General features: G+C 69.2%; 46 protein-coding genes and 1 pseudogene (1 of these 47 only partly in view). 26 read left to right on the top strand and 21 right to left on the bottom strand.

What is annotated here, in order from left to right; genetic code table 11:
• Positions 1-145 precede the first annotated feature (145 nt).
• From CRP45_RS21205 to CRP45_RS21190, 4 genes are all read left to right on the top strand, one after another.
• Positions 146-631: a universal stress protein gene (locus tag CRP45_RS21205; protein WP_097246494.1), complete on the top strand. Its 486-nt coding sequence runs from the start codon at positions 146-148 to the stop codon at positions 629-631.
• A 62-nt stretch (positions 632-693) separates the two neighbouring features.
• Entirely contained in the window at positions 694-1,785 is a 1,092-nt protein-coding gene (locus CRP45_RS21200) for an isochorismate synthase (protein WP_067787035.1), read from the top strand.
• A 114-nt stretch (positions 1,786-1,899) separates the two neighbouring features.
• Positions 1,900-2,070, top strand: coding sequence for a DUF2613 domain-containing protein (locus CRP45_RS21195; protein WP_084483063.1), 171 nt, complete (start codon positions 1,900-1,902; stop codon positions 2,068-2,070).
• Positions 2,071-2,116: 46 nt separating this feature from the next.
• Positions 2,117-6,277: an alpha-(1->3)-arabinofuranosyltransferase gene (locus tag CRP45_RS21190; protein ID WP_097246493.1), complete on the top strand. Its 4,161-nt coding sequence runs from the start codon at positions 2,117-2,119 to the stop codon at positions 6,275-6,277.
• Between the two features lie 583 nt (positions 6,278-6,860).
• Here CRP45_RS21190 and CRP45_RS21185 read toward each other — a convergent pair.
• Entirely contained in the window at positions 6,861-8,096 is a 1,236-nt protein-coding gene (locus CRP45_RS21185; protein ID WP_097246492.1) for an acyltransferase family protein, read from the bottom strand.
• A 202-nt stretch (positions 8,097-8,298) separates the two neighbouring features.
• Here CRP45_RS21185 and pgfA point away from each other — a divergent pair, with 202 nt between their 5' ends.
• Positions 8,299-9,453, top strand: coding sequence for a cell envelope lipid trafficking protein PgfA (gene pgfA, locus CRP45_RS21180; protein ID WP_097246491.1), 1,155 nt, complete (start codon positions 8,299-8,301; stop codon positions 9,451-9,453).
• A gap of 74 nt (positions 9,454-9,527) precedes the next feature.
• Here the strand turns inward: pgfA and CRP45_RS33950 are convergent, their stop codons facing one another.
• Positions 9,528-9,692, bottom strand: a complete 165-nt coding sequence (locus tag CRP45_RS33950) for a hypothetical protein (protein WP_179830947.1) — start codon at positions 9,690-9,692, stop codon at positions 9,528-9,530.
• 104 nt (positions 9,693-9,796) lie between these two features.
• On the opposite strand from CRP45_RS33950, the gene CRP45_RS21175 reads away from it, so the two are divergent.
• Positions 9,797-10,417, top strand: coding sequence for a chloramphenicol phosphotransferase CPT family protein (locus tag CRP45_RS21175; RefSeq protein WP_097246717.1), 621 nt, complete (start codon positions 9,797-9,799; stop codon positions 10,415-10,417).
• A gap of 147 nt (positions 10,418-10,564) precedes the next feature.
• On the opposite strand, the gene CRP45_RS21170 is transcribed toward CRP45_RS21175, so the two are convergent.
• The gene (locus tag CRP45_RS21170) at positions 10,565-11,722 is read right to left on the bottom strand and encodes a polysaccharide biosynthesis protein (protein ID WP_245910276.1); all 1,158 of its coding nucleotides are present in this window, start codon (positions 11,720-11,722) and stop codon (positions 10,565-10,567) included.
• A gap of 1,142 nt (positions 11,723-12,864) precedes the next feature.
• Here CRP45_RS21170 and CRP45_RS33945 point away from each other — a divergent pair.
• Positions 12,865-15,006, top strand: coding sequence for an MmpA family trehalose lipid delivery protein (locus tag CRP45_RS33945; protein ID WP_179830946.1), 2,142 nt, complete (start codon positions 12,865-12,867; stop codon positions 15,004-15,006).
• A gap of 68 nt (positions 15,007-15,074) precedes the next feature.
• Here CRP45_RS33945 and CRP45_RS21160 read toward each other — a convergent pair whose 3' ends face one another.
• Positions 15,075-16,538: a carotenoid oxygenase family protein gene (locus tag CRP45_RS21160; RefSeq protein WP_097246489.1), complete on the bottom strand. Its 1,464-nt coding sequence runs from the start codon at positions 16,536-16,538 to the stop codon at positions 15,075-15,077.
• A 71-nt stretch (positions 16,539-16,609) separates the two neighbouring features.
• Here CRP45_RS21160 and CRP45_RS21155 point away from each other — a divergent pair, with 71 nt between their 5' ends.
• Positions 16,610-17,242 (top strand): TetR/AcrR family transcriptional regulator, encoded by a 633-nt coding sequence (locus CRP45_RS21155; protein WP_097246488.1) that lies wholly within the window; start codon positions 16,610-16,612, stop codon positions 17,240-17,242.
• A gap of 15 nt (positions 17,243-17,257) precedes the next feature.
• On the opposite strand, the gene CRP45_RS21150 is transcribed toward CRP45_RS21155, so the two are convergent.
• Positions 17,258-18,427 (bottom strand): glycosyltransferase family 4 protein, encoded by a 1,170-nt coding sequence (locus tag CRP45_RS21150; RefSeq protein WP_097246487.1) that lies wholly within the window; start codon positions 18,425-18,427, stop codon positions 17,258-17,260.
• 313 nt (positions 18,428-18,740) lie between these two features.
• Here CRP45_RS21150 and CRP45_RS34970 point away from each other — a divergent pair, with 313 nt between their 5' ends.
• Both CRP45_RS34970 and CRP45_RS21145 read left to right on the top strand, forming a co-directional pair.
• Positions 18,741-18,875 (top strand): hypothetical protein, encoded by a 135-nt coding sequence (locus CRP45_RS34970; protein ID WP_255284318.1) that lies wholly within the window; start codon positions 18,741-18,743, stop codon positions 18,873-18,875.
• Between the two features lie 94 nt (positions 18,876-18,969).
• A complete protein-coding gene (locus CRP45_RS21145; protein WP_084483057.1) occupies positions 18,970-19,752 on the top strand; it encodes a class I SAM-dependent methyltransferase in 783 nt (260 codons plus the stop codon).
• 4 nt (positions 19,753-19,756) lie between these two features.
• On the opposite strand, the gene CRP45_RS21140 is transcribed toward CRP45_RS21145, so the two are convergent.
• A complete protein-coding gene (locus tag CRP45_RS21140) occupies positions 19,757-20,053 on the bottom strand; it encodes a hypothetical protein (protein ID WP_097246486.1) in 297 nt (98 codons plus the stop codon).
• 243 nt (positions 20,054-20,296) lie between these two features.
• On the opposite strand from CRP45_RS21140, the gene CRP45_RS21135 reads away from it, so the two are divergent.
• Positions 20,297-21,742: an aldehyde dehydrogenase gene (locus CRP45_RS21135; RefSeq protein ID WP_097246485.1), complete on the top strand. Its 1,446-nt coding sequence runs from the start codon at positions 20,297-20,299 to the stop codon at positions 21,740-21,742.
• 369 nt (positions 21,743-22,111) lie between these two features.
• Here the strand turns inward: CRP45_RS21135 and CRP45_RS21130 are convergent, their stop codons facing one another.
• Positions 22,112-22,315, bottom strand: a complete 204-nt coding sequence (locus CRP45_RS21130; protein ID WP_067786952.1) for a hypothetical protein — start codon at positions 22,313-22,315, stop codon at positions 22,112-22,114.
• A 185-nt stretch (positions 22,316-22,500) separates the two neighbouring features.
• Positions 22,501-23,454 carry a GlxA family transcriptional regulator gene (locus CRP45_RS21125; protein WP_097246484.1) on the bottom strand — a complete coding sequence of 318 codons (954 nt, stop codon included), beginning with the start codon at positions 23,452-23,454 and terminating at the stop codon, positions 22,501-22,503.
• A 390-nt stretch (positions 23,455-23,844) separates the two neighbouring features.
• Between CRP45_RS21125 and CRP45_RS35140 the strand changes: the two are divergent.
• Positions 23,845-24,578 (top strand): annotated as a pseudogene (locus CRP45_RS35140) (HD domain-containing protein).
• A gap of 67 nt (positions 24,579-24,645) precedes the next feature.
• Here the strand turns inward: CRP45_RS35140 and CRP45_RS21115 are convergent.
• The 4 genes from CRP45_RS21115 to CRP45_RS21100 all read right to left on the bottom strand — a co-directional run bounded on the left by CRP45_RS21115 (position 24,646) and on the right by CRP45_RS21100 (position 30,243).
• Complete coding sequence (locus CRP45_RS21115) at positions 24,646-26,478, bottom strand: phosphoenolpyruvate carboxykinase (GTP) (protein WP_097246483.1); 1,833 nt, start codon at positions 26,476-26,478, stop codon at positions 24,646-24,648.
• Positions 26,479-26,723: 245 nt separating this feature from the next.
• On the bottom strand, positions 26,724-28,268 hold the full coding sequence (locus CRP45_RS21110; RefSeq protein WP_097246482.1) for a hypothetical protein: 1,545 nt from the start codon (positions 28,266-28,268) through the stop codon (positions 26,724-26,726).
• Positions 28,255-29,394 (bottom strand): hypothetical protein, encoded by a 1,140-nt coding sequence (locus CRP45_RS21105; protein ID WP_097246481.1) that lies wholly within the window; start codon positions 29,392-29,394, stop codon positions 28,255-28,257. The genes CRP45_RS21110 and CRP45_RS21105 overlap by 14 nt, the downstream gene beginning before the upstream one ends.
• Before the next feature lie 66 nt (positions 29,395-29,460).
• Complete coding sequence (locus CRP45_RS21100; RefSeq protein WP_097246480.1) at positions 29,461-30,243, bottom strand: SDR family oxidoreductase; 783 nt, start codon at positions 30,241-30,243, stop codon at positions 29,461-29,463.
• 147 nt (positions 30,244-30,390) lie between these two features.
• Between CRP45_RS21100 and CRP45_RS21095 the strand changes: the two genes are divergently transcribed.
• The 5 genes from CRP45_RS21095 (at position 30,391) to CRP45_RS21075 (ending at position 38,077) form a co-directional block, all read left to right on the top strand.
• On the top strand, positions 30,391-31,773 hold the full coding sequence (locus CRP45_RS21095) for a lipase family protein (RefSeq protein ID WP_097246479.1): 1,383 nt from the start codon (positions 30,391-30,393) through the stop codon (positions 31,771-31,773).
• A gap of 59 nt (positions 31,774-31,832) precedes the next feature.
• Positions 31,833-32,642, top strand: a complete 810-nt coding sequence (gene trmB / locus CRP45_RS21090; protein ID WP_067786941.1) for a tRNA (guanosine(46)-N7)-methyltransferase TrmB — start codon at positions 31,833-31,835, stop codon at positions 32,640-32,642.
• Between the two features lie 97 nt (positions 32,643-32,739).
• Positions 32,740-33,468 (top strand): NYN domain-containing protein, encoded by a 729-nt coding sequence (locus CRP45_RS21085; RefSeq protein WP_067786938.1) that lies wholly within the window; start codon positions 32,740-32,742, stop codon positions 33,466-33,468.
• The gene (locus CRP45_RS21080) at positions 33,468-36,809 is read left to right on the top strand and encodes an MMPL family transporter (protein ID WP_097246478.1); all 3,342 of its coding nucleotides are present in this window, start codon (positions 33,468-33,470) and stop codon (positions 36,807-36,809) included. The genes CRP45_RS21085 and CRP45_RS21080 overlap by 1 nt, the downstream gene beginning before the upstream one ends.
• Positions 36,810-36,853: 44 nt before the next feature.
• Positions 36,854-38,077, top strand: coding sequence for a serine hydrolase domain-containing protein (locus CRP45_RS21075; protein ID WP_097246477.1), 1,224 nt, complete (start codon positions 36,854-36,856; stop codon positions 38,075-38,077).
• A 143-nt stretch (positions 38,078-38,220) separates the two neighbouring features.
• Here the strand turns inward: CRP45_RS21075 and CRP45_RS21070 are convergent, their stop codons facing one another.
• Complete coding sequence (locus tag CRP45_RS21070; protein ID WP_245910273.1) at positions 38,221-39,840, bottom strand: DUF2339 domain-containing protein; 1,620 nt, start codon at positions 39,838-39,840, stop codon at positions 38,221-38,223.
• 928 nt (positions 39,841-40,768) lie between these two features.
• On the bottom strand, positions 40,769-41,230 hold the full coding sequence (locus tag CRP45_RS21065; protein ID WP_097246476.1) for a hypothetical protein: 462 nt from the start codon (positions 41,228-41,230) through the stop codon (positions 40,769-40,771).
• 325 nt (positions 41,231-41,555) lie between these two features.
• On the opposite strand from CRP45_RS21065, the gene CRP45_RS21060 reads away from it, so the two are divergent.
• Positions 41,556-42,746 (top strand): helix-turn-helix domain-containing protein, encoded by a 1,191-nt coding sequence (locus CRP45_RS21060; RefSeq protein WP_097246475.1) that lies wholly within the window; start codon positions 41,556-41,558, stop codon positions 42,744-42,746.
• Positions 42,747-43,063: 317 nt separating this feature from the next.
• Here CRP45_RS21060 and CRP45_RS21055 read toward each other — a convergent pair whose 3' ends face one another.
• From CRP45_RS21055 to CRP45_RS21040, 4 genes are all read right to left on the bottom strand, one after another.
• On the bottom strand, positions 43,064-43,741 hold the full coding sequence (locus CRP45_RS21055; protein ID WP_097246474.1) for a DUF1707 domain-containing protein: 678 nt from the start codon (positions 43,739-43,741) through the stop codon (positions 43,064-43,066).
• Positions 43,742-43,824: 83 nt separating this feature from the next.
• The gene (locus tag CRP45_RS21050) at positions 43,825-44,457 is read right to left on the bottom strand and encodes a response regulator (RefSeq protein WP_067787012.1); all 633 of its coding nucleotides are present in this window, start codon (positions 44,455-44,457) and stop codon (positions 43,825-43,827) included.
• Between the two features lie 68 nt (positions 44,458-44,525).
• Complete coding sequence (gene macS, locus CRP45_RS21045) at positions 44,526-45,704, bottom strand: MacS family sensor histidine kinase (RefSeq protein WP_097246473.1); 1,179 nt, start codon at positions 45,702-45,704, stop codon at positions 44,526-44,528.
• Positions 45,682-46,920, bottom strand: coding sequence for an AI-2E family transporter (locus CRP45_RS21040; protein ID WP_245910272.1), 1,239 nt, complete (start codon positions 46,918-46,920; stop codon positions 45,682-45,684). The genes macS and CRP45_RS21040 overlap by 23 nt, the downstream gene beginning before the upstream one ends.
• A gap of 121 nt (positions 46,921-47,041) precedes the next feature.
• Between CRP45_RS21040 and CRP45_RS21035 the strand changes: the two genes are divergently transcribed.
• From CRP45_RS21035 to CRP45_RS21025, 3 genes are all read left to right on the top strand, one after another.
• A complete protein-coding gene (locus CRP45_RS21035; protein ID WP_179830967.1) occupies positions 47,042-48,562 on the top strand; it encodes an adenylate/guanylate cyclase domain-containing protein in 1,521 nt (506 codons plus the stop codon).
• Between the two features lie 5 nt (positions 48,563-48,567).
• A complete protein-coding gene (locus CRP45_RS21030) occupies positions 48,568-49,662 on the top strand; it encodes a lysylphosphatidylglycerol synthase transmembrane domain-containing protein (RefSeq protein ID WP_097246471.1) in 1,095 nt (364 codons plus the stop codon).
• Positions 49,663-49,779: 117 nt separating this feature from the next.
• The gene (locus tag CRP45_RS21025) at positions 49,780-50,139 is read left to right on the top strand and encodes a DUF3054 domain-containing protein (RefSeq protein ID WP_067786923.1); all 360 of its coding nucleotides are present in this window, start codon (positions 49,780-49,782) and stop codon (positions 50,137-50,139) included.
• Positions 50,140-50,200: 61 nt separating this feature from the next.
• On the opposite strand, the gene CRP45_RS21020 is transcribed toward CRP45_RS21025, so the two are convergent.
• The gene (locus CRP45_RS21020) at positions 50,201-51,811 is read right to left on the bottom strand and encodes an NTF2-like N-terminal transpeptidase domain-containing protein (protein ID WP_245910271.1); all 1,611 of its coding nucleotides are present in this window, start codon (positions 51,809-51,811) and stop codon (positions 50,201-50,203) included.
• Positions 51,812-52,264: 453 nt separating this feature from the next.
• Between CRP45_RS21020 and CRP45_RS21015 the strand changes: the two genes are divergently transcribed.
• The gene (locus tag CRP45_RS21015) at positions 52,265-52,861 is read left to right on the top strand and encodes a hypothetical protein (protein WP_097246469.1); all 597 of its coding nucleotides are present in this window, start codon (positions 52,265-52,267) and stop codon (positions 52,859-52,861) included.
• A gap of 14 nt (positions 52,862-52,875) precedes the next feature.
• Positions 52,876-53,313: a type II 3-dehydroquinate dehydratase gene (gene aroQ / locus CRP45_RS21010; RefSeq protein ID WP_097246468.1), complete on the top strand. Its 438-nt coding sequence runs from the start codon at positions 52,876-52,878 to the stop codon at positions 53,311-53,313.
• A 194-nt stretch (positions 53,314-53,507) separates the two neighbouring features.
• Here the strand turns inward: aroQ and CRP45_RS21005 are convergent, their stop codons facing one another.
• Positions 53,508-53,954 (bottom strand): nitroreductase/quinone reductase family protein, encoded by a 447-nt coding sequence (locus tag CRP45_RS21005; RefSeq protein ID WP_067786917.1) that lies wholly within the window; start codon positions 53,952-53,954, stop codon positions 53,508-53,510.
• 731 nt (positions 53,955-54,685) lie between these two features.
• Between CRP45_RS21005 and CRP45_RS21000 the strand changes: the two genes are divergently transcribed.
• The 3 genes from CRP45_RS21000 to CRP45_RS20990 are packed head-to-tail and all read left to right on the top strand — an operon-like array spanning position 54,686 to position 56,695.
• Positions 54,686-55,615, top strand: a complete 930-nt coding sequence (locus CRP45_RS21000; RefSeq protein WP_067786915.1) for an ABC transporter ATP-binding protein — start codon at positions 54,686-54,688, stop codon at positions 55,613-55,615.
• A complete protein-coding gene (locus CRP45_RS20995) occupies positions 55,612-56,463 on the top strand; it encodes an ABC transporter permease (RefSeq protein WP_097246467.1) in 852 nt (283 codons plus the stop codon). Before CRP45_RS21000 ends, CRP45_RS20995 begins: the two co-directional genes overlap by 4 nt.
• The gene (locus tag CRP45_RS20990) at positions 56,453-56,695 is read left to right on the top strand and encodes a helix-turn-helix transcriptional regulator (RefSeq protein ID WP_218841176.1); all 243 of its coding nucleotides are present in this window, start codon (positions 56,453-56,455) and stop codon (positions 56,693-56,695) included. Before CRP45_RS20995 ends, CRP45_RS20990 begins: the two co-directional genes overlap by 11 nt.
• A gap of 104 nt (positions 56,696-56,799) precedes the next feature.
• Here the strand turns inward: CRP45_RS20990 and CRP45_RS20985 are convergent, their stop codons facing one another.
• On the bottom strand, positions 56,800-57,671 hold the 3' portion of the coding sequence (locus tag CRP45_RS20985) for an NAD(P)-dependent oxidoreductase (RefSeq protein WP_097246466.1). Its footprint extends 10 nt past the window's final position; the window shows 872 of its 882 coding nt (coding positions 11-882); its start codon lies off the right edge, out of view — the gene reads right to left on this strand; the stop codon is at positions 56,800-56,802.

Genomic DNA, 57,671 nt, shown 5'->3' with positions numbered 1-57,671 from the left:
CGATCGTCCGGTCCATCGCGCTCCCGGTTTCCGCTGCTCAACCGTGCTCTCAGAGCCGATTATCCCTGCGCGCCGCAGCCGCCGGGGGTCGTTGCGCGGGGGTAGTGTCGGTTCCATAGCCAGGAGACTTGACCAGGAGGTCACCGTGCCCTGCGATCTGATGCTCATCGCCTACGACGGCTCCGAGAACGCCAAGCGTGCCATCGAATACGCCGGCCGGTTTCTCTCCGCGAACAGAGCCGTGGTGCTCACGGCCTGGGAACCCATGGTGCGCCAGGCCGCTCGGCTGTCGGGGTTGTCGGGTGTGATGCAACCCGAGTGGGTGCCCGACGAGGAGATCGAGGACATCGCCTACGTCGACGCACGCAATATCAACACCGAAGGCGTGCGCTTGGCCAAGCTCGCCGGTCTGAACGCCGAGGCACGCACCGCCGAATGCACCACGACCATCTGGAACGCCATCGTCGAATGCGCCGACGACCTGGACGTGGACATCATCGTCGCGGGCACTCGCGGCGCCACGGGCATTCGCGCACTGCTGCACAGCAGCGTCGCCGACGCGGTGTTGAAACACTGCCACCGTCCGGTGCTGATGGTTCCGCCCGGTAAGGAACCGCAGCGCGAATTCTGACCCGTGATCTCGGTCGCTCACGCGCGCCCGCGGCCGTCGCGCGCGGCTATGGTCGAGGGGTCATGAACGGATTCCTGCTCGCCCAGCCCGGTGGCGTGATGCGCGCGACCGGGATCCGGACGGCCTTCGACGACGCGAACCGGGCTCGCAAAGCCTTGCGGGACGGCGCGGCGGAGATCGTCGTCGGGGCGCTGCCGTTCGATCCGAACCGACCCGCCGCGCTCGCCGCGCCGGAGCGGGCCGAGCACACCGCGGGTCCGTGGCGTCCCGCCGCGCTGCCCGAACTGCCCTCGGTGCGTGTGGTCACCGAAATACCAAGTCCCGCAGAACATATCGCGCGGGTGACGAAATTCGTCGAGCAGCTGAACGATCCGGACCAGCCGCTGCGCAAGGTGGTCGCAGCCCGCTCGGTGCTCGCCGAGGCGGATCGGGCGCTCGATCCGGAACTGGTCGCCGCGCAGCTGCTGACCAGGCACCCGCACGCCAACGTCTACGCGGTCGATCTCTCGCCCGCCGGTCGCACCGGCGCGACGCTGCTCGGCGCGACGCCGGAGGTTCTCGTCGCACGGCACGGCGCGACCGTGACGCTGCGTCCGCTGGCGGGCACCCTGCCGCGCCGCGCCGATCCGGACGCGGATGCCGCGCAGGCCGCAAACCTGCTGACCAGCACGAAGAACCGCGACGAGCACGCGTTCGTCATCGAATGGATCCGGCAGGTGCTGACGCCCGTCTGCGCCGAGCTGACCATCCCGGACGGACCGCAGCTGGTCAACACGCACGACGTGTGGCATCTGGCCACGCCGATCACCGGCACCCTGCGCGATCCGTCGACCACCGCGCTCGATCTGGCGCTGCTGCTGCATCCCACGCCCGCGGTCTGCGGCACGCCAACCGTGTTGGCCCTCGACACCATCAACCACGTCGAGGAGGATCGCGGCTTCTACGGCGGGGCGGTCGGCTGGTGCGACGCGCACGGCGACGGCGAATGGGTGGTGGCGATCCGCTGCGCGGAACTGTCGGCGGACGGCCGAGCACTGCGCGCCTACGCGGGCGGCGGCATCGTCGCGGCCTCCGAACCGCGGTCCGAACTGGACGAGACCACCGCGAAGCTGCGCACCTTCCTCGGCGGCCTCGGGTGCGCGGTGCCGGAGTAATCCCGGTTACTTCCGATATTGTGAGACGCCGGATTGTCACCTTGCTCACCCTGAGCGCCGATCATGCGGTAGGTTGACCCGGAATTGCCTGTCCCGATGTATTGGAGAGCCGCGATGAAGTTTGCTGTTCCTGGTGTTGCGAGTGCGGTTGCCGGTGCCGTGCTCGGCGCGATCGCGGTGTTCGTCATCACCGCGGCGGTGCAGCAGAACACGCGCCCCGACATCGACCGCAGCGGCGACGCGGACTCCTCGTTGCTCAACAACGTTGAGTACGGCAGCCGCTGAGCCGCTGACCTCCGCTTCACCCGCCGACTCGCTCGGCTCCTCCGGTGTGGCCTCGGGTCCGTCCGAGGCCGCGCCGCTCGGTAGACGGTGGTTCGCCGCGACGGTGGTCGTGGCGTTCCTGCTCACCTTCTTGCAGGCGCCCGGACTCACGGTCGCCGACACGAAGTACGACCTGGCACAGAATCCGCTGGGTTTCCTCGACCGCGCCGCGCACCTGTGGAGCAGCCAGGCCCCGATGGGCCAGGTGCAGAATCAGGCCTACGGGTACTTCTTCCCGCACGGCGCGTTCTTCTCGGCCGGAGATCTGCTTGGCCTGCCCGCATGGGTGACGCAGCGGATCTGGTGGGCGCTGCTGCTGCTCGCCGGGTTCTGGGGGATCGTCCGGCTCTGCGAGGCGCTCGGCCTCGGCAGCCGTGGGTCTCGGATCATCGCGGCGGTCGCGTACACGCTGTCCCCGCGCGTGCTCACCACGCTCGGCTCGATCTCCTCGGAGACCCTGCCGATGGTGCTCGCGCCGTGGGTGCTGCTGGCTCCCGCCGCGCTCGGCACCGCGTATCGGCGACGCAAGCGGGGCGGCGCCGCCTCGCCCGCGGGCAGTGCGCTCGCGCTCGCGTTGATGGGCGCGGTGAACGCCGTGGCCACGGTCGCCGCGTTCCTGCCCGCGCTGCTCTGGTGGGCTTCCTACAAGCCGAACAAGCGCTGGTGGCGTTTCACGGCGGCCTGGATTCCGCTGCTCGTGCTGGCCACCTTCTGGTGGGCGGTGCCGCTGCTGCTGCTCGGCCGGGTCAGTCCGCCGTTCCTGGACTACATCGAATCCTCCGGCGTGACCACCCAGTGGGCGTCGCTGGCGGAGGTGCTGCGCGGCACCGACAGCTGGACCCCGTTCGTCTCGCCGGAACGCATCGCGGGCGCGGTCCTGGTGACCCAACCCGCCGCGGTGCTGGCCACCGGTCTGCTCGCCGCCGCGGGCATGGCCGGGCTCGCCATGCGGTCGATGCCGTATCGCGGGCGGCTGGCGCTGATCCTGCTCGTCGGGCTGGTCGGGATCTGCGCGGGTTACGTGGGCGAGCTCTCCGGCCCGTTCGCGGACTCGGTGCGGGTCTTCCTGGATTCGACCGGCGCACCGCTGCGCAACGTGCACAAACTCGAGCCGCTGATCCGCATTCCGCTGGTGCTCGGACTCGCGCATCTGCTCGCGCGGGTGCCGCTCCCCGCCTCGGTGCCGCTTCCGATGTGGCGCAACGCCTTCGCCCATCCGGAACGCAACAGGATGGTCGCGGTCGCCGGACTGATCCTCACCGCGCTCGCGCTCTCCACCTCGCTGGCCTGGACCGGCAAGCTCGCCCCTCGCGGCGCCTACGACGAGGTGCCCGCCTACTGGCAGCAGACCGCGGACTGGTTGGCCGAGAACGCCGCCGACACCCGCGCGCTGGTCGTGCCCGGCGCACCCTTCGGCAGCCAGGTCTGGGGACTGACCCGCGACGAGCCGCTGCAAGCACTGGCGAGCACGCCGTGGGCGGTGCGCGACGCCGTGCCGCTGAACCCGCCGGGCACCATTCGCGCGATGGACTCGGTGCAGCGGCTGATCGCGGACGGACGCCCGTCGGCGGGGTTGGCCACGACGCTCGCCGACCAGGGCATCGGAATTCTGGTGCTGCGCAACGATCTCGACCCCGAGACCTCGCGGTCGACCAGGCCGCTGCTCGCGCACCGTGCGATCGAGGGGTCGCCCGGGCTGACGAAAGTGGCGGAGTTCGGTTCGCCGATCGAAACGAATGTCATCGCCGACGATTTGGTCGCCGACGGGGATCTGCGACCGGCTTATCGTGCGGTCGAGATCTACCGGGTCGAGCCGCGTCCGCCCGCGGGAAGTGACGTCGAAATCCGTTCCGGCACCGGAGCTCCCGACTCGTTCCCCGGTGCGTACACGGTTCCGCTCGCGGACGTACCGGTGGTGCAGGGCGGGCCGGAAGTACTCGAGCGCCTCGACCGCGACGGCGCGGCGCCGGGCCCGACGCTGCTCGCCTCCGACGCCGCACGCGCGGGTCTGCCGATCGGGCCGGTGACCATCACCGATACACCGATGGACCGGGAGGCCGACTTCGGGAAGGTCGACAACCACAATTCGGCGCTGCGCGCGCCCGACGACGCCCGGCGCACCCATAATCTCGTGCCCGACTACGCGGTCCCCGGCGCTGAGCTGGTGCGCGGGGAATGGTCCGGCGCGACCGTGACCGCGTCCAGTTCGGCCGCCGACGCCACCCAGCTCGGCGGCGCGGCGCCCGGCAGTTCTACCGCCGCGGTCGTCGACGGTGATCCCTCGACCGCCTGGATCAGCAACGGCACGGAACGCGCTGTGGGCCAATGGCTTCGGCTCGATCTGGACGAGCCGATCAGCTCCGGGCTGCTGCGTTTGACGACCAGTTCGGCGGCGATCGGCGATCCGGTGAAGTGGGTCGAGGTGCGCACCGACAACGGCAGCGTCTCGGCGCGGATCACCGAACCCGGTGCGCAGGTGTCCATTTCGTTGCCCGCTGGACGCACCGAGTGGCTGACCATCACCGCCATCCGGACCGAAGGCGGTTCCGGCGGTGGCCAATTCGGTATCAGCGAGTTGACTCTCGACGACTACACCGTCCGCGACGCGCCAGTGCGCGTGGACATCCGGCACCACACCGTGCTGCCGCCCACTCCCGAGGACGCGCAGGTGACGGCCTGGGACCTCGGCCAGGAATTCCCCGGTCGCAGCGCTTGTTTCGACGCGCCGGACCGGGTTCGGTGCAGCAAAGGGCTGGCGCTTGCGCCGGAGGAGCCCGGACTCTTCGAACGCATCCTCGACTCGCCCGTGCCCATGACGGTCGTCCCCGAGCTCACCGTGCGCACCCGGCAGGGTCCCGCGTTGGAGGCGCTGCTCACCGACCGCAGCAGGCCGGTGGCGCGCGGCAAGGCCGACGTCGGCGACCTGCGCGGGTCCGCGTTCGCCGCGACCGACGGCGATCCACGCACGAGCTGGACCGCGCCGGAAGACTCGGTGCGCGACATCACCGACCCCAAGCCGACTCTCACCATCGAACTGCCCGAACCCGCGCTGGTCACCGGCCTCGACATCACCCCGTCGCTCGGCGGGTTGCCCGCCGCGCCCACCTCGGTGTCGGTGAATCTCGGCAACGGTCCGCAGGTCCGCGAGATCGACTCCGGCGAAGCGACGCGAATCTCGTTGTATCCGACGGTTACCGACCGGATCGAGCTCAGCGTGCAGAGCTGGAAGCCGGTGCTGGACAAGACCGCGCTCGGCTTCGCCCTCACCCAACCGCCCGGCATCACCGAAGTCGCGGTGCTCGGGCCGGACTATCCCGCGCCCGCCGGGCTGGATCGCGAGGTGACCGTGCCGTGCGAGGCCGGGCCGACGATCGCTCTCGGCGGACGCACGGTGCGCACTTCCGTGACGGCGACCGTCGGCGAGTTGCGTTCCGGCGCACCGGTTTCCGCTCGGGCGTGCTCCGACGAAGTCCTCCCGGTGCCGGAGGGTCGCGCGGAAGTCGTTGTGGCGCCTACGGAATTGTTCTCCGTCGACCGACTGCGTTTGAACCGCACCGACTTCCAGCCCATCGCCCCCGCCACCGATCTTCGGCTGCTGGTATTGCCGTTGAGCACGAACGTCGGCTGGGAGGCGCACACCGCCGATGGGCGTTCGCTCGAGCCGGTCGTGGTGGACGGGTGGCAGCAGGGGTGGTTGCTGCCCGCGGACGCCACCGGGCCGATCACGATTTCGTTCCCGGTGGATCGGTGGTACCGGCTGGGAATCTTCGGCGGGTTGCTGTTGTTGGTGCCGTTAGCGTTGTTGGCGGTGCCTCGAGGGCGTCGGGTTTCGGTCGGCTCCCTGGCAGACACAGCTACGCCACCGCGCCCTTGGCGGAACCGTGCCGTGGGCGCAGTCGGCCTTGTGGCAGGCGCAACGATCATCGCGGGCCCCGCCGGAACCGCGCTGACGGCGGCGGGCTTGGCCGCGACCCAGTTCGCCGACCGCCACACCACCCGTTTCCTCGCCGCGACAGCAGGTATCGGCACCGCCCTCTCGGCCGCCGCGCTGTCCACCGGCCCATGGCGCGCCCCCGACGGCTACATGGGCCACTCCCTCTGGGTCCAGCTCCCCGCTCTCATCGCGGTAATCGCCGTCGGCCTCGCCGCCCTCCCACCCCGCCGCTGAGCCACACCGCACCGGCGAGGCAGCCTGCTGCTCCCGCTGCCTGGGCGATCCCACATATGTTCCACACGCTTCACATAGCCGGTGCCTATGCGAGGCGTGCAAAGGTTGTGTGGCAGCGAATGCGACTTGCGCGGAGTCGTACACGCCAGCAGAGGGTCGGTCATGTTTCAGCCGATCGTGTGGATCGGCCCGACTCAGGCGCCCTGGCCCGCGTCGGGTCTGACACACCGCCGACTGATCGGCCAAACTCGAGGCGCCCCAACCCGCGCCGGGTCCGGCACACCGCCGACTGATCGGCCGGACTCGAGGCACCCCGACCCGCCCAGGTCAAGCACACTCCGCGGACCGATCGGCCGAACTCGAGGCGCCCCAACTGCCCAGGTCAAGCACACCCCCGCGGACCGATCGGCCAGACTCAGGGCGCTCCAACCTGCGCCTGCCGGCACAACCTGCGGGCTGATGGGCCGGACTCGAGGCACCCCGACCCGCGCCGGGCCTGGCACACCCCGCGGACCGATCGGCCGGACTCAAGGCACCCCAACCTGCGCGGGCCAAGCACACCCCGCGGACCGATCGGCCGGGCTCAGGGCGCTCCGACCTGCGCTGGGTCCGGCACATCTTTCGGGCTGATCGGCTGCTCCTCCGCGGCGACCGCCGCGTCCTTCCGCTCGGGCTTCCGGCGATCCATCCGCCGAGCCAACTTCCGCGACGGCTCCTCCACCAGCGCGTAGCTGGCCGCGGCAACGGGCAAGGTGAGGGCGACGGTCAGGGCGAGGACGTAGACGAAGTTGCCCGCGAACGGCAGGATGCCGAATACCGGGAAGACGATCGAGAGCACCGCGAGGTGCCAGAGGAAGACGCCGTAGGACCAGCGGCCGAGGGTTGCCGCGACGGAAGACTCCAGCCAGCGATGTTTCCGATCGCCGAGCACCAGCGGCGCGAGCAGGCCGAAGCCGATGATCGCGCCGAGGGCCATCTTCGCGGCGTACTGCCACGGTTCGGCGCGGGTGAGTCCCGCGGGTCCGCCGAAATCGGTGGACGAGAGCAGGAAGGCGATCAGCGCGACGGTCCACATCAGCAGCTGGTTGCCCGCGATACGCCGCCAGATTGATAGCGGATGCACATCATCGACGAGTTCTGCGAGCAGCATGCCCGCCGCGAACCACGGCAGATACGCGGGCAGCCAGTTGTCGGAGTGGATCGCGTCCGGAGTCGGCACCGGAATGAAATTCCAACTCAGGCTCACCAGGCCCAATGCCAGCACCGCGGGCGCTCGCCAGCGCGCCGACTTTCCCCGCAACCGGACGATCGCGAACGCCAACAGCGGCAGCACCAAATAAAACGCCACCTCGACCGAGAGGCTCCACATTTGCGTGAGCCCATCCGTCAGCGTCAAAGGCACGAAGACCTGCGTCAGCGCCAGATTGGACGCCCATACCCGCCAGCCCGCGGTATCGGCGGCGCTCGGCAGCAAGAGCAGTACGAAGCAGACCACCGCCCAGTAGGCGGGCAGGATGCGCGCGGCGCGATGTCGCAGGTAGTAGCCGACCGAAGGCGCCGCGCCGAGGTCGCGGGCCGCCGTGGCGTGCGGGCGCCAGAGCAGGAATCCGGAGAGCGCGAAGAACACCGCGACGGCCATGTCGAAGCGTTCCCAGATTCTGCCGAGCACCGGCATTCCGGTCGCGCCGGTCTGGAAAGCGACGTGCGTGAGCAGGACGCCCAGCGCAGCCATCCCGCGCATTCCTTCCAACGCGGGCACGAAGCCGCGCGTCCGCGCGGGGTTCGCGGCCGCGGTTCGGGCGGCGAGGGTGGCGGTCATCGAACTCCAGTCTGCCGGGGAATTCTCCAGGTGAGAACTACTCGTTTCACTTTTCGCGCTAAACTCGGGCGATTTCTGGTCGGATTCCGGCCTCGGCACCGCATGGTACGCCAAAGGACTGTTAGTGTCGGGGCTCACGAAGTGCCGCGGGATTCCCGCAGTACTACGCACCGACCTGTGTTCTACGACGAGGAGTGTTTGCATGGCACTGAGTGCCGGTACCAGAAGGACGGTGGCCTGCCTGCTCGTGGGTCTCGGCGCGTTGCTTATCGTGATGGCGCTGATGATCCCGACGTACACCGTCGACAAACTGGCCAAGACTCCTCTCGATCTCGAGATCACCACCATCGCGAACAGTCAGCAGGGCTCGGAGAGCCTCGTGCTCGACTCCCGGTCGCTGACGGCGCCCGAAGGCGCGGCCAAGGTGGACTCCAACGTTCCGCTGATCTCGCAGCGGTTCCTCACGGTCGAAGAGCCTTCCAACGCCACGGAGATGACGGTTCAGGCAGGTCAGACCCTGCGGCGCATCGACAAGCAGGGCGACACCGGCCTGCTCACCGCGGTCGTCGACCGGGTGACCATCGACCGCAAGACCGGCATGCCGGTCGACAAGGAGCCCAACGGCTCCATCGCGACCACGGTCAACAAGGAAGGCGAGAGCATCGCCGACCCCGTGCAGCACACCGGTCTGCAGTACCGCTTCCCGATCGGCACCGAGAAGAAGTCGTACCCGTACTTCGACCTCAACGCGCGCAAGACCTTCGACATCAACTTCGTCGAAGAGACCGAGATCAACAGCATGAAGGTCTACCACTTCCAGCAGACCATCCCGGTCACCAACCTGTGGGACGTCGTGCAGGCGCCGACCAACCGCCTCTCGCTGCCCGCCGCCAAGTGGGGCCTCGAGGGTGAAGAGCCGGTCACCATGACCCGCTTCTACACCAACACCCGTGACCTGTGGGTCGAGCCGCAGACCGGCACCGTCATCAAGGGCGGCGAGCAGCTCCACCTGTTCTACGCGCGCAGCGGCGACAAGCCGGACGTCACCGCGCTGAAGTCGAACATCATCTTCGACGAGAACACCATCGAGTCGCAGATGGCGGTGGCTCAGGACAACATCGACCGCCTGTCGCTGTACGGCCGCATCATGCCGATCGTGCTCGGCGTGCTCGGCGTGATCCTGGCGATCGTCGGCGTGATCCTCGGTGTTCGCGGCGGCAACGCGCCCGCCCCTGCCCGCCCGGTCCGCGGTGGCAACCTGCCGCCGAGCGGTTCGGCCGCTCCCCCGCGTGGTGGTGCGCCGCGCGGTGCGGACGACGCTCCGACCGAGCAGATCAACGTGAAGAAGAATCTCTGAGTTTCAGCGGTTCTGAGAGCGGCTCCCCGGCCTGGTGGTCGGGGAGCCGTTTTCGTTCGTGCCGAGCACGGTCCTCAGCTGTACCAGCCCTCCGGTGCGGGAACGGCACTGTCCCAAGCCTTCTCGAACTCCTCCGCCGTGATCTGCTGATCGGCCAGATCTGGATCCCATAGGTCGATCGGCGGATTGAGTGGAAAGTCGTCGAGGCCGGTCCGGACCGCTTCGCCGGTATCGCGCACTTCGACCTGGCGAGTGCGGTAGCCGTTGGTGATCTCGCTCAGATAGTCGGCGGCGGGAACGTCGTCGCCGTCCCACAGTCGGTTCGACCGCCACCATGGAAGACATGCCCCACCTGTCCGGCACCACCGACGACCTCCGCGTTCCAGACGAAACCGCACCTGGTCAGGTCATTCTTCTCAACGGCGTCTCCAGCTCTGGCAAGACGAGCCTCGCACGTCAACTGCTCAGCGATCTAGAGCAGCCTTTCTTCCACATGGGCGTCGACATGATCGGCGCGATGCGTTCGGAAATACGCACCCACGAACTCGACACGGCCGCACTCGCCGACGTCTTGCGACGAACACGAGCCGGGTTCCACCGAGCGGTCGCCGGGATGGCTCTGGCGGGCAACGACATCATCATGGACCACGTCCTGAGCGAGCCCTGGCGATTACGCGACTGCCTGACCGTCTTCGCTGGCATCGATGTCGTCTTCGTCGGCGTCCACTGCTCTCTCGACGAACTACAGCGCCGCGAACAGCAGCGCGGCGACCGGCCCGTCGGAACCGCGGCCGAACAGGCTGAATCGGTCCACGCTCACGCAATCTATGACCTCGAAGTCGACACCAGCGTCGACACCAGCGCGGGCTGCTCCGCGCACATCAAGAAGTTCCTCGACCAAGGCTGGTCGCGGCGAGCATTCGATCAGCTTCGGGCCGCGCCCGACCTCCTGCCACATGTCTGACGCAGCAGCCGGGATGGACAGCGGGTCGGCGCGGCAGCCACCGCAAGCCTCGCCGGGCAGCAGACGCATGGTCGGCGACAGATGGTGGGCCGGTGCGGCGTGCAGCGCGAGCGGTGCGGCGCTACGAGCACTCGATGCGCAGGGACCTCAGTCCGCTGCGGGTTGGGGTTCGGCGGGTTGGGTGTGGGCGGCGGTGCGCAGGACGACGACTGCGACGACGAGTGTGGTGGCGGCGGCGACGGAGACGGCGGTGACGATGAGGGACGGGACCGTGCGGGCGAAGGAGACCATGAGGGTGACCTCGATGGCGAGGCCGAGCCACGTGACGGCGGCCAGGGCGGTGCGGTCGACGGCGATCGCGGAGAGCATGGCGCCCTGCAACACCGCGAGGATGGCGCCGTGCAGGGCGAACAGCCAGAGCAGGCCTTGGATCGGCGCGTAGTCCTGGCCCGCCAGCAGCGGGGCGATCGGGGCGGCGAGGGCGGCGCAAAGCACCGCGACGATGCCGATGGCGGAGAGCACGGCGAGGGCGTCGCGGATGGCGCGCGCGGAGTGGGTCGGCTGGGCCATCCGCGGGTAGAGGACGACGCCCACCGCCTGCGGCAGCCAGAACGCGATCTTGGTGGCGATGGCGCCGAGGGCGTAGCGGCTGGCGTCGACCTCGTCGAGCACCATCCGCACCACGATCAGGTCGGCCGACGACAGCGCCATCAGCGCGGCCTGCACCTGCGCGGCCCGCAGCACCGGGAGCACGCCGACGGGGTGTTCGCCGGGTTCGCTCTCCGCCGTCGGCGCACCCGCCAGGACGCGCGCGAAGATCGCCGCAGCGACCAACCCGAGCGCCGCCGCCCACAACGCCGCCCCCGCCCCGCCGCCGAACGCGAGCACGACAAGCGCGGGCGCCACCCGCGCCACACCCGCCGAACCGAGGACCACCGCGAGCTCGCGGAACCGCCTGCCGCCCTGCAGGATCCCCTGCTCACCGGAGAGCAGCACCAGCGCGGGCGCGGCGCCCAGCGCACCGGCGCACGCCACCACACCCACATCCAGCGCGACCGTCACCACCGGGACCAAGAGGGCCGCCACCACCGCGACGATCAGCGCGCATCGCCACTGCAACCCGCGCAGCGCCGACACCTCGGCCCCGCGCACCCGCTCGCGCGCCACCACGTTCTGCAACGCCAGCGCGGGCACGGCACATAGCAGCTGCACCGCCAGCAGACTCGCGAACTCGCTGTACCCGGTGACGCCGAGCCACCGCCCGGCCAACAGTTGCAGCAGATAGCCGGCGACGTTGGCGGTCATCGCCCCCGCCGTAACCAACGTCAGATCCGCCACCACAGGAGGACGACGAACCACAGACATCCCGCAATCGTCCCACCCAATCCGAAACACCCGCGCGCGGGTCTGGTGCGAACGATCCACGCCCGGTCGCGCCGCGCTCGGCGTACCGGTCACCGGCGGTCGGAACTCGCGGCACTTCGCGGATGTCCACTGGTGCCATCGCCACGCCCGGCACTTTCCGGCGCCCTCGTGCCCGAGCCCTAGATGCCGATGGACAGCGCGCCGATCCGGCCTCTCGGACGCCGAGCCGCACGCCGCACAGTGGAACGCGAGCTCGGCCAGCCCGCCGACCGGAATGCGGACTCCGCCTTCCTGCCATTGGATACCGCGCGCGCGGCGGCTCGATCGACTCACCGATTGCTCGGACGACGGCTGGTCGACAGCCCGCGCTCGATCCGTCTACGGCCGAGCGTCGCGGACCTCAGGCGATGGCCGCGCCGAGCTGACACCTGCGAGGTGATCAGCACATGCCAGGCGCCAGCGATGCCGCACTCCGCAGCAGCCGACGAGCGCAACGGCCGCCGTCCAGCACGGCGATCCGATCGGCGAGCTGATCGGCCTCCTCCAGGTTCTCGAAGAGATCGGATCGAACCGCGGCAGGGGGTGCGGCAAGTGGCGCTGGGCGGCCCGGCACGGCGCCGACAGGACCGCAGCAGGTGCACGGCGAGTCGCCCGAGACGCCCGGCACGGCGCCGACAGGACGGCAGCGGGTGCACGGCGAGTGGCCATGGGCGGCCTGGCACGGTGCCGCCGGGACGGGCGCGGCGAGGAATCCTGCGCAGCCCGGCACGGTGCCGACAGGACGGGAGCAGGTGCGCGGCGAGTCGCCCGAGACGCCCCGGCACGGCGCCGACGGGATGGGAGCGGGTGCGCGGCGAGTGGCGCTGGGCGGCCCGGCACGGCGGCGACAGGACGGCAGCAGGTGCACGGCGAGTCGCCCGAGAACCCCCGGCACAGTGCCGACAGGACGGCAGGGGGTGCGCGGCGAGTGGCCATAGGCGGCCTGGCACGGTGCCGCCGGGACGGGCGCGGCGAGGAATCCTGCGCAGCCTGGCACGGTGCCGACGGGACGGGAGCGGGTGGGCGTCGTAGGGTTCTGGGTCGTGAGTGACGGCGGTGTGGGGCTGCGGGCGCGGATCATCGCGGGCGGGTTCTGCGCGGTGCTCGTCGCGGTGGTGGTCGGGCCGCTGTTCGGGCCCGGGTATCTGCTGTTGCGGGACGCGGTGAGCACGCCGCGGTCGTATCTCACCGAGTCGGCGCTCGGCCTCGGGGATTCCGCCCCGCGGGCCGTTCCGCAGGATGCGCTGCTTGCGACGGTGTCGCCGCTGGTTGACGGCGGGTTGGTCGTGAAGGCCATCCTGGTTCTCACGCTGTGGGCCGCCGGGTACGGGGCGGCGGTGCTGGTGCGGGAGTTGTTGCGCGCGCCGCTTCCCGCGCAGCTGGTCGCTGCGACGGTCGCGCTGTGGAACCCGTATGTGGCCGAGCGGTTGTTGCAGGGGCACTGGAGTCTGCTCGCCGGGTACGCGGCGCTGCCGTGGACGGCGCTGGCGGCCTATCGTCTGCGGCTCGCGGCGAGCGGGCGTGGGCGGCCCGAGGCGGCGACGATGGGCGCGTGGGCCGGGCTGGCTGGCTGTTTCGCGGCCGCCGGTCTGACGCCGACCGGGGCGCTGCTCGCGGGCGTGACCGCGCTGGTGACGGTGCACCGTCGGCATCTTCTCGGCACGCTCGTCCTGCTGGTGGCCGCGTCCGCTCCTTGGTTGACCGCGACGGCGCTGTCCGGCGCGGGCGCGGAGCCCTCCGATCCCGCGGGCATTCCCGCCTTCGCCGCGCGTGCCGAACCCATGCTCGGCACGCTGGGTTCGCTGGCCGGGCTCGGCGGCATCTGGAACGGCGAGGCCGTGCCGGATTCGCGCACCACGCCGCTGGCGCTGCTCGGCACCGTGCTGCTCCTCGCGATCGTTCTCACCGGCCTCCGCGCGGTCGCCACCGCCCAGACCGCTGGGCACGAAAGCCTGCGCATTCGCCGCGCCCTGCTGGCGCTGGCCGCCGCGTCCGTCGTGCTGCCCGCGCTCGCCGCGACCGGCTGGGGGATGGAGGCGATGGAGTGGTTGGTGGTGAACGTGCCCGGGGCGGGACTGCTTCGGGACACACAGAAATACGTCGCGCTGGCCGTGCCCACCTACGCCCTGTGCGCGGCGGCGGGCTGCACCGCGCTCACCGCGCTCCTTAACCGAACGGAGACTGCCGCCGCGGATCTCGCCGAGCGGAAGCGCGGAACACCCTTCGCGACCGACCTCGCGGACGCAGCGTCCCCGAGGCAGCCTGCCGAGCCGAGCAGCCAACCCCCCTTCGCCGCAACGAAACCAGCCGATCGCGGCAGCGAGCAACTTGGCGACGGTGGTCGGCACCAGCGGCTCGACGGTGCCGCGAAGAACCCGGCCGAGCGAGGCAGCGAGCAACCCCTGACGTCGGCCCAGGAGGTAACCGATTCGTCCCGGCGGACACACGACGAGTGCGCTGACGCGCAAAGCGCCGAAGCATCCCCGCCAACGGGCATTGCCGACCGAGGCGACGCAAAAGCCACGCGCGAAACCGCGACGGCCCCAACGCCCACCGCCCGGCGCGGAACCCTTTTGACCGCAACGCTATTCATCGCGTTCCTCATCCTCCCCCTGTTCGACCTCACTTGGGGCGTAGGCAACGCGCTTCGCCCCGTGCACTATCCCCCCGCCTGGCACAACGTCGCCCAACTGGTCACCACCCCCGGCGACATCGCCGTCCTCCCCGGCGGCATGTTCCGCAAATTCCCTTACTCCGGCGCCGCTCCCGTCCTCGATCCCGCGCCCCGCATGCTGCCCAACGACGTGCTGCAAACGGGCGAGCTCCCCGTCCGCGGCCGCACCGTCTCCGGCGAAGGCACCCGCGCCCGCGATGTGGAAACCCTGCTCCTGCAAGGTGGTTCGGCACAGGATCTGGCGAGTCTCGGCGTCGAGTGGGTCTTGGTCGAACGCACCACCCCCGGCCCGCTCGGCCAATCGAAAAACACACTCGCCCAATTGGATCCGGTCTACTCCGACGACGACCTCGCGCTGTATCGAGTCCCCGGCAACGACCCCATCGTCGCGGCACAAAACCACCGCTGGCTCGCGATCACCGCCCACCTCCTCTGGGCCGCGCTACTGATCGGGGGCCCAGCGCTCGCGGTGGTAGCGCGGCGCAGGTCCCGTACAGCCATCGAAGCCTGAGAGCGCGGCGAACGAATCCCGATCACGTTCCGCCCATACCGCAATGCGCAGACCGACGGAAGACGCGTTCAGCGGCTCGGCAGCGTCTCCGGCTCGGGAACCGGAGACCCGGGCGCGACGACCCGCCTGGTGAAGGTGCCGTGAAAGCCCCAGGGCACATGGTGCTCGAGCCATGCGGTGGCGAGCGGCCCTCGCTCCAGGTCACGAGCATCCAGAATTACCAGTTGCGAACGGTTTTCGATCAGCTGATGGTTGAGCGCGAGCAGCCATCCGTCGTCTTCGCCCGCATCGGGGGTGCGCGCCACGAACAGCGGCTCACCGACCGAGCTCGGGCCGAGATCGCATTCGGTCGCGACGCCGGTTCGATGGTCGACCTTGATCAGCGAGTTGAACAGCCCGGCGGGCCCGCCCGCACCGGCGAGATAACTGAACCGGTGCCTGCGAGTCGAGCGGCGCCAGTCGTATTGCGGGAATTCCCCTGATACGTCGGCCAGTTCACGCTCGATGACGGTGCCGCCCTCGGTGATCCGGTACTGCATCAGCCGGGAAGCCGGGAACTGCGGCGTCTCCGGGGTTTCCAGATTGACCAGACCTGTCATCCGGCGGAACTCGCTCCACTCGGTGTCCAATCGCACCAGCTCCACGACCACGTCCGCACCGTCGTCGTAGGCATTGGTGAGATGAACGTGCAACAGCGCCTCATGTTCGACGATGCGCGGCGCTCCACCGGACTTCGGGACGAGAAGGAAACGAGTTCCTTTGGCGCGCTTGAAGTCCAGCGAGTCTATGAACGAGTGCGTGGCCAGCGCCATCTTGGCGACGTTCGGCAGCAGCGGGTCGAGGACGAACACCATATAGCGTTCCGTGAGCGCGAAGTCGTGGTTCCAGCCGAGATCCAGCATCGGGACGGTCGCGAGGCGGCGCAGCGCTCCGGACCTGTCCACGCGGTAGGTGCGAATGCGCGGCGTCGGCAGCAGATCCAGGCCGAAGTTGTACATGTCGCCGGTGACGGGATCCCATTTCGGGTGGGCCGAGAACGCGCCGAGGAAGCCGAGCTTTCCGCCGAAGTCGGTGGGGCCGAGCGTCTCGAGCGAATCCGGGTCGATCCGATGCGGGTTGCCCAATTCCCACAGCGCGAGCAGACCGCCCGCGTAGTTCACGATGTTGGTGTTCGCGACGTTGGCGGGTAAGCGTCCGAAATTGGCCAGCGGTCCGCCCGGAATCTGGCCGCCCACACCGCGATACCGGATGCGGTCGGAGCGCTCGCCGTGCCGGAAGTGCCGGGTGCGCACGTACCGGTTGCGGAATCGCACGCCGGAGCCGTCCAACACGAACTGCGAGATCATCCCGTCGCCGTCGAAGATGTTGTGCAGCAAGGACCTTCCGACCTGGTGTTTTCCCGGCCCGATCCGGTACAGCGTGCCGGTCAGTTCCGTCGGCAGCCTCCCGTCGATCTGCCGGACGCGGTAGTCGAGCTCATCGAGCATCGGCGCGTACACCTCGCGGGCCAGAACGGCATCGTCGACTGTCATCGCGACTCTCCTTCGAATCAAATCTGATGACGCATGTCTTCCAATTTAGGATTGCGCCTAAAGTGGTGTCAATGACCAGGTCTGAAGTAGTCCGCAGCTACGGCGGGGTGAGCGCGGCCGATCGCCGCGCCGAACGCCGGGCCCGGCTGATCGCGGCCGGTCGCCGCACCTGGGGCGAGTCCGGCCTCGCCGCCGTCACGGTGCGCGGTGTCTGCAAAGGCTCCGGGCTCACCGACCGCTACTTCTACGAGCACTTCGCCAATCGGGACGAGCTGCTGATCGCCATCGCCGACGAGGTCCGCGACCAGCTACTCGCGGTGCTGGTCGAAGCGGGCGTTTCGGTGGACGGGTCCGCCATGGACAAACTTCGCGCGGCGCTGCAGGCGTTCCTCGACGCCGTCTCGGGCGACCCGCACATTCACCGCATCGTGTCGAGCGATCCCGGCGGCATACCCGGACTGGAACAACGTCGCCGCGACGTCCTCGGATTGATCGCCGACCTCGTCGTCCAGCACGCGCCCGGCGTCCTGGAGGCCGAACCGGACCCGGAGTGGTTGCGCAGGGCGGCGTTGTTCATCACCGGCGGCGTCGATCAGCTCATCGAGGCCTGGCTCGACGGCAGCATCGAAACGACCACCGCCGAGCTCGCCGCAGAGTGCGCCCGTATGTGCAGTGACGTCATCACGAATCCGCCGCAGCGGTAGAAGCGAAAGCTGAGCTCAATCCTCGGGCGCGGCAACCAATCCCGACACATACCCGCCGCGCGACACCGCCGCGAGCACCTCGTACACACCGTTCCCGGTCTGCTCCCAAGAGAACTCGCGGGCTCTCGCGCGCGCCTTCTCGCCCATCACGCCGCGCGCCGCGGAATCCTCGAGCAGGTCGCCGACGGCCGTGGTGAGCTGGGCGACGTCGTCGACGAGCAGACCGGTGACGCCGTCGACGATGGAGTCGGTGAGTCCGCGGGAGCTGCGGTAGCCGACGGTCGGGACGCCGTGCTGGGCGGCCTCGATGACGGCAAGTCCCCAGCCTTCCTTGCGGGAGGGCAGCACGTGCACCCAGGCGCGGGCGAGCAGTTCGTGTTTGCGGCGTTCATCGACGTGCCCGTGGAAGGTGACGGCGTCGTCGATGGCCAGCTCGCGGGCGGTGGCCTGGAGGTTGTCGGCCCACCAACCACCGCCGACGACGTCCAGGTGCAGGCCGGGGATCCGGTCGCGCAGCCGGGCGACGGCGGTGAGCGCGTCTTCGATCTGCTTGTGCGGCACGAGCCGCGACAGCACGACCACGCGCGGTTCGGCGGTGCGGGTCGCCGCGGCGCCGGTCGGAGCGTCGGCCGGAACGGGTTCGGCCCCGTTGCGCACCACCGCGATGCGGGAGCGGTCGACGCCGAGGGTGGCCAGCTCCTCGGCCGAGGGCAGCGAAACGGTCAGGTACTGGTTCTCGCGGTGCACCCGCGGCGATAGTCGCGATTCGATCCACCAGCCGATCCGCCCGACCAGCCGACCGGCGACCGGCCACTGCTCCCGGTGCCCGTGGTGCACGAGCACCACCGAGGGCGCCTTTGTCGCGGCGGCCGCGAAGAACGGAATGCCGTTCTGGGTGTCGATCACCGCATCGGGCCGCACCCCGCGCAGCGGTCCGATGCCGAATCTGCCGAGGACGATGGCGGCGAGCGCGCGCGGGTAGACGGTGTAGCGTCCGCCGCCGCGGCTGATGTCGATGCCGTCGATGTGTTCCCGCTTCGGCGCACCCGGGTAGCGAGCGGTGCGCAGCGTGACCTTGACCCCGCGTGCCGCGAGCTGCGCGCCGACCTGTTCCAGGTACCGCTCGCTGCCGCCGCCCTGCGGGTGCCCGGTGTCACGCCAGCAGAGCAGGAGGACTTCGCGCACGGTGGAGCTTCTCTCGGTCGGTGGGTCTCGCCGGGGGTCGACGGACATCGGGCTACACAATAACGGGCACAGGCGGGCGGAGTCCGGTAATCGTCCGCGCACCGCCGAAGCGCATGCGAAGGTCCGCACAAGGTCATCGGTCAAGGGCCCTATCCGCCCATCCTGGCACGTCACCGCGGATGAGAAGCGGTTTCCACGAATTTGTCTGAAACGTATACATTTCACAGTCCGATGTGGATACCCTCCCGCCACCCCCGATTTTCAGGGGCAGGCCGGTCGAAGGCTGGCCGGCCATCACGATGAGGAGAACACCATGAAAATGGCACGGACGAGGACCGGCGGCGGCACCGGAAACGGCGGCGACCTCGACGGTCTGCTCGGCATGATCCTGGCGCTGATCACGTCGTCCACCTCGACCGGCAGCGGTGCCAGCAGCGGCGTCGGCTGACCCGCCCGAAGCGGCGGTCCGGTGCGCGCGGCGCCGGACCGCCTTCGGCGCACCGATTCCAGGCCGAAGATCCCCCTGTGCGAAACTCGGCGCCGTGCTGAGAGCCGAGATCACGACTTCCGACGCGCCTCGATTCGCGCGACGCGCGACGCTGCGCCGGTCGCTGCGACTACTCGGCAGCTTCCGCTTCGAACAGTCCGATCCCGCGCGTTTCTACGGCGGCCTCGCCACCGATACCGCCGAGATGATCGGCGATTTCTACGCCGACATCGCCGGAGCGGACCTCGCGGGCACCACGATTCTGGACGTCGGCGGCGGCCCCGGCTATTTCGCGGACGAATTCGCCAAGACCGGCGCGCGCTACATTCCCGTCGAACCGGACCCCTCGGAGATGCACGCCGCTGGCCTTTCCGTCCCCGGCGCCGTGCGCGGCTCCGGCATGGCGTTGCCCTTCCGCGACAACGCCGTCGACATCTGCTTCTCCTCGAACGTCGCCGAGCACGTCCCGCAGCCGTGGGCGATGGCCGACGAGATGGTCAGGGTGACCCGCCCCGGCGGACTGATCGTGCTCTCCTACACGGTCTGGCTCGGCCCGTTCGGCGGACACGAGACCGGTCCGTGGCACTACCTCGGCGGCGAGTACGCCGCCCGCCGATACCGCCGCAAGCAGGGCAAGGAACCGAAGAACCGGTACGGCGAGTCGCTGTTCGCGGTCCGCGCTTCCGAGGGATTGCGTTGGGCCGCAACGACTTCGGCCGATGTGCGGACGATATTCCCGCGCTACCACCCGCGGTGGGCCTGGTGGCTGGTGCGCGTGCCAGCGGTGCGCGAGCTGGCCGTCAGCAACCTCGTGGTTGTCGCGACGAAATCGGCCTGAACGGCTACTGGTTCGCGAGCCAGCCGCGGCGCCAACGGCGGCCGCACGGCCCGTTCTGCTCCCACGGCGATTCCTGAATGGCAAGCCCGACCGTCTCGAGCGTGGTCAATCCAACCTTGTCGGCGAGGAGTCCGACGACGGCGACCGCCTCCGCGGCCTGCATCGCCGCCGTGGCCTGCTCGATCGTCAGGGTGCGACCCGGTAGGAAGGACACCACCCAACCGCCCGAGCCGACGCTCTTCGCCTGATGTTCGGTCTGATCGCTGGTCATCAACGACCGGCCGATCACTTGCACCGCCATGACACGTTCACCCCAATTACGGTCTCGGATCAATGCCTGTTCGGCCGAAGCCGGTTCGGCCGTGAAACGCGGGAGGGAGCTGGTGAGTAGCTACAGCATCCACCGTCCAGCAACAGAACGCAATAGTGCGTTCTCGGGAAAAGCGAACCGACAGGTTGGAATTCGAGCAGGCCAGGCGACTGCGCGAAGAAAAAACTGAAACAGGTTACAGACAAGCGGGCGACAAAATTGTAACGTGTTCTCATGCATTACGACAGCTTGTTCATCGGCGGCCGCTGGACCGCGCCAGCGGGCACCGAACGCCTTCAGGTCATCTCACCGGCCACGGTCGAGCCGGTGGGCAGCGTCCCCGTGGTGGAGCGGGCCGACGTCGACGCCGCCGTCGCCGCCGCGCGCCACGCCTTCGATCACGGACCGTGGCCGGCCACCCCGCCGCTCGAGCGCGCCGCGGTGCTCACCAGGGCCGCGCGCCTGATCGAGCAGCGTTCGGCCGATCTGCTCGCGACGCTCACCGCCGAGATGGGCGCGCCGCAGATGATCGCCATGACGCTCAATCAGATACCGGCCACCGCGGCACTGGACGCGTATGCCGCTCTCGCACAGACGTTTCCGTGGCAGGAGACGCGCGTCGGCGGCTTCGGCACCACGCGGGTCACGCGCGAACCGCGCGGCGTAGTCGCGGCGATCACGGCGTGGAACGTGCCGCTGTTCCTCGCCGTCAACAAGCTCGCCCCCGCCCTGCTCGCGGGCTGCACGGTGGTGCTCAAGCCCGCGCCGCTCACCCCGCTGACCGCCAACATGGTCGCCGACATCTTCACCGAGGCCGGTCTGCCCGAAGGTGTGCTCTCGGTGCTGCCCGCGGATGCGGATGTCGCCGAGTATCTCGTCTCACATCCCGGGGTCGACAAGCTGACCTTCACCGGCAGCACCGCGGTCGGCCGCAAGATCGGCGCTATCGCCACCGGGCAGCTCAAGAGCGTCTCGCTGGAACTCGGCGGCAAGTCGGCGGCGATCCTGTTGCCGGACATGGATCTCGCGGCGAGCATCCCGCTGCTCGCGTTCTCGGGCCTGATGAACAGCGGCCAGGGCTGTGTCGCGCAGACCAGGATCCTCGCCCCGCGCAGCCGCTACGACGAGATCCTCGACGCGCTCGTCGAGCACGTGCGCACCCAGAAGACCGGCGACCCCACCGACCCGTCCGTCCAGTTCGGCCCGCTCATCTCCGAGCGCCAGCGCGAACGCGTCGAGAGCTACATCGCCAAGGGCAAGGCCGAGGGCGCGCGCCTGGTGCTCGGCGGCGGACGGCCCGCCGATCTGGACCGCGGCTGGTTCGTCGAACCGACGATCTTCGCCGACGTCGACAACAAGTCGACCATCGCGCAGGAGGAGATCTTCGGCCCGGTGCTCTCGGTGATCCCCTACGAGACCGAGGACGAGGCGGTAGCGATCGCCAACGATTCGGCTTACGGCCTGGCCGGTTCGGTGTGGACCACCGACATCGAGCACGGCGCCGAGATCGCGGCGCGGGTGCGCACCGGGACCTACGCGATCAACTGGTACGCCTTCGATCCGACCTCGCCGTTCGGCGGCTACAAGAACTCCGGCCTCGGCCGGGAGAACGGGCCGGAGGGACTCGACTCGTTCTGCGAGCAGAAGTCGCTGCTGATGCCGCTCGGCTGGACCGGGTAGGGCCCCGCCACCTCCGCCCCGGCCACGCGCGACAGTCCACACCCAGCACGGCCGTGCGCGGCGAAGTCCCGGCCCGCTCCAGCCACGCGCGGTGGAGTCCACAGTCGACCCAGACCGTCCGCGGCTCCCTCCGCGTTCGGCCTGGTCATGTGCGGCGAAGTCCGCACTCGACCCAGACCATGCGCGCCTACCTCCACAAACGCTCTGCAAAGCGCGACATGGCGCACCGAGTGAGCGGGCGCGGGAAGGGCGCGGCGTCGGCTGGTCGGATGTGGTCCGTGCCGATCGACCAGGCACGGGCGGGGCGGCGCGGCTACGGCGGGCGCCATCGACAGCGGAGGGGCGGGCCTACGCGGCTCGCCCCGCTGCTCAGTTGTCGGGCATCACGACCCGCAATGCCGCCGTGTCCTCGGGACCTGGTCGCTGCCGCGCGTCGACGACCTCGACCCGCCAGCCCGGCGGCAGCGCCTTCTCCAACCGACCCGCGGCGCGGCGCAGCGGCGTGCTCGCCGCCGCCAACTCGACGCCGGTCACCAACGGGGCTTCGGACGCGTCCCACTCCAGATCGGTCATGCTCCAACCACCTCTCACGCGTCTGTGCGCCGCTCGCCCGGGCACCGGGGCCGCGACGGCGATAGTGAAGAAGTTCCTCCGTTCGGCTCGCCCAAGCGTCGGCGCGCCGATCGGTTGTGAAGCCGATATCGAAATCAGGATAGGCCAGCACCGGCAAACCTCTCGCACCCGGGTGGGACCGACGGTCAGCGGCGCAGCGAACGGCGATAGCCCGCGGGCGTCGCGCCGGTCGCGGCGCGCAGATGCGTGCGCAATGCCGTGACGCTGCCGAAACCAGCTTGTGCCGCAACGACTTCCACCGGCAGATCGGTGGTCTCCAGCAATTCGCGTGCTCGCGCGGTGCGCTGCGCCTCCAGCCAGCGCCGCGGCGTCGCGCCGACCTCGGCCTTGAAGCGCCGGATGAACGTCCGCTCGCTCATCAGGGCATGTCGAGCCAGCGCCGAAACATCCGGTGCCGCAGCGAGATTCGCCGCCGCCCAGGCCATGGTCGCGGCCAGCCCCGACGCACCGTCGCCGGAACGTCCCAGCGCGTCCGGAATGTATTGCGCCTGACCACCTTCCCGGTGCGGGGGCGTCACGTTCCAGCGCGCGAGTTCGGCCGCGAAGCCCGCGCCGAGTTCGCGGCGCACCAGGTGCAGGCACAGGTCGAGGCCGGCGGAGAGACCGGCGGAGGTGAGCACATCGCCGTCGTCGACATACAGCGCGCCGGGGTCGAGCCGGACCGCAGGGAACAGCTCGGCGAACTCCCCGCAATACGCCCAGTGCGTGGTGGCGGGCCGCCCGTCCAGCAGACCGGCCCGCGCCAGTACGAAGGCGCCGACGCAGATGCTGACCATGGTCGCGCCCCGCTCGGCCGCCGCGCGCAGCGCGTCGACCACCTCGGGCGGCGGCGGGAGGGTTGGCAGCCCGATGCCGGGGACGACCACGATCTCGGCCTCGTCGAGCAGTTCCAACCCGTGGTCGACGCGCAGGTCGAACCCGTTGGGCGTCCACACCGGCCCGGGCCGCACACCGCAGGTCCGCATCTCGAAGCCGCGACCCTCCCCGGTCTTGTCTGGCCCGTGCCGGAACGCCTGGACCGCGCAGGCGAGGTCGTAGGTCATGACGCCGTCCAAGGCGAGGGCGACCACCTGTTTCACCCCCTCAGTTTGGCATGAATCCGAGCATTGCTGTCATTCACGCCACTGGTCGGAGCTTCCGGCGACCGATTCACTGAAAACACCGAGACGAAGGAGGTCGGCGTGGGTGCGCCAGCAGAAGGCAACAGAGCGCCAGCAAAAGGGAACAGAGCGCCAGCAAAAGACAACCGAGCGTCAGCAAAGGACGATCGAGCGCCAGCGGAGGACGACCGAGCGTCCGCAAAGACCAACGGAGCACAGGCAGAAGGCAGCAGCGCTCGCGCGAAAGGCAGCAAGGAACCTGCGGGCAACGGAGCGTCGGCGAAACTCGACCCGGCACCAGCAAAGACCAGACCGGCGCCAGCACACGACAACCGAGGGCCCGCAACTGGCAACCGACCGCCCGCGGGTTTGGACTGGGAGTGGGCCACAACGACCGGCGGCGCACTGACCGGCCGCCAGCGCAGACAGCTGACCGGCAAGCTGGTCACGGCGCTGCCGGGCATCGTGGCCGGACAGGTCCGGCTTGCCTTTGGCCGCCGCGGCACGGGCCGGGTCGATTTCACCGATCTGCGGCTCCCCGACTCCCGGCTGGCGCGCGCCGCGGAAACCGAAGCGCGCGAACGCCTTACGCCGCACGTCCTCGAACACTCCTACCGCAGCTACTTCTTCGGACGCGCGCTCGCCGAACTCGACGGCGTCCGCTACGACGACGAGCTGGCCTACGTGTCGTGCCTGCTGCACGACCTGAACCTCGAACACCCAACGCCGGGAAGGTGTTTCGCGGTCACGGGCGCGGAACGCGCGGTCGCCTTCGCCGAAGCGGCGGGCGCGACACCGAACAGGCGCACACCATCGGCGCCGCCATCGCCGCCCACCTGACCATCGGCGTCGCAGACCGGCCGGACGACCTCGGCTTCGTCTCCGCGGGCGCGGGCGTCGACGTACTCGGCTTGCGCATGGCCGACTTGGCCCCCGACTGGGTGGCCGAACTGCTACACCGCCACCCCCGCCACGACTTCAAGCGGCACATGATCGCCGCCCTGCGCGCCGAGGCCGCCGTCGTCCCCGACGGCCGCGCCCGATGGCTGCTGTCCACAGCACAATTCGCGCCACTGATCCGGCTGGCCCCGTTCCCCGAGTAACCGCGGTCGACCACCGAAAACACGATCGCCCGCACCGAAAGACGGTGCGGGCGATCGTGAAAGAGAATCAGCCCAGGCGCTGCTTGAGCGCCTCGAACTCGTCGCGCACGCCCGAAGGCAGCTTGTCGCCGACGAACTCGAACCACTCCTCGATCAGCGGGATCTCCTTGCGCCACTCCTCGGCGTTCACCGCGAGCGCCTCGTCGACGTCGGCCGGATCCACATCCAGGCCCTCCAGGTCCATCTGCGCCGCGGTCGGCACGTGGCCGATGGCGGTCTCCTCGGCCTGCGCGGAACCCTCGATGCGGCCGATGATCCACTCCAGCACGCGGGAGTTCTCACCGAAGCCGGGCCACAGGAAGCGGCCGTCGGCGCCGCGACGGAACCAGTTGACGTAGAAGATCTTCGGCAGCTTGGCCGCGTCGGCGTTCTTGCCGACGTTGATCCAGTGGCCGAGGTAGTCGCCCACGTGGTAGCCCATGAACGGCAGCATGGCCATCGGGTCGCGGCGCACGGTGCCGACCTTGCCCTCGGCCGCGGCGGTCTGCTCCGACGAGAGCGTCGCGCCCATGAACACGCCGTGCTGCCAGTCGAAGGACTCGGTGACCAGCGGGACGGTGGTCTTGCGGCGGCCACCGAACAGGATCGCCGAGATCGGCACACCCTGCGGGTCGTCCCACTCGGGGGCCAGGATCGGGCACTGCGACATCGGGGTGCAGTAGCGCGAGTTCGGGTGGGCGGCCAGCGTCTCCGTCTCGCGGTGGTACCAGTCGTTGCCCTTCCAGTCGATCAGGTGATCGGGCTCGCCCTCGAGACCCTCCCACCAGACATCGTTGTGGTCGGTCAGCGCGACGTTGGTGTAGACGGTGTTGCCCGCCTCGATGGTCGCCATCGCGTTCGGGTTCGACTGGCGATTGGTGCCCGGCGCGACGCCGAAGAAGCCGAACTCGGGGTTGACCGCGTACAGGCGGCCGTCCTTGCCGAAACGCATCCAGGCGATGTCGTCGCCGAGGGTCTCCGCGCGCCAGCCGGGAACGGTCGGCTGGATCATCGCGAGGTTGGTCTTACCGCAGGCGCTGGGGAACGCCGCTGCGATGTAGTAGGCCTTGTTCTCCGGGGAGATCAGCTTGAGGATCAGCATGTGCTCGGCCAGCCAGCCCTCGTCGTGCGCCATGGCCGAGGCGATGCGCAGCGAGTAGCACTTCTTGCCGAGCAGCGCGTTGCCGCCGTAGCCGGAGCCGTAGGACCAGATCTCGCGGTCCTCGGGGAAGTGGGTGATGTACTTGGTGTCGTTGCACGGCCACGGCACGTCTTCCTGGCCCTCGGCCAGCGGCGCGCCGACGGAGTGCAGCGCCTTCACGAACGGCTTGTCCGCGCCCAGCTTCTCCAGGGCGGCGGTGCCCATGCGGGTCATCACGCGCATCGAGACGACGACGTACTCGGAGTCGGTGAGCTCCACGCCCAGCTTGGGGTCCTCGGCGCCGAGCGGGCCCATGCAGAACGGCACCACGTACATGGTGCGGCCCTTCATCGAGCCGCGGTACAGCTCGGTCATGGTGGCGCGCATCTCGGTGGGGTCGACCCAGTTGTTCGTCGGGCCCGCGTCGGCCTCGGTCTTGGAACAGATGTAGGTGCGGGACTCGACCCTTGCCACGTCCGTCGGGTCGGAGAGGGCGAGGAACGAGTTCGGCTTCTTCTTCTCGTCGAGCTTCTTGAAGGTGCCCGCGGCCACGAGCTGGTTGGTCAGGCGTTCCCACTCCTCGTCGGAACCGTCCGCCCAGACCACGCGGTCCGGCTGAGTGAGTTCGGCGACTTCTTGTACCCAGGCGAGTAGTTCGCTGTGCTCGGTCGGCGCCTGGCCGTCGGATCCACGAAGACCAGGAATGGTCGCTGAGGTCATGAAAACTCTCCTGAGATGAGCGGCGGATCCGATGCTTCGCCGCCTGGCCACCAAGGCCCATGACCAGCGCGAACACACCGAGCGCCACCGTTGGCGGGAAGGCAACCCGCTACGACCAGTCGAAAGCGCGCCCCGGCTGGACGGCGTACTTGGACGAAGCGGACGCCCAGGTTCCTGCTTAGAGGTTAACGCGATGTGACGACCGGTACGGAATCGGGTTCCTAACTAACTACCCATTCGGTTGCCTATTCAACAGGCACGATGTGCCGATCGAGGATCGCGATATCGCGTTCGCACGCCGCCAGTTGGCCCGGTTGCTCGGCCGCGGCGCGCCGGATCCGCGCCTCGAGTTCGGCCACCCGGCGGTCGGTCTCGACGATGCGGGCGGCGCTCGCGCGCACCACGCGGTCCGCCAATTCCGTCTCGGCTTCCACCAGCGCGGTCGCCACCCGCTGCTCTAGCTGGGCTTTTACGTTGACGAGCGCGTCGGCTACCCACTGCCGGACGTGCGCGCGGTCGGCGACCTGCCGCCGCGCCCGCACCACCCACCAGGCGACGAGCGCGCCGAGCAGCAAGGTGACGGGGATGCTCGCCACGTCCAGCGCCGGGACCAGCGACAGCGGCGCGACGAGCAGCCTGCCGAGGCCGACGCCCGCCGACGCGCCGAGCGCGATCATGAGGTGATCTTCGACACCCCGGTGCCTCGGCTCCGGGTCGGGGCCGACCCGCGGCGCCGGGTCGCGCCTGCGGTGCGGCGGCGCGAGGTCGGCGCGGCCCGAGCCGTCCAGCCGCTGCGCGAGTTCGGCGAGCCGGTGCTCGATGCTCGTGTCCACCGCGCCGGTCAACTCGGTCACGGACTGTTGCAGCCGGTCGGGGTAGTCGCCGAGCTCGGCGGGGCGCAGCCGGTCCAGCTCGGTGCGCGCGGCGGTGTGCAGCGCCCTGACGTGTCCGCCGACCTCCGTCATCAGGTCGACCCGCGCCAGGTGCAGTTGGCCGCGCAACGTCGACATGGCCGAGGCGCGGCCGCCGTCGCGCCCAGCGAGCAGCGTGGCGCGCTCCTCGCGCCAGCGCGCCGGTTCCGCGCCCGAGCGCAGCGCGGCGACCTGCTCGACGACCCGCTTCCTTGTGTCGGTGAGGACGCGGGCGAGCACGGCGGTCAGCCGGTCGCCGCCGGAGGCCTCCGCGCCCGCCGCGGCGGCGGTCAATTCGGCGTGCAGTGCGGTCAGCCCGGAGCGATCGAGCAGTCCGGCGTCGCCGCCGGTGCGTCCGGCGACCGCGAGGCGCGCGGAGACCGGGAGGATGTCGAGATCGTCGAAGCCCTGCGCGCCGAGCAGCTCGAGGTTGTGCGAACGCACGACGCGCCAGTCCTGGTAGGCGTGCACACCGTTCATGACGAGCAGGATCCGGGTGCCGTCGGACCGCAGGCGCCGCACCACGTCGAGGGTGTCGGTGCCGATGCTGGTGCCCGCGTCGAGCAGGATCAGCGCCACACCCGATGGCGCGCCAACGGCGGGCGCGGTGGATTCGACGGCCGCGTTCGCGTCGGTCATCGGATCGGTGAGGTCGATGCGGGGTTCGAAACGCGCCAGCTCGGTGCGCAAAAGGGTGGTGTTGGCGTCGTCGGGTCCGATCAGGGCGACCGTCGAGGCCGCTCCCGCGCCACGCACCGCCTTCAGCAGCGCCATGCCCTGCGGGTTCCAGCGCGCGACCACCGCCTCCACGTCCGACGACAGCGGTTCCGGCGCGGCGGGCTCCCGCGACGCCGGATCCGGTCGATCAGAGTCCGGCACTGCTCATTCGCTCCCATAGTCGGATGTATCCGTTGTGCACCCGCAGCGCCGCGCGCCGCGCCACCGGCGGCATGTCGCTGGCGACCACGGCGCGCCAGCGGGCGGCCCTGTGCAGCGCGTCGTCGGCGTCGGCGGGCGCGGGCGACGGGTAGCCCGCGGCCAGATGCGCGACCGAGGGATTCGCCAATCCCGCGCACAAGGCGAGCCACATCGCGTCGTCGCCGTAGAGATAGTCCTCGAGGATGTCCCTTGCCGGTCCCGCCTCGCCGGGCACCGCGCGTGCGGCCAGCCGCGCCAGCTCGTCGAGCAGCTCGCCGCCGCGCAACGCGGAGACCTGTTCGTAGCGGCGGTGCAGCAGCCGGTGCAGCGCGTCGATGCCGCTGGCGGCGTGCAGCAGTTGCAGGATGGCGTGCGGGCTCAGCTCGGGATCGTGGCGCAGGGCGCTCAGCGCGCAGGTGATGCCGTAGAGCTCCCAGCGGTGCAGCAGCTGCTCGCGTTCGGCGACGTCGGGGCCCGCGGTCGGCGAGACGAACAGGTCGGGCGAGAGGGTCAGCGCGGGGTCCGCGTCGGCGGCGAGCCTGCGCAACGTGGCCATGTCGGCGTCGGTGACGGCGCCCGCCCTGGTGCGGACCGCGAGCGCGGCGACCACCGGCAGCGTGAGAATGCCCAGCTCCCTGGTGTACTGCTCGGCGGCGGCCACCGCGTCGCCCCAGCGTGAGCCGATCGCGTCGGCCTTGTTCAACACCACCACGGTGCGCTCGGGCGGCAGCTCGGCGAGCACCCTGCGGTCGGCGGGCAGCGGCGCGCCCGCGAGCACGTAGACAACGATGTCAGCGTCCAGCACGGGGTCGGGGGCACCCGGCTCGTCCACCGGACCGGTCTCGGCGGCCGACATCAGCGCGAGCGCTTGCAGCACGGTGGACCGGCCCGCGTGCGCGCGCCCGGTCACCTGGATGCGCGGCGGCCTGCGCCAGGCGTTGACGGCGGTGTTGGCGTGCTGACCGATCGCGGCGGCCCGGCCACCCACCGACTGCAAATCGACGAGAAGCCGATCCAGCTGGTCCTGTTCGCGCGTTGGCACTCCCCGTTCACGCATCTGCCCGTTGAATTCGGTGGCCGTCGGCATGGCTACACACCCCCTTGTCGAGGCGCAATTCTGTCAGAACGAGCGCTGTTCGGCAGTGCCGACCGCTCAGGCGCCCGCGAAGTATTTGTTGGCAGCGCGAACCGCCCAGCTCGGGGCGTACTTCGCCGCGGCGGCGAGCACCTTCGCCTGGGTGCCGATCTCGTAGTGCACCCTTGGCAGCCGCGGACGTTTGCTCGTCGCCTCCCAGATGCCGTCGGCCACGTCGTCGGCGGTCAGCCGCACGCCGAGCGACTTGGTCGTCCCGGTGCTCATGCCGTCCACCATCGCCGTCGCCACGAACAGCGGCCACACCGCGATCACCCGGATGTCGTGCCGCGACCACTCCAGATCCAATGCCTCCGTGAGGCTCTTGACCGCCGACTTGGTCGCGCCGTAGCTGGCGAGTTCGGGCTGACCGTAGATCGCCGAGGCCGAGCAGAGATTCACCACCTGGGCGCCCCTGGTGTCGCGCAGGTACGGGAAGGCGTGGTGCATGCCCGCGAGCACGCCGCCCAGGTTGACGTCCATGATCGTCTGGTGGGTGCCGAGGTCGATGTCCTCGAAACGGCCGGAGCGCAGGATGCCCGCGTTGTTGATCAGGATGTCCAGCCTGCCCGTCGCCTCGTGGAACTCGGCGAGTTGCTCGGTCCAGTGCGTGTTGTTCGTCACATCCAGCACCCCCGTGCGCACCCTGCCACCTGCGGCGTTGATGTCCGCGGCGAGCCGGGAGAGGCCGACCTCGTCGATGTCGTATGCCCCGACGTGGTACCCGTGCCCAGCGAAAAGCAGTGCCGTGGCCCGGCCGATACCGGCCGCCGCACCGGTGATGAACACGGTCGGTGAACTCATGACGGCAGTCTAGTGCCGCCGTCGACCCCTGTTACCAGGGTTCACACAGAAGCAGGGCGTCACTTACTCTGCAGTAGTGGTCGGCACCATTGTCGGTGTGCAGCTTCGCTTTTCGAGCGGGCGCGACGGCCCGTCGAGGAGGTTGCGATGACCGTCGACGCCATCGGTGTTGTCGACAGCGAACCGGAGGCCGCCGGCCACCGGCCGACCCGCGGCGCGCAGGCGCTGCCGGCCGGTGACAGGCCGCTGTTGCCCAGCGCGGATCCGTTCTACCGGGCGCCGCGCGGATTCGCTTCCCGGCCGCCAGGCACCGTCCTGCGTAGCCGAGCCATCGATCTCGCACTCTTCGGCCTTGTGCCGCAACAGGTTTCGGCCTGGCAGTTGCTCTACCGCAGCAGCGACCTGCACGGCGCGCCCGAGGTGGCGGTGACCACCGTGCTGCTGCCCGACGGCGCCGACCCGTCCGAAGACCGTCCGCTGCTCGCCTTCCAGACCGCCATGGACGCGGTCACCGAGAAGTGTTCGCCGTCCTACGCGTTGCGGCGCGGCTCCCGGGCGATCGGCGCGGTCACCCAGCTGGAGTGGCTGCTGGTCGCCAACGCGCTGCGCCGCGGCTGGGCGGTCTCGATCGCCGACCACGAAGGACCGCACGGCAACTTCGGCGCGCCGCGCGAACCCGGCTATCGCGTGCTCGACGGCGTCCGCGCCGCGCTGCACTTCGCACCGCTCGGTCTGCACGCCGACACCCCGATCGGCGTCTGGGGCTACTCCGGTGGCGGCATGGCCAGCTCCTGGGTGGTCGAGATGGCGCCGACCTACGCGCCGGAGCTGAACATCGCGGGCGCGGTGCTCGGCGCACCCGTCGGCGATCCCGAGCAGGTGTTCACTCGGCTCAACGGCGGCCACTTCGCGGGTCTGCCCGCCATCGTCATCGCGGCTCTGCACCGGCTCTACCCGGCCCTCGGGGCGGTGATCGAAAGGGAACTCACCGACGACGGGCGCCGTTTCGTCGCCACCGCCGAGACCTCGACGCCGCTCGGCGCGATCCTCGCACTCGCGGGCAAGAAGATGGACGACTTCCTCGAGCGCCCGCTCGCGGAGATCCTCGCCGCGCCCGCGTTCCGCGACATGTTCGATGACCTGCGCCTCGGCAACTCCACCCCCACCTGCCCGCTGCTGGTGCTGCAACCGGTGCACGACCAGGTCATCCACATGGACGGCGTGGACGGCCAGGTCGCCAGGTACCGCAAGGGCGGCGCGGAGGTCACCTACGTGCGCGACCGGCTCAGCGAGCACTTCTCGCTGCTGCCGCTGGCCACCCCGATCAGCCTTGCCTGGCTCGCGGACCGGCTGGCGGGAGAGCCGGCGACGGGTGACTCCGACACCACCGTCTGGTCGGTGCTCGCCTCCCCCACCGGCCTGCGTGGACTTCTGGAAATGGCGAGTACCACGGTGAAGGTGGTGCTCGGGCGGCCGCTGCGGCAGGAGACCCCGATCGCGCCGAGGATCGTCGCCGAAGTCGCCGCCTGACCTCGCGATGACCGCGCGGCCGGGGTTCGATTGCCGTGCTGTTCGCCGGATGCTGGACAATGGACGCCGTGAACGACGCCGCCAACCACACTGTCGAGTCGGTTCCGGGCAGGCCGTCCACAGCGTCGGCCCCGCTCGAAGCAGGCAGACGATCGCCGACCGGCTCCCGCCTCTACCCGCGGGTGACGAGCTTCCGCTCGCGCCGGGGCGCGCTGACCCCGAACCAGCAGGGCGCCTGGGATCGCATGTGGCCGCAGATCGGCCGCGAGGTCTCCGACGCCCCGCTGGACGCCGCCGCCTGGTTCGGGCGCGAGGCCCCGCTCGTCATCGAGATCGGCTGTGGCACAGGGACTGCCACCGCCGAGATGGCGCAGGCCGAGCCGCACCTGAACCTGATCGGGATCGAGGTGTACCAGCCGGGTCTCGCCCAGCTGGTGCAGCGCATCGAACGCGAGGGCATCGACAACATCCGACTGCTGCGCGGCGACGCCGTCGACGTGCTCGAGCACATGATTGCTGAGCAGTCGCTGACCGGCGTCCGCGTGTTCTTCCCAGACCCGTGGCCGAAGGCGAGACATCACAAGCGCCGCCTGCTGCAGCCCGCGACCCTCGCGCTCATCGCGAACCGGCTCCGACCGGGCGGTGTGTTGCATGTCGCGACCGACCACGCGGGTTACGCGGAACACATCGCCGAAGTCGGCGCCGCGGAACCGCTGCTCATCGGCCTCAACGAGGCCACGGGCGGCGTCAGCGCGGACAACAGGGCGACCGCTCCGATCGGCTTCGACCGCCCCGTCACCAAGTTCGAAGGCAAGGCACATCGAGCGGGAAGCGCCATCACCGAGTTCATATGGGGCAAGATCGAATGATGAGCGAGCGCAGCGAGCGACCCATTAGCTCGATCGTCACGGCGATCCCGGCACAGCCGAGTGTGATGCCGGAGCCGAGCGTCAGCGAGGCCAAGGCATGAGCGTCAGTGAGATGGCCCACGAGGTGGTCGACGTGTCCGCGGAGGTGGGCGGCGCCGGATCGGAAGGTCTCGGCGGCGCCGCGCCGGATGTGCGCCGGGTCCTGCTCGTCTGGGACGCGCCCAATCTCGACATGGGTCTCGGCGCGATCCTCGGCGGTCGCCCGACCGCCGCGTACCGCCCCCGGTTCGACGCGCTCGGCCGCTGGCTCCTAGCGCGGACGGCCGAACTATCGGTCGGCAGCTCGACCAGGGTCGAGCCCGAGGCCACCGTCTTCACCAACATCGCGCCGGGCACCGCCGACGTGGTGCGCCCGTGGGTGGAGGCGCTGCGCAACGTCGGCTACGCCGTGTTCGCCAAGCCGAAGGTCGACGAGGACTCCGATGTCGACGCGGACATGCTCGCGCACATCGAAATGCGCAGCCGCGGCGCCGGACTGGCCGGAATCATGGTCGCCTCCGCGGACGGCCAGGCTTTCCGCGAACCGCTCGAGCGGTTGGCCGCGCGCGGAATTCCCGTTCAGGTGTTGGGGTTCCGCGAGCACGCGAGTTGGGCCGTAACATCCGATACGCTCGAATTCATAGACTTGGAGGACATCCCTGGCGTGTTCCGTGAACCGCTGCCAAGGGTGAGCCTCGATTCACTGCCCGACGAGGGCGCTTGGCTGCAGCCGTTCCGGCCGCTGTCGGCGCTGCTCACCTCTCGCCCCGCCCAAGGAGTCGCTTAGTGTTCACACGCTGGGGCGATCTGGTCTACCGGCTGCGCTGGGCCGTCATCGGCATCGTCTGCGCGGCCCTCCTGGCATTGGGAGGCTACGGCTTCGGCCTGGAGGACCATCTCAGCTCCAGCGGATGGGACGACCCGACGTCGGAATCCGCGGCGGCCGCCCGGATCTCCGACTCGGCATTCGGGCGCGATCACACCAGCGACGTGATCGTGCTCTACACCGCACCCGAGGGCAAGACGATCGACGACCCGCAGTTCCGGGAAAAGATCGTCGACAGCCTCAACCGGCTGCCGAAGGAGCACCCCGAGGAGATCGCCAAGGTCAACGGCGCCTACTGGCAGACCGATACCGGTCCCGGCGTCCCGCTCACCTTCGGTTCGAAGGACAAGAAGTACACCTTCGCCTCCATCGCGATCGTCGGTGACAACGACACCGACATGGTGCGCAACTTCCGGAAAGTGAAGGACGTCTTCTACATCGAAGGCGTCGACGTCCAGGTCACCGGTCTGCAAGCGGTGGCGGGCACCCTCAACGACACCATGGCCGCCGACCAGAAGCGGATGGAGATACTCGCCATCCCGGCGGTCGCTGTGCTGCTGTTCTTCATCTTCGGCGGTCTCGTCGCGGCGGGTCTTCCGCTGGTCGTCGGCGGTCTGACGGTGATCGGCGCCAACGGCATCATCATGTTCCTGACGAAGTTCACCGAGGTGAACTCGTTCGTCGGCGGCGTCGTCTCGATGATCGGCCTCGGTCTCGCCATCGACTACGGCCTGTTCATCGTCAGCCGCTTCCGCGAGGAACTCGCCGAGGGCTACGACACGCGCGCGGCCGTCCGGCGCTCGGTGATGACCGCGGGCCGCACGGTCGTGTTCTCCGCGACCATGATCATCGCCAGCCTCGGCGGCATGCTGCTCTTCCCGCAGGGCTTCCTGAAGTCGGTGGCCTACGGCACCATCGCGACGGTCTCGCTGGCCGCGCTCACCGCGATCACCATCCTGCCCGCGATGCTCGGCGTGCTCGGTCCGCGCGTGGACATGCTCGGCCTCAAGCGCTTCCGCAAGACCAAGACCGCCGAGGAAGTCGAGAACGGCTTCTGGGGCAAGACCACGCAGTGGGTGATGAAGCACCCGCTCAAGATCGCCGTGCCGATCTGCATCGGCCTGCTGCTGCTCATCATTCCGGTGAAGAACCTGGCCTTCGGCGGCATCAACGAGCGGTACCTGCCGCCGGACAACAAGACCCGCGTCGCGCTGGAGAACTTCTACGAGGTCTTCCCGCTGAAGAAGACCGACCCGGTGCAGCTGGTGATGGTCTCCGACGACAGCGCCGCGGTCGGCAAGGTGTGGAAGGAGGCGGGCGAAGCGCCCGGCCTCACCGGCAAATTCGAGGTGCCGAGCCGGTCGACCAGCGATCCCAACGTCTATCGGACGAGCGCGACGCTGGAGGATTCGGAGAACTACGATCCGACCATCGAGTACCTGCGCTCGATGGACGTGCCCGACAACGTCCAGCTCTACGTCGGCGGGCAGCCCTCGATCCAGAAGGACAGCATCGACGCGCTGCTCGACCGCATGCCGTTGATGATCGCGCTGGTCATCTTCGTGACCACGCTGCTGATGTTCCTGACCTTCGGTTCGCTGGTGCTGCCGATCAAGGCCGCACTCATGAGCGCGCTCGGCCTCGGCTCCACGCTGGGCATTCTGACCTGGATCTTCGTCGACGGGCACGGCGCGAGCCTGCTGAACTTCACGCCGCAGCCGATCATGTCGCCGGTGCTGGTGCTGATCATCGCGGTGATCTACGGTCTGTCCACCGACTACGAGGTCTTCCTGATCTCACGGATGGTCGAGGCGCGCACCCAGGGCGCGTCCACCACCGAGGCGGTCCGCGCGGGCACCGCGCACACCGGACGCATCATCACCGCCGCGGCGCTGATCCTGCTCGTCGTCGTCGGCGCGTTCGCGTTCTCCGATCTGGTGATGATGCAGTACATCGCCTACGGCCTGATCGCGGCGCTGTTCATCGACGCGACCATCCTGCGCATGCTGCTGGTGCCCGCCACCATGAAGCTGCTCGGCGACGACTGCTGGTGGGCCCCGGCCTGGATGAAGCGCATCCAGGAGAAGATCGGCCTCGGGGAGCCGATTCTGGACGACGAGCGGCCCGGCGGCGGCGAGGTCGTCGACCTGGTGAAGACCACCCCGATCACCGACCCCGTGACGATGCAGATGCCCGCGGTGGCGGAGGGCAAGCAGCCGCGTACGCCGCGGCGGGTGCGGACGATCGAGGAGATCGAGGCGGAGGCGCCTACGCAGAGCATTGATTCGGTTCCGGTCGCGAAGGGTTCGGTCGCGCCTCGGGCGCCGCGTTCCACGACTTCCGGAGCACACTCCGCAGCGCCTGGTACGCCGCGGTCCGCGACTTCCGGAGTGCACGGGGTCGCGCCCGGTGCCTCGACTCCTGGAGCGCAGTCCGCGACACCGCGTCGTGGGGCTTCCGGTGCATACTCGGCCGAGTCCGCCACGCCGGGTTCGACAACGGCTGGGGCACAGTCGGTTTCGACGGGCGCGGGGACTTCTGGATCCCCGTCGGGTTCGGCCGCCGCTCCGCGCTCCGGGACTCCTGGGTCGCAGTCGGGTTCGACCGCCATGCCGGGCGCGACGCCTCCTGGAGCGCAGTCGGTACCGCCGCGGCCTCGCACTTTCGGTGCGTACTCGACAGACTCCGCCACACCGGGTTCCGCAGCCCCCGGGGCACAGTCGGGTTCGCCTGCCACGCCGGGCACCGAGACTCCGGGGGCTCAGTCGGGGTCGGCCGCCACACCGCGTTCCACTGCTCCCGGCCCGCACGATCCGACCCGGCCGCGCGCCAGTTCCCTTTCGGGGCTGCCGGATCCGAACCCCGGCAGGTCGACGCCGACGGAGCCTCCGCGACCGCGCGCCGTGCCGTTCGCGGCGGATCGGTCCGGGTCGATCGACGACGCGACGCGACCGATCGCGTCGGAGGGCGCCCCGGCGCGCAGCCACCCGTCCGGCGCGGACGCGGGCCAGCACGGCGCGAGCGCCTACGATCCGACGATCGGCGGCGGCCACCACTCCTCGACACAGTCGAACCACACCTCGTCCGGCACAACGGGTTACGACCAGTCGGCCCACCACGCGGCACCCGACAACGGCGCGCCGGAAACCCCGGACGACAACCGCACCAGCATCGAGAACTGGATGGCCGAACTCCGGTCCTCCCGCCGCCGAATCGCGGACTCGGACGAAGGCCGCCACCACAGCGGCGACGGCCGCTCCGTCAGCGTCAACGAACTCCTCCGCCGCCACGACGAGGACTGACCCGCTCCGGGTTTCGGTCGATATCGTCCGCGGACAGACCTGCGATGAGCGATGGCGTTGTCCGCGCCGATCCATCGCCCGCCACCGAAACCGCGCCTGGGGAAGATTTTTCCAAGACCGGACGGGACCGCGCGATCGATAGTTGTGCCGTGACCACCACATTCGATCCCGAGAAGCTACAGACCGCCCTGCAGAACGTCCATCGCGCGGGCATACCCGGAGTTTTCGCCGAGGTGCGCGACGGCAACCAAATCTGGCGCGGCGCCGCCGGAGTAGCCGATGTCGATACCGGCCGCCCCGTCACCGCCGATATGCGACACCGCGTCGGCAGCATCACCAAGACGTTCACCGCCGCCGCTGTGCTGCAGCTGGTCGACAACGGCGAGATAGCGCTCGACACCCCGATCGGCCACTACCTGCCGCGGCTGGTTCCCGGCAAACGCGGTGCGGCGATCACGGTCCGGATGTTGATCAACCACACCAGCGGTCTCGCCGAGTACTTCCCGTATGCCTACCCTTCACTCGCGGCCTTCCCCGCCCTGGCTGAAACCACACCGGAGAGTCTGGATGACCACCGGCACACCAGGTTTCACGCGACCGAGCTGATCGAGATGGGGGTCTCGGCGCCTGCCACCGGGACCCCGGGTGCCACACCCGGGATCTACTCGAACACCAATTACCTACTCCTGTGCCAACTTCTGGAGTCGGTGACCGGTTCCTCGGCGGAGAAATACATCACCCGCAACATCATCGAGCGCGCCGGACTGCGGGACACCGAGCTCCCGGCCGGACCGCATATCGACGGACCGCACTCACTGCACTACGAGGCATGGTTCGGCATGATCGACCCACCGCGCGACTACAGCGTCTATGACATGTCGTGGACGGGGCCCGCGGCTTCGCTGATTTCGACCGTCGCGGACCTGAACCGCTTCTACAGTCTGCTGCTCGGCGGCGAAATCATCAGCCGAGCATCGCTGGCGCAGATGCAACGCACCGTTCCGGTCATCGCCTTCGATGGAAGGACAGGCGACTACGGTTTGGGCCTGCAGAAGATGACCGTGCCAGGCCACGGCATCTACTGGGGGCATGAAGGTTCGGTCTGGGGCGGCGGCGCGATGTCCATGACCAGCGCCGACGGCAAACGGCAAGCGTCCATCGCGGTGAACCTACAGCGCTGGAACCGACTCGACCCGGCGGGCAAGCCGCAGCCCCATCCCATCGACGACACACTCCAGGCCCTCACTCATCTGGCGCTGTGTGGTTGAGACACGCAGCCACCAGCCAGCCGACGGCAGTCTCAAATCGAACCGACCTCGCAGACCGTGCACACGCTTCGCAGGGGGTGTGCGGGCTGCGAAGCGTGTGGCGGGTCTGCGAGGTTTGTGACAATGCGCCTGGCCGCACGTGGTCAGTCGGCGTCTTTCGCTTCGGCGAAGGCTCGGGCGTAGCGGGTTCCAGTGAGTAGCAGGAGGATTCCGACTACCAGGAAGGCGGCGACTCGGATCAGGCCGTCGAGGGTGGCCAGGTCGAAGAGGAAGAGTTTGGCCAGGGCGGCGGTGGTGACCAGCAGGCCGGAGCCGAGGGCGACCTTGGCGATGGCGGCGGAGCGGGCGAGGTTGCGCAGGCCGTAGAGCAGGGCGGCGGTGGCGGCCGCCATCCACCCGATGGTGGCGATGCTGTGGCCGATGACGAAACCGTCCTGCGCACCGGTCGCGGCGCCGATCGCGACGATCGCGGCGGTCACCAGGTAGAGGGCCGCGCCGCTCGCCGCGATCCAGAGGATCGAGTCCTCGGCGCCGCCCTTCGGCGTGCCCGCCAGTCGGCGGATGGTCCATACCGCCACCGCGGCGACGGCGAGGCCGATGATCGCCGCGAGTGTGGTGGAGATCGACAGGTGCTCCTCGGCGAGGTGTTGCGACGCAAGCCTTTCCGGCGTCGCGTTCGCGAAGAAGGCGAGACCGCCGATGAGTGCGAAGGCGATGCCGAGACCCGCGGCGACACCGGAACGCAGCTGGCCAGCCACGCCGAGGAAGCCCAGTGCCACCAGGAGCGTCGCGATGGGGAGGGTTTGCGTGCTCGTCACGCCGACGCATGCTTCGAGCAACGCGAAGGAGCCCGCGACAGCGGCGGCGATGGCGGTGTGGCCCGGAAGCTTCGCCAGCTCACGGGTTTTCGGCAGCAGCGCCGACGCGGCGGTCGCGAGCAGCACCAGCGCGAAAAGCCCCGCGATCAGGACGGCGCCGCGCCGGTCGAACAGCGCGGGCGCCGCGAGCAGCGGGGTGGTCGAGATGGCGAAGGCCACGGTCGCGGTGACGTCATCGGCGCGCCGGCGCACCACGAGTACGGTTCCGACCGTTCCGATCAGCGCTGTCGCGATCGCGGCGACCAAAAGCCACAGCTCGCGTGTGTAGTCGGTTTCCAGGAGCGCCACGGCGATAGCGACCAGGGTGGCGATCACGGCGGGCGCGGTCCGCACGACGTGCAGGAACGGCCAGTCCCTGCCGAATTGCACGGGCGCGCAGGCCAATTGCAGCGCGATCAGGAACCCGAGCAGCACCAGCTCGACGGTCACGAACGGCGCGAGCATCGCCGCACCCAGCACCACAAGCACCGCCAACGGCTGCGACTTCCACTGCATCGCCAGCCCGACGCCGCCCGCCGCCACCGCGAACGCCGCCGCCAAACCGACCACCGGGTTCAGCCAGTGATAGATCGCGGTCACGGCGATCACATCCAGATAGGCGCCCGCGATGCCGGTGGCCGCCAACGCGATTCCGCCGACCCGCCCACCGGCCTTACCGAAGACCCGCATCCCCGCCCCGACTAGCGCGGCCGAGAACACAGCTCCCGCAGCAACCCTCGGCACCGGACCGAAGAATCCGGCCTGCGCCGCGAGAACCAAAAGCATGACCACGCCGATCAACGTCACCGCCACACCGGCCACGGCCAGCACCCGGCTGATCACCCCGTCCCGCTGCCACCACGGGACATGCGGTTCGCGCCGCACCGGCGGCGCGGGCGGTCGCATACCGGGCGGCACCATCCCACCACCCAGCGGCATCGCGCCCCGCGGAGCCCGGCCCCATGCCTGCGGCGGCACAAAACCCGACGGCGGCAGCACACCTGGCTGCGGCACAGCACCCGGCCGGGGCGCGCCGGAGGTCGGCGCGACACTCGACGGCGGCATCACACCGGCTCGCGGCACAGCACCCGGCTGGGGCCCGACGCCGGAGGTCGGCGCGACACTCGACGGCGGCACAGCACCCGATTGGGGCACCTCACCCGAAGGAGGCGCCACACCCGAGGGCGGCACAACGCCCGAACCCTGCTGCGCCGCAGCCATATACGCCGACCCGTGACCCGGCCAAGGCGGCCGAGAACCGACTGTCGGAGGCGGAACGGGCGCGCTTCCGGCCGGAGGAGCGCTAATGCCTGCTCCCGCGCCCGAAGCCGAACCCGCAGTCTGCCCGCCCTCGCCAGCGGCCGAACTCGAACCGGCAGTCTGCCCGCCCTCGCCAGCAGCCGTACTCCCAGCGGCAGCAGAGCTCGCATCGCCCCCCTCAGCGGACGCCGACGCTCCGGAACCGAGGTCCGTCTCGGACGAGGCCGCCGTGCGCCGAGCAGCCGCCGACGCAGGGCCACGCAGTGGCACCGGAATCGCATCCGTGCCGCCCGGCGCACTCGCCGGACCGGCCACGGCAACTCCCGGCGCGACCTGCTCGCTCAGCAGCGCCAGATCACGTCCGAGCGCACCCATCCGCGTACCCAGCGCGGTGAACTCACCCGACAACCGCGAGATCAGCGCGGGATCGATAGATGTAGTCATATCCCCATGCTCGGCCCCTCATACGTACCGAACATGAGTAGAAACCCCCGGTGACGGGCCGATATCTACCCGATTTCGCCCCGACCGACCCCCAACCGGCTCGCGGGTGGGGGCCGGTCGCGCCGGGCGGTCATGGGGTTGGTGCGGTGCGCATGCCCGTCACCTGGTGGATGGCGCTGATGACGTTCGCGCGCTGCGGCATGCGCAGCACGCCGGGCGCGGGCTCGCTCGCCCAGTGCCAGCCGAGGCGGGAGTCGGTGCTCGGCAGCAGCAGGTGGCGTCCGCCGGGGATCACCGTGACCTGATGTCCGGCGAGGCAGCGCCGGACGTGCACGTCGACCGGGGTGGCGGGGCTCGGCGGGGTCACCAGAAAAGTCCAGCTGCGATCGCCGGGGTCGGCGACCACGGGCGCGAGCTGGGTCCGGTCCAGCATGGCGAGGACCTTCCTGCCGAGTTCCGGCGGCATGACGACGCCGCCGAGCAGGGTGCCGGTGGTCACCACGGGACGTCCGGCGAGCAGTTGGACGGGCAATCCGTACCGATGTCGAAGCAGGTGCGCCGCTTCCTGCGGGCTGTGACAACGTTCGAACATGACGCTTCCCCTCAGGCGATTACGGTGCTGTGGCAGGTGATCGGCCGACGGCGTAGCGGGCCGTGCAGGTCGCGGCCGCTCGGGCGCAGCTGTTCGGGTCGAACGAGGAAGACTTGCGATGCGGTCGCGCGATCGGCGCGCCGGGCTCGCACAGTGGTTTTCGGCATCGTTGTCATTGCCGCCGCCCTTTGCGTTCTCAAAGTTGCAGAAAGGCAACGGTATTCCAACCAGAGGCAAACGAGTCGTACGTAATGTCCCACTTGGGATGAACTCGACGGGTTAGCGTCGTACCCTGAAACCCAGATGTAACAAAGGACTCGGGTACATGGACGATTCGTCGATCGGGGTGCGGATCCGGCGTTTTCGCGGCAAAGCGCTCACGCAGCGCCAGCTTGCCGACCAAGCCGGCGTCAGCGTGGATCTCGTGCGCAAGCTCGAGCAGGGCGGACGCCAGACAGCGTCCATCGCGAGCCTGCAGAAACTGGCCCGCGCGCTGGACGTGGACATCTCCGATCTGATCGGCAAGCGCCACGGGGTACCTTCCGGCAACCCGGACGCGGGCATCGTCGCCATCCGGCGCGCGTTGACCCCCGTTGACGACCTGCTCGGCGAGGTGCCCGAGGAAGAGGCCGTGAGCCTCGACGACGGCCGCCGCGCGGTCGACTACGCCTGGGGCGCGTACTGGGCGGGCCGCTACGAACTGCTCACCACGATCCTGCCCGCCAACCTCACCCAGCTGCGGGCGACCGTGCACGCCGCACGCAACGGCGCCGTCGCCCCGGCCAACGAGTTGCTGGCCCGCATGTGCTGGGTCACCGGCTGCACGCTGGTGCATCTCGGCCAGACCGATCCCGCGTTCCTCGCCATCCGCCAGGCGCTCGCCGCCGCCGAGCGCGGCAACGATCCGCTGCTGCTCGCGACCATCCGTGGCTCGGTGGCCTGGCAGCTGCTGGTGCAGGGCCGCTACGACGAATCGCGCCGGGTCGCGCTGCGCGCCGCGACGGAGCTGGAGCCCGCTGGCGAGGTGCCGCACGCGCACTTGTCCGCGTACGGTTCGCTCGTGTTGCAGGGCGCGACGGCGTCCGGCCGGGCCCAGGACGTACCGGAGGCGCTTTCGCTGATCGAGGCGGCGAGCGAGGTCGCGCTGCGCATCGGCACCGACCGCCAGGACTACGAAACCTATTTCGGCCCTTCGCAAGTCGTGATGCAGACGGTGGACGTGAACGTCTCGTCCGAACGCTATTCCGAGGCGCTGGCCGCGGCCGAGGAGATGCCGCCGAACAGCGGTCTGCCGCAAGCCTCGCGCGCACGCCACCTGGCCGACACCGCGGTCGCCCTGACCCGCACCGGCCAGCACCAGCGCGCACTGGACGCCCTGCTCAACGCCGAACGCGTCGGCGGGGTCGACTGGATCAAATACCAGTCCCTCCCCCGCCACATCGTCTCCGAACTCCTCGACCACGACCGCCGAGTTCCGTTGCGCGCCTTCGCCCGCCGCATTGGAGTAAACACCTGACCGTCTCCGCCGCCCGCGCGGCATTCGGTCGGTGTTCCCGCGAATCGCTGCCGGGCCGCTTCGTCCGGGCGGCTGCATGCCGCTGTCCAAACCTCGCCGCGTGGCCCGCTACCTGCGGCGGCGCGCTGTTCCCCCGAATTCGCCGCACGGCCGTCTCCGCGACGTATCCCCAGCCCATCGGGCGGCTTCGAAGCCAGGTGGGCGACCGAGCCGGGAAACTCGCCGCGCCCATTCGCCAGGTGTCCCAGCGGCTTTCGGTAACGAACTACGGCTGGGCATAGGACGGCGACGACCACCCGACGAGCCCGGCGCCCGGATCAGTGACCGAGCAGCTTGCGCCAATGCGCGATGAACGGGTGCTTCGCGGTGACCGAGCCGAAGCGGATGCTCCCGTGCACGACCAGGTGCAGTGGCCCGATCGGCGGCCCGGTGCGGACCTTGTTGTTCACGCTCGCGCCGATGAGGTCGAGGCCGTTCAGGTCGACGGTCGCCTCGGCGGGCACCACCAGGGTCAGCGAACTGCAGAAATCGTCGACGTTGACCTCCACCACCTGGGTCGACATCACCGCCTCGGTGAAATCGAGCGTCACGCCGGAGAACCAGTTGTTCAGGTGCAGCGAGGGCGCGACCTGCCACGGCCCGCGCCGAGTCACACCCGACATGCGGCTGCGGATCACGTTGCCCGCGGGGGTCGGCGGCATGGGCGGCCGCTTCGCGAACGAGGGCGTCGAGTTCACGAACGTGGTGGGCGGTGCGGCGGGCTGACCGATCATGCGCACGCCGGGCAGATCGATGAGTACGGCGTTCAGTTCGCCGCGGGTCTTGGCGGCGAGGGCGGTGTCCATCCGTTCGGTGAACTCGCCGAGCGAGAGCATCCCGAGCCCGACCGCCCGCTGTAGCAGCTGACCGACGTGCTCCCGTTCGGCGTCGGAGACGCGCAGATCCCGATCACCGACGGAGCCGACGCCATTGGATACCGATTCGGGTCCGCCCATGGCTTCGAGATTACCGAGATTCGGCGGGTCGCGGCATCAGGGCGTTCCCCGATCACGAGTCCTCCGTTGGTCGGATACCGCGCCTACTCGAGCCCCTGTTCGATCGCGTATCTGGTGAGCTCGACGCGGTTGGCCAGCTGCAACTTCCGCAAGGTCGCCTGCACGTGGTTCTCCACCGTGCGATGACTCAACCCGAGCCGCGATGCGATCTGCTTGGCGGACAACCCTTTCGCCACCATCCGCAACACCTCGGTCTCCCGCTCGGTGAGCGCGGGACGGTGCGGTTCGTCGGGCTCGGCGGGCGCGGTCGCCATGCGGCGGTATTCGCCGAGCACCAGCCCGGCCAGGCCGGGGGTGAACACCGGCTGACCGGCCGCCGTCGCGCGCACCGCCTCGATCAGTTCGGCCGCCGACGCGCTCTTGACCAGGTAACCGGAGGCCCCCGCCTTGATCGCGTCGAGCACGTCGTCGCGCTCTGCCGACGCGGAGAGCACAAGCACCCGGCTCTGCGGCGAGACGCGCAACACCTCGGCGGTGGCCGTCGCGCCGTTCCCGTCGGGCAGCTGCATGTCCATCAGCACGACGGCGGGTCGCACCGCCGCGGCGCGCCTGGTGGCCGAGCCGACGCCGTCCGCGGTCGCGACGACCTCGAATCCGGCCTCGGCGAGGTCGCGGGAGACGCCGTCGCGCCACATCGGGTGGTCGTCCACCACCATCACCGAAATGGTCTCGGCCGCACCGTCGGTCACCGCACCGCTCCTTTCGCCTCCTTCATCCTGCCAGGTCAGCGCGCATCGCGCGGCACGCGGAACTCCCATTCGACGCCTTCGCCCACGCTGCCCTCGGTGAGCAGTTCGGCGGTGCCGCCGAGCGCGGCGATGCGGCCGACGATCGACCGCGAAACCCCCATCCGCCCTTCGGCCTCCGCCTCGGCCAGCCTGCCCTGCGCGATGCCGACGCCGTCGTCGCGAACGCTGACGATCAGCTCGTCTCCGGTATCCTCCAGCAGCACATATGCTTTCGCGTCCGGTCCGGCGTGCAGCTCGACATTGGTCAAGGCCGTGGCGACGGCGGCGGCGAGTTCGCCCGCGGCCCAACGCCCCACCCGAACCGGCTCGCCCGGCGTGGACACGAAGATCTTCGGCGTCGCGTGCACGGTCAGCAGCGGACGCAGGTCCACCTCGGCGCCGCCCGCGTCCTCGCGCACGCCCTGCTCGGAGATCAGTACACGCAGCGCCACCTCCTGCTCCCCGGCGCGCAGCGCCAATTCCTCGGTGGCACCGCCGATTTCGCTGCCGCGCCGCTTGATGTAGCTGAGCACTTGGAGGACGCCGTCGTGCACTTCGCGGGCGAGCCGCTCGCGCTCCTCGGCGGCGGCGGTCAGGCGCACCGCGCGCTGCAACTGCTCCTGCGCGCGCCGGGCGGTGTTGGCGGCAAGCCCGAGCGCGAGGCCGACCGAGACGAGCACCGGCGCGGTCGCGTCGGCCCAGACGTCCTGGCCCCATTGGTCGCGCACGGTGATGATGACCGCGGCGATCATCAGCCCGGACGCGATGCCCGCGATCGGACCGCGCAAGATCGCCGCCGAGATCACCGCGTTGGCCGCCCACATGGTGGTCGGCAGGGTCTGGTGCCCGTGGTACCAGTCGTAGTCGGCGACGAGCCGGGTCGCGGCGATCAGACCGATCACCACGATGTGGTCGCCGATCACCACCCAGACCCGCACCTTGGCCACGTCGGCCACCTGCCACTGCGAGAGCATCAGCGCCGAAAGCCCCGACCACACCACCATCAGCGCGATGAACACCCAGCTCAGGCGCTGGTTCTGGTAGTAGGGGACCGACGCGATCTGCTGACCGACCGCGTACAGCAGCGTGACGAGCCGGAACGCCTGCACGGCCCGCCACAGCGGCGCGGTCGCCGCGTCGGCGGGACTGAGCTCAGCCGACGGGGTCCGGCTCATCGGTTCCGCCGTGCGAATTCGACCGCTTGGACCGCTCCGCCAACGTCGCCGCGACGTCGAACCGTCCGGGATCCGGGTGGTCCGGCTCCGCCGAATACAAGTGCGGCTCGGCGGTCTGGAGTTCGCCGAACGCCTCCTCGGGACGCTCGGCGAGCAACGATCGGATGGCCGTGTTCATCACCGCCACGGCCGGGACGGCGAGCAGGCCGCCCGCGATTCCGCCGAGCACAACGCCCGCCGCGATCGCGAGCACCACCGCAAGCGGATGGATGCTGACCGCGCGCCCGAGCAGCAGGGGTTGCAGCACGTGACTTTCCAGCTGCATGACCGCGATGATGATGCCGAGCACGATCAGCGCCGTCACCAGGCCCTTGGTGACCAGCGCGATGAACACCGCGATGGAACCGGCGAGGAACGCGCCGATGATCGGGATGAACGCGCTGATGAACACCAGCGAGGCAAGCGGAAGCGCCAAGGGCACCCCGAGTATCGCAAGGCCCGCGCCGATGCCGATGGCGTCGACGGCCGCGACCACCACCGTCGCGCGCACGAAGCCGACCAGCGATCCGAAGCCGAGCTGACCGGCCAGCCGGACCCGCTCCCGATGCTGGGTCGGCACGACGCGGGTGACGAACTCCCAGACTTGATCGCCCCCGTAGAGGAAGAAGATCAGGATGAACAGCGTGAGGAAGGTGCCGGTCAGGATGTGCCCGATCACCGTGGCCGTGGTGAGCGCGCCTGAGGTGAGACTGTCCTGGTTGGACTGGATGGCCTTGACGATGGCGTCGCCCGCGTTGCGGATCTGATCGTCGCTCAGGTGCGGCGGACCGTTGATCAACCAGTCCTGGACCCGGTGGATGCTGTCGGTGAATTCGTCGGACAGCTGCGGCACACCGGCGACGAACTGCTCGACGACGAAGGTCATGATGCCCGCGACCAGCCCGAGCGAGCCGACCAGCGAGACGAACACCCCCACCCACCTCGGCACGCCGAGCCGCTGCATCCAATCCACCAGCGGCGCGAGCAGCGCGGCGGCGAGCAGCGCGATCGCCATCGGAATGACGACGGTCGCCAGTCGCTGCACGATCATCGCCACGGCGATCACGGCGGCCAGGATGACCAGCAGTCGCCATGCCCACTCCGCGGTCTGCCGGACTATCGGGTGCACCGCATCCGCGGCGGAGTCCCGGCGCGGGCGTTCCTCGAGCTCGGTCACCTCGCTCAGGGTAACGGAGGTCGCCGACCAACTCCGCCCACCGGACAGCCGCACGTGGACGAATGATCGAAACGCTAGATTGGGGGGCGTGTCAGCGCCCTTGGAAGCGGTCAAACAGACCATGCGTACGCGCTGGCCGCTTTACCTGACATCGATGCTGTTGGCGAACGCCTTCGGCGCGGTGCTGGTGTGGGCGTTCATCCAGTACGGACTCCCCGTTCCGGAAGGCGAGGCGGCCGGCACCCGACGCACCGGTCTGCTCATCCCCGCCCTCGTCTTCATCGCAGGCGGCCTGCTCAGCCTCGCCGCCTCCGCATTGATGCTGCGCCCGGTCATGCGCTGGCAGATGCGCGGCGGACCGCCGAGCCGCCAGGAACAGATGGCCGCGCTGCACGCGCCGTTGCGCCAGGCGATCCTGCACCTGGCGCTGTGGTTGATCGGCGGCGCGGTGCTCGCCGGACTCATCATCTCCGACACGCCCGAGCTGGCAGGCGCGGTGATCGTCACCGAGTGCATGGCGGCGACCATCGTGTTCGGCTTCACCTACATGCTCGGCGAGCGCATCCTGCGACCGGTGGCCGCGCAGGCGTTGACCGAGGGCACCTTCGATCACACCCTGACGCCGGGCGTCGGCACCAGGATGGCGATGACCTGGGGCATGGGCACCTTCGCGCCAACCATCGCCATCGTGCTGCTGTGCGTCACCCAGATCTCCTCGGACGTGAAGTTCTCGGCGCAGTCGCTGGCGATCTCGATCCTGCTGCTGTGCGGCGTGGTGATCTCGCAGGCGCTCGCGCTGTCCATGCTCACCGGCTCGAGCATCTCCGACCCGGTGCGCCAGCTCAGCCAGGCCATCGACCGGGTGCAGGAAGGCGCCCGCGACGTGCAGGTCGAGGTGTTCGACGGCAGCGAGATCGGCCTGCTCCAGGTCGGCTTCAACCGGATGATGGAGGAGGCGGCCAAGCGGCGCCAGCTGCAAGAGCTGTTCGGCCAACACGTCGGCGAGGAGGTCGCGCAGCGCGCCCTCGACTACGGCACCGAGCTCGGCGGCGAGACCCGGTTCGTCGCGGTGCTGTTCGTGGACATGGTCGGCTCCACCGCGACCGCCGCCGAACGGCCGCCGACCGAAGTGGTGAGCCTGCTCAACGAGTTCTTCCGGATCGTGGTCGACGTGATCGACCGGCACCACGGGTTCGTCAACAAGTTCGTCGGCGACGCGGCGCTCGCCATCTTCGGTGCGCCGCTGGACCGGCCGGACGCGCCCACCGCGGCGCTCGCTGCCGGTCGCGAACTGCGCGAGGCGCTGCGCGAGGTGCCCGGCCTCGACATCGGCATCGGCGTGTCAGCCGGTCTCGCGGTCGCCGGAAATATCGGCGCCGCCAATCGTTTCGAATACACGGTGATCGGCGACCCGGTCAACGAGGCGTCCCGATTGACCGAATTGGCCAAAGATCAACCCGGCCGGGTGCTCGCCTCCGGCAGCGCGTTGTATTTCGCGGAGGAAAGCGAGCAGGAGTTCTGGATCGCGGGCGAGGAAGTTCAGCTGCGCGGTCGGCGCCGGAAAACGCGATTGGCCTGGCCGAAAGAGGGCGCCGACCCGCGCACCGATGCCGACGCCGAGACAATTCCTTCGCTAAGCTGACGCGCGTGACGGCCAACGGGGATCCAGCGGGCGAGCCTGCACCGCGAGCGTCCACCGTCGAGCAAGGCCGGCGCAAATTCTGGTGGGTCAAATGGTTGCTCGGCGCCGCGCTGCTGGCTTTGTTGATAGGCGAAGGCGTCTACCTGTGGCCGCGATTACACGAATCGTGGGAAAAACTCACCGAAATTCATTGGGGCTGGGTCGCTGCCTGTATCTGGTTGCAAGCGCTTTCCATGAGCGGATTCGGCCGGGTGCAGAAACAACTGCTGCACGCGGGCGGCGTCGATGTGAGTCAGCGCAAATCCGTGGCAGTCGTCTACGGCGCGACCGCGATGTCGGTGACATTGCCCGCGGGACAGGTCTTCTCCACCGCGTTCACCTATCGGCAGACCCGGCGTTGGGGCGCGAGTCCGATCGTCGCTTCCTGGCAGCTGGTGATCTCCGGGGTGATCGCCACCGCCGGGCTCGCGCTGCTCGCCGTCGCTGGTGCGCTGCTGGTCGGCAACCAGGTCGGGCCGCTCAAGCTCATCCTGTCGCTCGCCGCGGTGGCCGCGCTGATCTGGGCAGGCAACTACGTCTCGCGCAATCCCGGCTCGCTGGAGAAGGTGCTGCGACGGCTGCTCGCGCTGGTCAACCGGATCCGTAAACGGCCCGCCGACCAGGGGATGGCGAAGGTCGCCGAGATCCTCGCCCAGCTCGAGTCGGTGGACCTCGGCAAGCGCGACGGGGTCTGGGTGGCGGGCTGGGCGGTGGTGCACCGATTCGGCGACGTCGCCTGTCTCGGCGCGGCCTGCTACGCCGTCGGCGCCGAGCCGAAACTCGCCGGACTGCTCATCGCGTTCACCGCGGGCAAGGCCGTCGGCTCCATCCCGTTCGCTCCCGGCGGCATCGTCTACGTCGACGCGACACTGATCTACGGCCTCACCGCGGGCGCGGGCCTGCCCGCCGCCCAAGCGGTCGCCGCGGCGTTCGTCTACCGGATGGTCAGCTTCATCCTGGTCGCGATCGTCGGCTGGATCGTCTTCGCCTTCCTCTTCCGCACCCCGTCGGCCGACGAGGCCGACTACGAAAAGGAATTCGAAACGCGCCGCACGCTGTAAGTCGCCGCGTGACTGGACCTCCGCATTCGCCCCGGCCGCACGACGTGACTGGTCAGGGCAGGTCTCGGGGCGGTGTCAAGATCGAGATCGAAACGATGCCGCACTACGCTTGCGCGGGTGAAGAGACTGGCTCCGTTGGCGGTGGACGCGTTGTTGGTGATCCTGTTCTGCGTCATCGGACGGCGCAGTCACGACGAGGCGGTGATCGCGGGGCTGCTGAAGACGCTGTGGCCGTTCGCGATCGGATTGGCCATCGGATGGGTCCTCGCGCTGGTCGTCGCCGGTCGCGCGGGGCGTTTCGACGGGACCGTCCTGTGGCCGACCGGAGTCCTGATCTGGTTGTCCACGCTCATCGGCGGCATGGTGCTGCGGGTGATCAGCGGTCAGGGGACCGCGTTCAGCTTCGTGCTGGTCGCGGGGACGGTGCTCGCGTTGTTCCTGCTCGGTTGGCGCGCGGCGATCCGGGCACTGAACTGATCCGATCGTCCGAACCCTGCCGATCGACCCGCTCGGCACCCTGACGATCAGCGCCCGCCGATCACGGCTCCGGCGTCGCCAACGACTGCAACATCCTGGCCGCCATCCGTGCGGTGGCGTTCCCGCTGTCCACATCGTTGATGTGGATCGCGAATGCCAGATCGCCCATGTTGGCGATCAACCAGCCGTCCTCGCCCGCGGTCGCCGCGTAGGCGATCACCGGGTGCGGCCGCAACGGTGTCAGGTGCGGAGCCCCGGTGGCCTCGCGCAGCATGGTGCGCAGCCGTTCGGTCAGCTCGCCGCCCAACGGCGTCAGCTGCGCGTCGGTGCCTCCGGTGCGCGCGACCTCGATCTTCGGCGCGGGCACCTCGCCGCGCGCGATCGACGCCGCCGCGATCGCCATCCCGAACGGACTGGCCAACACCGCGTCCGACCCGCCGCCCTGGCGGACCTGCTCGGCGCTGCGCCCGGCGATGGCGAGCCGTCCGGTGACCTCGTCCAGCCCGGGTACCTGGAAATCGATGCCGATGCCGAGCCTGCTCGCGGCCTCCGCCGCTTCCTGCACCGACACGTCCTGCGGCGCCTTGCCATTGGTCGCCGCGGCGACCGCACGGAACAGCTCGATATTGCCGCCCACCGGATACAGACCGGTGAACGCGACCGGACCGTGCGCGCTGGCCTGGCTGTTCTGCGCGACCGCGACCACCGCGCCGCTGGACGGTTGGATCGCCACGATGGAGGCGGGCGTGCCGACGCTGACCACCGCGTCCTCGGCGGCGCGCTGCAACCGCTGGTCCATGGTGGCGACGATGTCCGGCCCCGGCGGACCCTGGTAACCAGCGACCTGGCTGATGAATCGCCCGTCCGGCTCGAAGATCTGCACGCCCCAGCCGGAGTGCTCCTCCTGGCTGGTTTCCCAGACCTTGCGCAGCGCGTCCAGCTGTGGCGACCAGACCCGGCGGTCCGAGGAGATCAGCCGCGGGTGCTTCTCCATCACCACGCCGGGAATCGGCGCCATGCGGGGTTCGAGGATCGCGAAATCTCCCTCGCGCAGGTTGACCGCGACGATCGGCTTGCCCTGCGAGGACGCCAGCTGCTGCATCAGCGATGGACCGGTGATCAGCGGCGCGACCGGCTCGATGGCCTTGGCCAGCGCGTCGGTGGAGGCGACCGGGTCTGGCATCCGCGTCGGGTCGAGCTTGATGACGTTGATGACCTGCTCGTGCATCAGCGGCGCGCCGACCATGTCGAGAACCCGCGGCGGCGGCTTCGGCGTGGTGCGCACCAGCTTCACGGTGCGGTTCCCTTGCAGCTGCGGCATCACGACCGACGGCTCCCAGGAGATCCGCCAGCCGATCGCCAGCTTGCGAACCGTGCCCTGGATGCTGTAGCTCCAGTTCTTGTTCTCGCCGAAGCTCCAGTCGACGTCCATGCTGAAGATCGCCGATTGCGCGTCCAGACCGATGAATTGGGTCTTCTCGTAGTCGACCTTGCCGGGAGCGAGACCCTCGAACATTTGCTTCAGCGTTGCGGAAGCGGCGTTCGGGTAGGAGGTGAGTTCCGATGCCTTCTTGTAGTCCTGCTGATCGAGGAGTTCGGTGAAGCGCTCGACAACGGCCGCGGGCTCATTGGGTTCCTCGCGAAACCCGCAGGAACCCAAGGTGACTGCCATAGCCGCCACCCCCGCGAGTGCCATTGCGCCCCGAACGCGAAAGCGGCGGGATCCCCACACATCCATATCGCCCACTCTTCACTCTTGTCACTCCAGCAACAAGACCACCGTACCTGAAATGAACCTGTTTGCGACGTCCCGGTGACCGGGCCGTTACCCACGCTCAGCATTGTCAATTGTGCCCGAAGACGAGTCTTCGAGGGGTCGATCGATAACGGTATCCAGTCACAAGGCGATAACCGGCGCCGCTACCGTACCGGCCGGAACGCGAACGCGGGCAAGAACCACCTACGTCGGTGAATCCGTCTCGAGTCGGGCCGCCCGACACAGTGCGATCTCCCCGGAGTACCCCCTCTCGACCCTGTTCACGCAGAGCGGAACCGCCGTGCCGTCTTGCGGCGTAATCTTGTAATCATTGAAAGCACTGCACCAGAGTAAGCCAGGTGACTCGCCATGAGAAACGAACATCGCGGACGAGGTTTCGGACGCCCAGGCGGTTGGCAGCAGGCCGATCTCCCCGACCCCGCCGACGTGCCCGACTGGTTCGCCGGGCGATTGCCAAGCGACTGGTTCGTCGGCAAACCGGTCATCGAAGTCGACCGCGACGAGATCGTGGTCATCGGTGAGCTGCCGCTGCCCAAGCCCGAACGCGCCGACGGCGAGGACACCGAAGCGCCCACCGAGAAGATCCCGACCGCGACGAAAGAGGGCGCCATCGCTCGCTTCCGCGAATCCACCCGCCCCGCGCGGATGCAGATCGCGGGCGAGGCCCAGCACCGCTACGCCCGCAATGTGGCGTGGGGCGTCTCGGTGGAGGGCGAGCGAATCATGTTCACCCAGCTCGCCGTTCCGGTCATGACGCGGCTGCGCCAGCCGGAACGCAAGGTCCTCGACACCCTTGTCGACTCCGGCGTCGCCCGTTCCCGCTCGGACGCGCTGGCCTGGACGGTGAAGCTGGCGGGCAAGCACGCCGAGGCGTGGCTCGAGGAGCTGCGCACCGCCATGCGCAAAGTGGACGACCTGCGATCGGAAGGTCCGAAGGGTCTGTGAATTAGGGTGACGGCATGGCCGACACCGCACCGATCCTGGTACTCAACGGGCCGAACCTGAACATGCTCGGCACCCGCCAGCCGGAGGTGTACGGTTCGGCCACGCTCGACGACGTGGTCGAACTGTGCGAGCGGACGGCGGCCAGGTTCGACAGAAAGATCGTCGCGTTCCAGTCCAATCACGAAGGGGCGCTGATCGATCGGATTCACCAGGCGCGGGGAGCCGAGTCGGGGATCGTGATCAATCCCGGCGGGTTGACCCACACCTCGGTGGCGTTGCGCGACGCGCTTGTCATTCCTGAGGTGCCGATCGTGGAGGTGCACATCAGCAATGTGCACGCGCGGGAGGAGTTTCGGCACCATTCCTTCATCTCGCCCATCGCGACGGCGGTGATCGCGGGAATGGGAATTCAGGGATACGCCGCGGCGATCGAATTCCTGGCGACTCGCTGAGATAGCGCCCCGCCCACAAAGGCTGGACGACCAACCGAAGGTCACCATTGATCGGCCCACCGCACCAAAGGTCACCCTCGGTCGGTTCACCGGTGCAAGCAGGTCGGGTGAATGAAGGTGACGTCCAGTCGGTCTGGCGGGATGGCGGTGGCATTCAGTCGGTTTCCGCGCCGACCATTCTGGCGAGTGCGGATTCAGGCGAGCCGGAAGACCGGGAAACCCGGTGCGATGGCGGCGAGTTCGGCGTCGGTGGCGTCCTTCGTGACGCCCTCGAAGAAGCGGTTGACTTCCCAGCCCCACTTCTCCAGGTACACCCGAAGCACCGGAACCTTGTCCGCGTCGGCGACCTCGGTGGCCGAGAACGCCTCGGTCTTGCGCCCGAGTCGCAACTCGCCCTCGCCCGCGACCCGCAGATTCCGCACCCACTGCGTGTGCCCGCGCGGGGCGACCAGGTAGCGGGTGCCGGTCTCGTCGACCAGCAGGTTCACCATCGTGGTCCGCCACTCCCCGCTCTTGCGGCCCCGGACGGCAAGCAGTCGCGACCCGGCGACGCTGATCCCCAGCTTGGGCAGCCAGTTGAAGACGCGGTTCATGAGGGGATCGAGGCCGGTGGGGGCGATGTAGCGGGTGCTGGCGTTCATGGTGACTCCTGTTGTGAGCGGTGCTCTCTGTTGAGAACAATGATCCACGCCGTCGGCCACGAAGTCAAGAGCACTGCTCTCATTTCTGCCTACCGCGCCCCCACCAGGGACTTCTCTCGGCCACTCGACTCCGCCACCGCTTTCACCGACGACTCCCACCACGCGCCTCGGGCCGCGCCACCGCGCACGGCCGCCCGACGACCCTCACCCTTCGGGAAGCGGAATCAGCTCTAGGTGCTCGGCCGCCGGACCTTCCGCGACTCCGCCGCGCCCGGACACCAACTCCACACCCCCGCCGTGCGAAACCAGCCATTTGCCGCACACGCAGCGCAAATAGCGAACGGAACGATGCGAGGACACGAGCATCGGCGAGGACCACGAGCAGGTGGGGCAGGTGTCAGGCATAGCCAACCCTGAATAACCAACGCCCATAAGGCAACGCCCCACGCCGCGCGGCCTCCGACTCGAGACCCGATCGGCTGGGACCTCGCCCGCCTCGGGCGAGCCCGAAAACGGAACGGATGGCGGGCCGATCACGCGGCTCGAACCTGTCGTGAGCGACGGCAATTGTGCACCAATCGCTTTCGGAATGACCGCCGAGGAGCGCGCGGCGAAGGCGGTATCGAGGAGCATCTGCCCGTCGCGGGCTGTCGAGCGGATTGAGCATTGTTCGGGCGAAATGTAGTAGGTATGCTACGAGCCATCCGGTCCACACAACGGGAGGGAATGCCATGACTGTGGGCGATGGCGTAGTAATCGACGTCGAGGGTCTGCGAATGCGCTACGGCGCGAAGGACGTCCTGCACGATGTCGGGTTTCAGGCGCGCCACGGCGAAGTCCTCGCGCTACTCGGCCCCAACGGCGCGGGCAAGACCACCACGATCGAAATCCTCGAAGGCTTCCGTATCCGTTCGGCGGGCCGGGTGCAGGTGCTCGGCGCCGATCCCGCGCACGGCGACGAGGCCTGGCGGGCACGCGTCGGCGTCGTCCTGCAATCCTGGCGCGATCACGGCAAATGGCGTGTGCGCGAACTGCTTTCCCATCTCGGCGGGTACTACGCGCCGTACGGAACCGAACGAATCCGCCGACCGTGGGACACCGACGAGCTCATCGCGGCCGTCGGCCTGACCGAACAGGCGGGCGCGAAGATCATGTCGCTGTCCGGCGGTCAGCGCCGCAGGCTCGACGTGGCCATCGGCATCGTCGGCCGCCCGGAACTGCTTTTCCTCGACGAGCCGACCGCAGGCTTCGATCCGCAGGCCCGTCGCGAATTCCACGATTTGGTACACCGTTTGGCCGACGACCAGCAGACCACCATCCTGCTCACCACCCACGACTTGGACGAGGCCGAGAAGCTGGCCGACCGCATCCTGATCCTGGCGGGCGGGCGGATCATCGCGGACGGCTCGGCCGACGAGCTCTCCCGCCGCATCGCAGGCGAGGCCGAGGTGCGCTGGACCCGTGACGACCAGCGCTTCGTGCACACCACCACCGAGTCGACCAAGTTCGTCTACGAGCTGTTCAAACAGTACGGCGAGGACATCGGCGAGCTGGAGGTGCGGCGCGCGTCGCTCGAGGACACGTATATGACACTGGTGCGACAGTTCGAATCCGGCGAGATGTCGAACGAGGTCCACGCCCTGGAGGAGGTGAAGCGATGAACCCGACGACGAACGCGGTCCGAGCGGGCTTGTCCCGCGGCGGGATCGAGCTCCGGCAATCGGTGACCAACGGCCAAGATCTGTTCGGCATGCTGTTCTGGCCGGTCATCATGGTCGTCGTGCTGTTCTTCATGCGCGACGCGAAGTTCGAGGCCAGCGGCTTCGAGCTCGGCTCCCTCGCGCTGCCGAGCATCCTGGGCATGCTGGTCGCCTTCAACGGGATCTTCGGCATCGGCCAGCTGCTCAGCATGGAGCGCGAGGACGGAACGCTGTTGCGCGCCAAGGCGACTCCGAACGGCATGGTGGGCTACCTGGTCGGCAAGGTGGTCACGGTGTCGGGCTGGGTGCTCGTGCCGTTCGTGATCGTGCTGATTCCGGGGTTGTTCCTGGTGGGCGGCACCGAGCTGAACACCGTCGGCGCGTGGCTTTCGCTGATCGGCGTCGTGCTGCTCGGCATGTTGGCGACGCTGCCCATCGGCGCGTGCATCGGTTCGCTGTTCGTCAGCCCGCGCGGCGTCGGATTCGCCTCCATGCCCATCATGGGACTCGTTGCGGTGTCGGGCATTTTCTACCCGATCACCTCGATGCCCGGCTGGGTGCAGGGCCTCGCCCAGTGCTTCCCGGTGTACTGGCTCGGCCTCGGCATGCGCGCGGCGATGCTGCCGGACGAGGCCGCGGCGGTCGAGCTGGGCGGTTCCTGGCGTCACTTGGAAACCATTGCGGTGCTTGGCATCTGGGCCGCCGCCGGTTTCCTCGTCGCGCCGATCCTGTTGCGCAGGATGGCGCGCAGGGAATCGAGTTCCAGCGTCGCCGCCCGCCGCGAGAAGGCCATGCAGCGTGCCTACTGAGGTCATCTACAACCGGATCGCCATGCTTCGCGCCGAGCGCGGCATCTCCCGGCGCGAGCTGGCGGAGGCGCTCGGCGTGCACTACCAGACGATCGGCTACCTCGAACGCGGCGAATACAGCCCAAGCCTCCACCTCGCGCTTCGAATCGCCCAGTACTTCGAGGTAGCGGTGGAGGTCGTCTTCTCCACCACCCCCTTCCCCCGCCTCGGCTCCCAATCCGAAACCGCTTGAACCCAGGCGTTCCCACAGACCGCGTATACGCCTCACAAAGGCGGTGCCTATGTGAGGCGCATACAGGGTGTGTGTGAACTGCTTTGGGACGGTCACCGAGTGGTTCAGCCCTGGCGGTCGCCCAGCATGAGTTCGTAGGTGGAGACCGCCTTGCCGCGCTCCTCGCTGGCGGCGATCGCCTTGCGCCAGAAGGACTGGGCGGTGTGCGAGAAGGTGGCGTCGACGCCGACCTCCTCGCTGGCGTCGATGATGTGCTGCGCGCCCGCGTCCATCATCTTCAGGCTGGCCAGGTCGGCCCAGCCGCCCGCCTGATTGGCGACGGAGAACTGCTCCATGAAGTACGGGTACGCCTCGCTGGAGCGCACCGCGAACGGCACGAACTGGGCGACGTCGTGGCCGGACTTCGTGATCATGGCGGTGGCCTGGTCGAAGGCGAGCAGCCACGGATGGAAGACGGTGAGCAGCGCCTGGTAGAAGATCTGCGCCAGACCGTCGTCCGCGCCGAGGTACTCCTGCGGGCTCAGCGGGCGCAGCAGCTCGGCGTGCGCGTCGAACACCTCGCGCGGACCGCTGTAGAAGATGTAGGACGCCGGGTGGGTGATGTTGTCGCCGGCCGACATCACGCCGCCGGAGATGAACTGCGCGCCGCGCTCACGCACCCACGCCGCGCCCGCGCGGGCCTTCTCCGGCGAATCGGACGACAAGTTGGCGATCACCTTGCCCGCCAGCCGGTCCTCGGCCTGGCCGAGCACGTCGTACATGGCGGTGTAGTGGGTCAGGCTGAGCACAGTCACCTCGTTGGCGTCGAGCGCCTCGGCGACCGTCGCGGCCCGCTTGGCGCCGAGTTCGACCATCGCGTCGACCTTGGCGGTGCTGCGGTTCCAGACGGTCACCTCGACGCCCGCGTCGAGGAACGCCCGCACCATCGACTGGCCCATCGGGCCGAGACCGACGACGGATACGGAACGGGTGGACT

Source organism: Nocardia amikacinitolerans (assembly GCF_900215415.1).
GTDB lineage: Bacteria > Actinomycetota > Actinomycetes > Mycobacteriales > Mycobacteriaceae > Nocardia > Nocardia amikacinitolerans.
The sequence above is the reverse complement of the archived record's forward strand: the minus strand, read 5'-3'. Positions and strand labels throughout refer to the sequence as shown.

Bases quoted from the DNA above. Each gene is read 5' to 3' on its own strand.
- CRP45_RS21200 (WP_067787035.1), top strand. From the start codon at position 694: ATGAACGGATTCCTGCTCGCCCAGCCCGGTGGCGTGATGCGCGCGACC.
- CRP45_RS21195 (WP_084483063.1), top strand. From the start codon at position 1,900: ATGAAGTTTGCTGTTCCTGGTGTTGCGAGTGCGGTTGCCGGTGCCGTG.
- CRP45_RS21185 (WP_097246492.1), bottom strand. From the start codon at position 8,096: ATGACCGCCACCCTCGCCGCCCGAACCGCGGCCGCGAACCCCGCGCGG.
- pgfA (WP_097246491.1), top strand. From the start codon at position 8,299: ATGGCACTGAGTGCCGGTACCAGAAGGACGGTGGCCTGCCTGCTCGTG.
- CRP45_RS21175 (WP_097246717.1), top strand. From the start codon at position 9,797: ATGCCCCACCTGTCCGGCACCACCGACGACCTCCGCGTTCCAGACGAA.
- CRP45_RS21170 (WP_245910276.1), bottom strand. From the start codon at position 11,722: ATGACCGCCAACGTCGCCGGCTATCTGCTGCAACTGTTGGCCGGGCGG.
- CRP45_RS21160 (WP_097246489.1), bottom strand. From the start codon at position 16,538: ATGACAGTCGACGATGCCGTTCTGGCCCGCGAGGTGTACGCGCCGATG.
- CRP45_RS21155 (WP_097246488.1), top strand. From the start codon at position 16,610: ATGACCAGGTCTGAAGTAGTCCGCAGCTACGGCGGGGTGAGCGCGGCC.
- CRP45_RS34970 (WP_255284318.1), top strand. From the start codon at position 18,741: ATGAAAATGGCACGGACGAGGACCGGCGGCGGCACCGGAAACGGCGGC.
- CRP45_RS21140 (WP_097246486.1), bottom strand. From the start codon at position 20,053: ATGGCGGTGCAAGTGATCGGCCGGTCGTTGATGACCAGCGATCAGACC.
- CRP45_RS21135 (WP_097246485.1), top strand. From the start codon at position 20,297: ATGCATTACGACAGCTTGTTCATCGGCGGCCGCTGGACCGCGCCAGCG.
- CRP45_RS21130 (WP_067786952.1), bottom strand. From the start codon at position 22,315: ATGACCGATCTGGAGTGGGACGCGTCCGAAGCCCCGTTGGTGACCGGC.
- CRP45_RS21115 (WP_097246483.1), bottom strand. From the start codon at position 26,478: ATGACCTCAGCGACCATTCCTGGTCTTCGTGGATCCGACGGCCAGGCG.
- CRP45_RS21105 (WP_097246481.1), bottom strand. From the start codon at position 29,394: ATGCCGACGGCCACCGAATTCAACGGGCAGATGCGTGAACGGGGAGTG.
- CRP45_RS21100 (WP_097246480.1), bottom strand. From the start codon at position 30,243: ATGAGTTCACCGACCGTGTTCATCACCGGTGCGGCGGCCGGTATCGGC.
- CRP45_RS21095 (WP_097246479.1), top strand. From the start codon at position 30,391: ATGACCGTCGACGCCATCGGTGTTGTCGACAGCGAACCGGAGGCCGCC.
- trmB (WP_067786941.1), top strand. From the start codon at position 31,833: ATGGACGCCGTGAACGACGCCGCCAACCACACTGTCGAGTCGGTTCCG.
- CRP45_RS21085 (WP_067786938.1), top strand. From the start codon at position 32,740: ATGAGCGTCAGTGAGATGGCCCACGAGGTGGTCGACGTGTCCGCGGAG.
- CRP45_RS21075 (WP_097246477.1), top strand. From the start codon at position 36,854: ATGAGCGATGGCGTTGTCCGCGCCGATCCATCGCCCGCCACCGAAACC.
- CRP45_RS21070 (WP_245910273.1), bottom strand. From the start codon at position 39,840: ATGCGACCGCCCGCGCCGCCGGTGCGGCGCGAACCGCATGTCCCGTGG.
- CRP45_RS21065 (WP_097246476.1), bottom strand. From the start codon at position 41,230: ATGTTCGAACGTTGTCACAGCCCGCAGGAAGCGGCGCACCTGCTTCGA.
- CRP45_RS21060 (WP_097246475.1), top strand. From the start codon at position 41,556: ATGGACGATTCGTCGATCGGGGTGCGGATCCGGCGTTTTCGCGGCAAA.
- CRP45_RS21055 (WP_097246474.1), bottom strand. From the start codon at position 43,741: ATGGGCGGACCCGAATCGGTATCCAATGGCGTCGGCTCCGTCGGTGAT.
- CRP45_RS21050 (WP_067787012.1), bottom strand. From the start codon at position 44,457: ATGGTGGTGGACGACCACCCGATGTGGCGCGACGGCGTCTCCCGCGAC.
- macS (WP_097246473.1), bottom strand. From the start codon at position 45,704: ATGAGCCGGACCCCGTCGGCTGAGCTCAGTCCCGCCGACGCGGCGACC.
- CRP45_RS21035 (WP_179830967.1), top strand. From the start codon at position 47,042: ATGCGTACGCGCTGGCCGCTTTACCTGACATCGATGCTGTTGGCGAAC.
- CRP45_RS21020 (WP_245910271.1), bottom strand. From the start codon at position 51,811: ATGGCAGTCACCTTGGGTTCCTGCGGGTTTCGCGAGGAACCCAATGAG.
- CRP45_RS21015 (WP_097246469.1), top strand. From the start codon at position 52,265: ATGAGAAACGAACATCGCGGACGAGGTTTCGGACGCCCAGGCGGTTGG.
- aroQ (WP_097246468.1), top strand. From the start codon at position 52,876: ATGGCCGACACCGCACCGATCCTGGTACTCAACGGGCCGAACCTGAAC.
- CRP45_RS21005 (WP_067786917.1), bottom strand. From the start codon at position 53,954: ATGAACGCCAGCACCCGCTACATCGCCCCCACCGGCCTCGATCCCCTC.
- CRP45_RS21000 (WP_067786915.1), top strand. From the start codon at position 54,686: ATGACTGTGGGCGATGGCGTAGTAATCGACGTCGAGGGTCTGCGAATG.
- CRP45_RS20995 (WP_097246467.1), top strand. From the start codon at position 55,612: ATGAACCCGACGACGAACGCGGTCCGAGCGGGCTTGTCCCGCGGCGGG.